This is a genomic window from Cecembia calidifontis, assembly GCF_004216715.1.
GTDB classification, from domain to species: Bacteria; Bacteroidota; Bacteroidia; order Cytophagales; family Cyclobacteriaceae; genus Cecembia_A; species Cecembia_A calidifontis.
The window spans coordinates 3094558-3152228 of record NZ_SGXG01000001.1 but is presented as its reverse complement, the minus strand read 5'-3'; the positions used below and the strand labels follow the sequence as shown (position 1 = coordinate 3152228).

The window sequence follows — 57671 nt, the reverse complement described above, 5'->3', positions numbered from 1 at the left end:
TACTTGGAAAAACAATTGGGAATTAATTCTAAAACTTACTGGGCTTATAAATTGAAAGGTAAAAAATTTATAATATTGAACGACAATGCTTTAAAAAAAATGGTTTGTAACACAGACAACTTTGATTACTTTTGAAAATATTTCCGGCATAGCTTAGTCTGATATTACGTCCTGATGGAGATCGGGAAGGCCGTGAAGTCAAAGTTATCGCTCAGGGCATAAAAGATGCCAAAAATTTAAATAACTCGGGGTGTAGCGTAGCCCGGTTATCACGTCCCGATGGAGATCGGGAAGGTCGTAAGATCAAATTCATCGCTCAGGGCATAAAATATGCCGAAAATTTAAATAACTCGGGGTGTAGCGTAGCCCGGTTATCTCGTCCTGATGGAGATCGGGAAGGCCGTGAAGTCAAAGTTATCGCTCAGGGAATAAAAGATGCCAAAAATTTAAATAACTCGGGGTGTAGCGTAGCCCGGTTATCACGTCCCGATGGAGATCGGGAAGGTCGTAAGATCAAATTCATCGCTCAGGGCATAAAAGATGCCGAAAATTCAAATAACTCGGGGTGTAGCGTAGCCCGGTTATCACGTCCCGATGGAAATCGGGAAGGTCGTAAGATCAAATTCATCGCTCAGGGCATAAAAGATGCCGAAAATTCAAATAACTCGGGGTGTAGCGTAGCCCGGTTATCACGTCCCGATGGAAATCGGGAAGGTCGTAAGATCAAATTCATCGCTCAGGGCATAAAAGATGCCGAAAATTTAAATAACTCGGGGTGTAGCGTAGCCCGGTTATCACGTCCCGATGGAGATCGGGAAGGTCGTAAGATCAAATTCATCGCTCAGGGCATAAAAGATGCCGAAAATTCAAATAACTCGGGGTGTAGCGTAGCCCGGTTATCACGTCCCGATGGAGATCGGGAAGGTCGTAAGATCAAATTCATCGCTCAGGGCATAAAAGATGCCGAAAATTTAAATAACTCGGGGTGTAGCGTAGCCCGGTATCGCGCCACATTTGGGATGTGGAGGTCGTAGGTTCGAATCCTGCCACCCCGACTATTTTATATTACAAGCGCACGTGGCGAAATTGGTAGACGCACTGTCTTCAGGCGGCAGCGCCTTCGGGTGTGGAAGTTCGAATCTTCTCGTGCGCACAAAAAAGAGGTTATCAGGACCTCTTTTTTTTTAAGTTACTAAATCATCTACTTCCCTTAAGTGCCCCTTTTCCGAAACAAATCTTGATCAATTGGTAGAACAACTTAAAAATCCCTAACAGGTCTGAATCCAAAATTAGAAATACCGGAATGCTAAACAGGCAAAGTGGTAGTTTCTGATCAAGAAAACCAAAAGTAAACTGAAATGATCTTTTTAATAAAGCTGTTTTTGGCACACCTGATAGGGGATTTTTTGCTCCAACCCAAGTCATGGGTTATTCAAAAAGAGGAAAAAAAGCCTTATCCCAATGGCTCTATCTTCATATCCTGGTCCACGGACTGCTTTTTTTGGTTATACTATGGGATTTCAAATACTGGTTATTGGCACACATATCAGTTTCGGAATTGCCATCGGAGCCGGACTACTGGTACTGATTCTCATTGAATAAGCCTTGGCCGATCAATCAGTCTAAAGAACCTTGCATCTAAAATCAGGAAACTGAATCAAGAGATCCATTGGTCTTTATCACCTATTTACTTGTTCCTTTGGTTTTTTATTTTCTTGATTAATTTTTTGTAAAAATTTTCCCTCTTCTCAATAACAGGATAAATATCCCCCAACAAATAACCAAAAGGAGCCAAAGATGGGATCCTTTCAAAAGTAATTTTCAAGAGACCGGCTAGCGGAATGAAAAGTATCATTCCCGACACCCCCCAAATAAATCCTCCAATCAAAATGGCCAAAATAACCGCAAAGGCATTTACCCTCACTTTCCCCCCCACTACTACCGGGGTAATGAAGTTATTCTCCACAAACTGTATCAACCATAACATAAAAAGTGTAGCCAAAGGATAAAACATACTGTCTGTAGTCAACAACACATAAAAAACCAAGAGCAAAGAACTGAAAATCACGCCCACATAGGGTATCAGGTTCATCACTGCAATGAATACAGCAAATAAAAGGTAATACTTGATCCCCAAAAAGTAAAAGGTCACTCCGGAAATAATACTGACAATAATGGTCACTAACAACATTCCCAGCAAATAGGATTGGATTACTTTCCCGGAATCCTCAATAAAACTCAATACTTTCGGTTCACCATCTTTGGATAATTTCCTTAGAAATTCACTAAAAAAGTCCTTGTAATACAGCATTAAGAAAATAAACAAAGGCATTACCCCCAATAAAACCAAAGATCTTCCCGTTTCAAACAAAGCAACTTCCAGGTTTTTGGGATTCATTAAATCAGAAGTCAACGGAAAATCTGAATCCGGCCCTAAAAATTCCCCGACATCCTCTATATAAATGTTCATTTTTCTGTAAAATGATGCTTTTATATTGGGAATATCTTTAATCAAACCAATTACCTGATCTGTGAGAGAATAAAAAACAAATACTGCCAAGAAAGTAACGAAGATCAGTGTCAATAAAATTGCCATTGCCCTGGGAAAACCTCTTTCTTCCAGCCAATTGGAAATAGGATAAAGGGCAAAAGCAAAAAAAGCCCCCCAAACCAAAGGAATCAAAATGACCGAACCTGCCATCATGATCCAAATCACTAACACGAAAATGATTAAAGAATAGGCCGCTTTTTGTAAGTGCAATATTCGTAGGGAATCCATACTCTTTTTTGACTATTGCATTGAATATAAAGGAAGTGTTTCAAATAAAAAACAAGCCCCCTTCTTTTAAAACTTCCTCATATTTATTTGCATCAAACTTGTAAAGGAAAGGGGATTTATGAGCCACTCCTTTTTTAACTTCATCCAGTTTGATCACAATTCCGGATTTCAATATCTTTTTCTGGAAATTCCTGGGATCAATCTTTTTCCCAAGAATAGCCTCATACATACGCATCATGTCAGGCATGGTAAATTTTTCAGGCAACAAGTTGAGGCCTACCGGCTGAAAACTCAGTTCCAACCTTAAGGCATGGAGGGCCTTTTCAAGAATTTCATTATGGTCAAACAACAATTCAGGCACATCACTCAAATCCCACCAGCCACAGGACTCGGAAAGTAAATCAGGATTAGGAAAAACCTCCTCAAAATCCACTAAAGCATAATATCCTACCGATATTGGCCTTTTGTACCAAAGATCTGGATTTACCAAATGGGCAAGCTTTTTCCTAATTGACTCTCTATCGTACCTTTCGACTTTGCCAAAGGTGTAAAATTGACGCAAAAATATCTTATCCAAACCGGTCCTTTCCTTTAAGACCCGTATTGCTGCATCATCCAAAGACTCCTCTTGCTTTACCGTCCCACCTGGAAGACTGTAGTATTCAGTACCCTTCCATTTTAACAGCAACACCTTAAGAGAACTCCCATGAAACCCGAATATCACACAATCCAGGGTCAGCTGTGGAACAAGTTCAACATTCCCTTCCAAGGATTTATTTTCATCTACTTCCAACATAATTTCAAAAGTAAGCACCAATATTAACCTCTCACATAAATTTGAGCTAATAATAAGCTATTTTGAAGAAAATATTTCATGGTTGATGGCTGAATAGTATAATTGCCTTCCTCATTGTTAAAAAACATCCCCATTCAAGGGGTAATAAAGATTTCATCCCTGAAACAAATCAAAACAAATTTCTACCACTTAAAAAGAATACCTGCCACAAACACCAGCTTTAAATAAATTTGCAGATCAGCAATTTTGAACGAACAAAGTCTATGAAGAAATCACACTTACTGACATTAACTTTCGCATTTTTTGCAGGATTTTCCTTGCAAGCTCAAACCTTGGACGGCTTTGCAAAAAATTCCGCAGCCAGACAAAAAACAATAGAAAATCAGTTCAAAGAATCTGTTGATTTCAGCAGGTTCAAAATCCATCTCAGTACCATCACGGCAGATCCCCATCCAGCTGGAAGTGCAGCCAATGAAAAGGTGAAAGATTATATGGTTGAAACCATGCAAAAGGCCGGTTGGGACGTAAAAGTCTATCCTTATGATGTTTACCTGACCAAAGGCCAAGGAGAGTCTTTGATAGAACTGGTTTACCCTATCCGAAAACCTCTCAACCAACAAGAATACATTGTAGATGATAACCCGTATTCCAGACATCCTGAGCTGAAAAAAGGTTGGAACGCCTTCTCCGGTAGTGGTGATGTGACCGCTGAAGTGGTTTATGCCAATTATGGCACAAAGGCTGATTTTGAAAAATTAAAAGAACTTGACATTGACATCAAGGGAAAAATTGTTTTGGCGAGGTATGGAGCAAACTTCAGAGGATATAAAGCAAAATTTGCTGAAGAATATGGGGCGGCAGGATTGATCATATTCACAGATCCCGCAGATGCCGGCTATACAAGAGGACCTGTATACCCGGAGGGCTTCCTTTTCAATGACAATTCCATCCAAAGAGGTTCATTGCTTACAGTGGATTGGACAGGTGATGCATTGACTCCTTTTGAACCTGCACTTCCCCTTGATAGCAAAACCAAGATCAAAAGACTTGATCCCAAAGAAGTTAAAGGATTACACAAAATACCTGTCACCCCCATTTCCTATGGCTCAGCACAGGAGATTTTAGAAAAAATGAAGGGAAAACCTGTTCCTGCGGCTTGGCAGGGAGGCCTTCCATTTACATACCGCCTTGAAGGAGGCCCAGGTCTTCTGGTCAGGTTAAAAGTGGAACAAGAGAAGGGCTTAGTCCGGGCAAACAATGTTGTGGCTACCCTAAAAGGGGCTACCCATCCAGATGAATGGATCATTTTGGGTTGTCATTATGATGCTTGGTCCTTTGGATCTACAGATCCAAACTCAGGAACGGCAATGCTGTTGAGCATGACCGAAACACTTGGAAAACTGGCCGCTCAGGGAATAAGGCCTTCACGTTCTATCATGGTTGCCCATTGGGATGCTGAAGAACATGGGGTGATTGGATCCACAGAATGGGTGGAGCAATTTAGAGATGAACTGAAGGCAAAAGCAGTGGCATATATCAACTTGGATGCAGCAGTTGGTGGTCGGAATTTTGGGGCTTCAGCATCCCCTACCCTCAAAAAAATCATTATGGATGCCGCTAAGGAAGTCTTATACCCCGACTCCGAAAAAACAGTATATGAGATTTGGGCAGCAAACAGAGAAGAGCCTGCGATTGGTAACCTGGGAGGTGGTTCTGACCATATTGCCTTCTATATGCATGTGGGCATTCCTTCCATCAATGGAGGTGCCGGAGGTCCATCCTTATACCACACCAACTATGATGACATGTACTTCTATGAAAAATTTGCTGACCCCAGCTTTAAAATGGGAGGAACAGTAGAGCAGCTTATAGGTATTATTGCCATGCGTTTGGCCAATGCGGAGCTCATTCCTTACGAATTGAGCAGATATCCTAAAGACCTTGATATCCACTTTGCAAATGCTGAAAAAGAGGTAAAAGGCTACTACGGGGAATTCAAGGGATTCGACAAATCCAAAGCAGCTATTGCTTCCCTGAAAGAAAGTGCAGCGTCCTTGGAGTCCAAAATCAGTTCTTTCCTTGAATCAGGCAATCCAGATTCAAGAAGGGTAGCTTCCATCAACAAGGACCTTATGGATTTTGAAAAAAGCTTTATTGACCCCCAAGGCATGTATTTTGGAAATTGGTACAGGTCTTTGTATGCCTCGACAGATCCTTTCAGCGGTTATGCTTCCTGGGTACTTCCTGGAATCCAATACGAAATTGAATTGAAATCCAAAGACCGGTTACAGGAATGGGATGACCGCTACAGTGCCGCAATTTTGGATCTAAAAAGAAAAATGGATGAACTGAATAAAAAAATCAATTAATCAAAAAGCCCCAATTGGGGCTTTTTGATTTTTTTTCATTTTCCATCTTCTTTCTTTCCTCTGAAGAGCTCATATTTGAGCAGCCTGCAATCGATGGTCCCATTGTAGAATTCTATCCTTCTGGATGTCCTTAAACCTACCCGTTTGGCAAGGGCCATATTACCGGTAAAAATAAATCCTGTGTAGCTCGCACACTTTTGTTTAAGGAAATCTCCCATCCTTTTGTAAACATCCCCAAGGTCACCTTCCTCCCCTAACCTTTCCCCATATTCCGGATTAAAGAAGACTACCCCTCCTGCATCCTGGGGCACGGTGGTTTCTTCAAAATCACAAACTTCAAAATCTATCAAATCCTCTACCCCTGCTATACCTGCATTTTCTCTGGCAAACAAAACCGCTTGCTCACTGATATCAGAAGCAATGATCCTGAGGCCAGGTCTATCCAAAATTTTGTCCTCCATTTTTTTTCGGATTTTCTGATAGATCTCCTCACTGTATCCTTTGATATACATGAACCCATAATGGTCCCTGAATAAGCCGGGGAATCTTTGGGTCGCCATCAATGCCGCCTCAATGGCTAATGTACCTGATCCACACATGGGATTGATAAAAGGACTTTTCCTGTCCCATTCACTGGCTATTATGGTAGCAGAGGCCAAAGCTTCCAGCATAGGCGCATGGCCGGGGATTTTTCTGTAGCCGTGCTTGGCCAGCGTTTCTCCGGAAGTATTGATATATAATGTGGCTTGCTGTTCCTTCCAAAACATTTGGATTACCGCCCCATCAAGGCTTGAACCTGAATCCGGTCTTTTTCCGAATTTTTCCCTGAACCTGTCCACAATGGCATCTTTTATCCTGACATTGACGAAAAGCGGATTATTGACAGTTTCGTTTTCCACATGGGAAATGACCGAAAAGTAGGCATCAGGATCAAGATAATCTTCCCAGGGCAATGCCTTTATCCTTCTGTAAATATCATCAGCTTTGTGCAGATACAAGGTTTTTATTTCATAAAGCACATGGCTGGCTGTCCTTAAATGCAGATTTAATGAGATGCAATCATTCAAAGAAGCAAAAAGTTCAATATGGGTCCTTCCTACATATTTGGGACGAAACCCCAATTCCAGCAGTTCCTGCTCAAGATAAGGAGCGAAGCGGTCTTTACAGGTCACCGCTACTTTACCTTTTAAGTCAAAATGAATCATGCCCCAAAGGTAATCAAATGTCTGCATTTTGGGATTTAATCGGGCATTTTTAAGTCTGGATCGATAAACACCGTTTCAATCAATACCGGGCTCACTTTAAAGTAGCCCAAAGCCTCTTTATCACCCTTGACCAGCCGGATATTAGAAGTGGGATTCTGGGGCGGAGGCGAAAAAAGCCCCCCATCATTAAATAGTAAACTTACCAATTGGTTTAAATAATCAAAAGCATCCCTGTTGAGACGGAAAAGCTCCAACCTCACTCTGTCGTTGGCACGAAAGGGGAATCCGGCCAATTCAAACCCATTGTTCAGTATGGATGTCCCAAAGGTATCGTCAAAAAGCAGGTAATCATTGCGGTTATTCAGTAGGGTGTCATTTCTAACAATTCTGATCCTGTAATTATTATCCTCTGTAAAGGGAATATCCCCATACAGCGTGATGTAATAACCCTCCTCTCTAAATAACCTGCTGTCCTTGAACTCGTATCTGATACTGTCCAATCTGGGCGGTTGCAAAAGGACGCCCTCAGACTGGTATTCATTATCTTCCCATCGGACCGTCAATCTGTACCTATCCCCCTTTCTGCCACCCACATTATTCAGGGGGATATACCTATTGGCCTGCTCGGCATATCTAAAAGGTATCACTAAACCCGTATTCAGATTTTGGATAAATACGATGGCGTCTTTGATCAGTTCATTGGGTTCTTCTTCATAAAAATCCCTGGACTTACTTATCTTCACAAAATTCATCGTACCTACATCGGTCCAAACAGCCTCAATAACGGGCATGGGTTCCACAGTCCTCAGTTCCAGAAAAACTTCCTCCTGACAGGAAAATAAAAGCAGAGTAAGAAAGAAAACAAAGATTTGATTTTTCATGTCAAAATTGAAAATTATAGGTCAATGCTGGCAAGAAGGTAAACAGGTAGGTCATCACTACCCCTGGTCTTCTACTGATAATTTCCTCCCCCGATCTGGGATCAAAATTGATCTGATCATTGATGATATCTGTAAACTGATAGGAAAACGGGTTTTTCCTGCCATAAAGGTTGTAAACACTGAAGTTCCAACTCCCTCTCCATTTTCTTCCCTTATCCACATTTTTCCAGGTGATAGATGCATCCATTCTGTGATAATCAGGAAACCGGTCTGCATTTCTCTGAACCCCATACAATGGCACCCGTTGATTGTCCATTTCATAAGTACCTATCGGAAAAGTTACTGCCTGTCCGGTTGTGTAGACAAAAGTCATGTTGGCTGACCACCTCTTGGAAAATTCGTGGTTTAAAACCAAGGTGACATCATGCGGCCTGTCAAACCTGGGGTTATACCAATTGTCACCACTGATCCCCAGAATCCTCCTCCACGTTCTTGAATAGGTGTAGCCAAGCCATCCTGTGGTTTTTCCGACATTTTTTTTCAACAAAAACTCCAAACCATAAGCATAACCTTCTCCGCTGAGAATTTCCGTCTCAACATTATCGGTAAACAGGACATTTGCACCCTGTCTCAGATCGATGATATTTTGAAAATCCTTGTAATACCCTTCTAATGAAAGTTCCCAGCGATTATCCCTCAAATTTTTGAAAAAACCCAAGGAAACCTGATCCCCCCGGATGGGAGGAATATAGGTTCCTGCCGGGATCCAACGGTCAATGGGTAAACCTGCAGAACTGTTGGAAGCAACCTGAACGTACTGGAAATTTCTATTGTAAGCCGCTTTAAAAGATAAATTCTCCTGGATTAAATAACGCAATGAAAGCCTTGGCTCTAATCCTTGGTAAAACTTCATGTTTTCAAATGGTCCAAAAGGGATACTGTCCAAAACAGTAACATTTGGGCCTGGAATACTGCCTTCATAAATATAATCAACACCTCTTCCTACCTGATTGTACAATCCCCATCTGAGTCCTGCTTCTATGGCAAATTCAGTGCTCAGCTCTTTGGAAGCAGATATGAAAAAATTGTTCTGTACCCCATACCTGGGATTGGTCCCAATAGGTTCAATATTTGAACCTTCAGAAGGCCTAAGACTGATCGGGGAAAAGTGATAAAACTGGGAATGAACACCCCATTGGATTTGTGTGGATTCATTGGCCAGATAAGTCCAATGTGCCCTAAGTCCAGACTCGGATAAGACATTATCCCAGTCAAACCCTGTATCCGGATCATCAAACCCAACAGCATAGCGGTATTTGCTGTAATAGGCATTCAAATCAAAATAAGTCTTGGCGTTGATTTTTCTGGTCCAAACCAATGAGTTGACCCAATTTTCCCAGCCAAATCCAAATTGTCTGGAAAGGCCAAGGAAATCTGAACCATAGTAACTGGACAAACTAACCTTATCTCTCTCACCCAATCTAAAGGTGAATTTTCCACTTAAATCATAAAAATAAAGAGAGTTATTCCTTAAGTTCTCATTATTGGACAACCTGAGAAACATATCCGCATAAGTACGCCTGCCTGAAACCACAAAAGATGATTTATCCGAAAATAACGGACCATCCAATGTCAACCTGGAACTGATAGTACCGATGCCTCCTTCTCCTTTTATTTTTTGATAATTCCCCTCTCTCAAGGAAATATCTACTACTGAGGAAATCCTTCCTCCCAGGCTTGCGGGAATATTGCCCTTATAAAACTCAACACCTTGTAGTGCATCTGGATTAAAAACGGAGAAAAAACCGAAAAAGTGGGATGGATTGTAGACAGGAGCACCGTCGAGCTGAACGAGGTTCTGATCAGCGGATCCTCCTCTCACAAATAATCCCGTAGTCCCCTCCCCTGCTGTCTGAACACCCGGTAAAAGCTGTAAACTTCTCAATAGATCCACTTCTCCAAATAAGGCAGGGATGTTCTTGATGGTCTCAATAGGTACAACTGATTTGCCCATATCCAGTCCCCTTACATTTTGGTCAAGAGCTCTCCCGGAGACGATCACCTCTTCCAGATTAAGCTCTTCAGGTTTAAGGAAAAACCTCTGGTATTTTTCCAAGTCTTTGCCGGTAATATTCCGTACCGATTGTTCAAAACCCACAAAAGAAATCACCAACTTAGCCGGAAGAGAAATGGTCCGTATGGTGAAATTACCATCCAAATCTGTAACTACCCCCTCTTGTGGAGCAGATTCCCAATAAACATTTGCACCTGGTAGTGGCTCTTCGGAATCAATTTCTAACACCCTTCCCTTCAAATACTCCCCGACTTGGGCAAACAAGACTTGGGGAATGAATAGCATCATCAAATAAAAAAACAAAGGTAAAACCCTCATAGACTCGGTAACGTTTTGATAGAGTAACCCTGTTTGGGCATTGGCTGTTGAAAATTAGGGCAATATTTTATGAATCCTTTTCAATAGCGTCCTAAATAAAAAATGAGAGGTCTGAATTTTTGCCCAAAATGTGTATTTTGGGTTTGCACCAAAAACAAAGACCTCTCATGTGTAATATTACATTGTTTTCACAGATTATTAAAAAGATTGACCGTTCAACTTTCAAAAAACTGGTTCAAGATAAGCAGACAGATAAAGGTTGTAAAGGTTTTGATAGCTGGACACATCTAGTATCAATGCTTTTCTGTCATTTTGCAAAAAGCACATCGGTAAGAGATATATCCAATGGTCTTCGTTCAGCTACGGGGAACCTAAACCATCTTGGGATTTCAAAGGCTCCTTCCAAGTCAAGTATCAGCTATCAGAACAAGCGGAGAGATGCTGATCTTTTTAAAGACCTTTATTATTCTCTTTTGGGAAGTTTAGGACAGCAGGCATCACTCAGGCGTGTCAAACTTAAAATCAAGGTGCCAGTATATCTTTTAGATGCAACAGTCATAAGCCTTTGCCTTTCTGTCTTCGACTGGGCCACATTCCGCACTAAAAAGGGCGCTGTTAAGATGCATACCCTGTTAGATTATGATGGTAAACTTCCTGCTTATGTGAACATTACAGAAGGAAGCGTAGCGGATAATAAAGGTGCTTACAATATACCTTTGGAAAAAGGTTCTGTTATCGTCGCAGACAGGTACTACAATGACTTTCCGATGCTAAATATTTGGGACAGCAAAGGGGTATTCTTTGTCATAAGGCATAAGGACAACCTGGCTTACACCGTGATCAGCGAACGGGAACTGCCAGAAAAAATGGCACAGCATGTTCTAATTGACCAAGAAATAGAACTGACCAACCCACAGTCTAAGACTAAGTATCCTAAAAAACTCAGAAGAGTGGCAGTCTGGGACGAGAAAAACCAACAGACCATAGAAATCATCACCAACAACTTCACCTGGGCAGCACAGACAATCGGAGACCTTTATAAATCAAGGTGGGAAATTGAAGTTTTTTTCAGGGATATTAAGCAGCTACTCCACATTAAGACATTCATTGGAACTTCAAAAAACGCAGTAATGATACAGATATGGACTGCCTTGATTACAATTTTACTGTTAAAAGCAATGAAAGCATCCGCAAAATACGGATGGCATCTGTCAAATCTAGTAGCATTTATCAGATTGAATATTTTCGTCAAAATTGAATTGCAAAATTGGCTGGACAGACCTTTTGAAGATCATGACAAACCCCCAAAATATAACCCACAGGGGGTTCTTTTTCCAGATTATAAATAAATCACTTCACAATTACCTCTAAGCTAATATTCTTAGAGAAGAAAAAATTATTTAGGACAGCATTGAATCCTTTTCTTTTCACCATTATTTTATAATTTCAGGCCATGATTTGGGCATATCCTGACGTAAAACTGATTACCTGGCTGGCGGTGTTGTTTGCTTTGCTATACGCTGTCTATTTGTACAGGTTTTATAGAATCAATAAAAAGCTAAATGTCACCACCCATAGGTTAATCCTGAAACTGCTGCTTCGGATTTCCTATTTCGTACTTTTCCTTATTGCATTGGCGGGACCTTCCATTGGAACGTCACTAAAAGAAATCAAAGAAGAAGGTAGGGATATATTCATTGCCATCGACCTGTCCCAATCCATGAATGCTACGGACATAGGGCCAAACAGATTACAGAGGGTAAAATTCGAGCTTAAAAACCTGGTAAAAAGATTTGCTGGAGACCGAATAGGATTGATTATTTTCAGCTCAGAAGCCTTTATCCAATGCCCCCTAACCTTTGACCAAAATGTACTCCAGCTTCATTTGGATGGATTAAATACAGGTTTGGTACCCAATCAAGGCACAGACATAAGCGCTCCATTGGCCATGGCTCTCAGCAAATTTGAAACCGAAGAAAGCAATGGAATAAAATCAAAATCAGTCATACTTATCTCAGATGGGGAAGATTTTGCGGATAATTTCAGGGATATTACGGGCAAATTGAATGAGTCAGGGATCAAAGTATTTACTTTAGGGGTAGGAACTTCCCAAGGAAGTACTATCCCCAGAGGAAATGGTCTGATTTTTGATCCTAAAACCAACCAACCGGCCATTACCCGTTTGGAACCGGCCAACATGAAACTGATAGCTGCCCAAACTAATGGACAATATTTCGAACTTTCTGATGAGGTTCAGGAAATCAATGACCTTATCATCGCTATTGAAAGACTGGAAGGAACAGTCACCGGCTCAAGGATGATTGAGGCTTCTGCCAACAAATACTTCTATTTCTTACTGATAGGCCTATGTTTGGCGGTAATTGACATGATTCTTCCATTCAAAACCATTAACTTGTAAGCGTTAAAATAATTGGAATGATGCTATTGAGATATCTTTTTGTGCTTCTGTTTTTTATCCCAAGCTCTTGGACAGAGATAGGCAAAAAAAACAGGGCAATCAAGGAAGCCGCCAAGAGCTATGCTGGAGCAGATTATGAAAAATCAGTGGCAGACCACCTAAGGCTTTCCTCGGAATTTGGTATCACTAGCCATAATGCCAGCTTCAACTTGGCCCTAAGCTATCATTATAACGGTCAAACTGAAGAGGCCCAAAGGACCTATCAAAGCCTTCAAAGTTCGCAAGACAAACGGATTGCTTCATTTGCTGCCAATCAGAACGGAATTATCTTGGCCCAGCAAAACAAATATCAAGAAGCCCTCAGTGCTTTCAAATTTGCGCTTATTAAGGATCCATACAACGAAGAGGCTAGATATAATTATGAATTGTTGAGCCGTTGGCTGCAAGAAGATCCAGAAAGACAGCAACAACAAGAAGATCAGGGAGAAGAGCAGGATCAACAGCAAGATCAAGAGGAACAAAAAGACCAAGACCAGCAACAGCAATCTCAGGAAAAGAAAGACGGTGAAGGAGATGAAAAAACGGATGAGGATAAAGCATCAGAATCCCAAAAAAAAGAAGATAAATCTGGAGAAAAATCCCAAGAAGAAAGAGATTCCGATGAACCTTCTGAGCTTGAGTCTGATTTGAGTGACCGCGAAAAAGCCATGGAAAAACTCAGGGAAAAACTCCAGGAAATGAACCTTACGCCTGAACAGGCAGCACAAATTCTCGAAGCCATGAATGCTGCCGAATTAAGGTATATCCAGCAAAACAGGAAAAAACCAACAAAAAGACCCGACCGAGGTTTGCCTGAATGGTAGGTCTTAAAACTTTTGAATTTTAATTTCCACATAATTATAAACCCAAATGAAAGAAGTATATATCGTAGCTGCCGTAAGGACCCCTCTGGGAAGTTTTGGTGGTAAACTATCTGGTTTGACTGCTGTAGAACTCGGCAGCATTGCCATCAAGGGCGCAATGAAAAAGGCCGGTGTAGATCCTAAAGAAGTGCAAGAAGTAATGATGGGCAATGTGATTTCCGCCAATTTGGGCCAGGCTCCTGCCAGACAGGCCGCTATTGGTGCCGGGATAGGATACCATGTTCCCTGTACAACCATCAACAAAGTTTGCTCTTCGGGAATGAAGGCTGTGATGTTCGGTGCACAATCCATTATGACCGGACAAAACGATCTTGTAGTGGCCGGTGGCATGGAAAGCATGTCCAATGTACCCTATTATGTTCCAAAGGCAAGGTTTGGTTACAAATATGGAAATGCTGAATTGGTGGATGGACTGGTGAAAGATGGCCTTTTTGAGGTGTATTATAAATTCCCAATGGGTAACTGTGCTGATCATACCGCTAAAGAAATGAAAATCAGCCGTGAGGATCAGGACAATTATGCCATTCAATCCTATACCCGTGCAGCGCAAGCTTGGAAATCCGGGGCTTTTAAGGATGAAGTGGTTCCAGTTGAAATCACCGGAAGAAAAGGTGAAACCATCGTGATAGAAGAGGATGAGGAATTCAAAAACGTGGTATTTGAAAAAATCCCTTCATTGAAACCTGTGTTCGAAAAAGACGGAACAGTAACGGCAGCCAATGCCTCTACTATGAATGACGGAGCTTCAGCATTGGTACTGGCAAGCAAGGAAAAAGTTCAGGAATTGGGATTGAAGCCAATTGCCAAAATCAGGGGATTTGCAGATGCAGCCCAGGATCCTTTATGGTTTACCACAGCTCCGGCATTAGCCATTCCTAAAGCCATTAAAAATGCTGGCATCACTGAGGGAGATGTGGATTTCTATGAAATCAATGAAGCATTTTCCGCAGTGGCCATAGCCAACCAAAGACAGCTGAACCTTGACATGGACAAACTGAATGTATATGGAGGCGCTGTTTCCCTTGGACATCCACTAGGGGCTTCTGGAGCAAGAATCATTGCTACACTCAATTCAGTCCTGCATCAAAAAAATGGCAAAATCGGTGTTGCCGGTATTTGCAATGGTGGTGGTGGTGCGTCTGCCATTGTGATCGAAAAAATTTGATACAGTTCGAAATGACAATGAATAAGGTCATCTGGTTTTGTTTTTTGATAGTTGTTCTTTCGGCCCCTATGCTTAAAGCGCAGGATTTGGTAAGGACCTATTATGATGAACAGAAACAAATAATCAAGGAAGTGTACCAAACTTCCAATGGAACACCTCAGGGAGACTACCGCCTCTATTATGAGGACGGTAGTCTTGCTGTTTCAGGAAAACTCATCAATGGTAAGAAGGAGGGATTATTTGTAGATTATTTTCCTGGGACGCTCGATACTTTACGAAAGATCCACTACGTCAACAACCTACGAGAAGGTCCGACAGTTAGTTTTTTTAAGAATGGGAAGATTTCCCAAAAAGCCAATTTTTCACAAAACAAACTCGAAGGAGAAGTATTGACCTACTACGAAAACGGGAATATAAAGTCAAAAGCAGAGTTCCTCAATAACCAGCCCCATGGTTGGACTTATTCCTATGATGAAGAAGGCGCTCTTTTAGAAAAAACACCATTTTCGGCAGGTATCATTAATGGAATCAAAGAAGTGTATGATGGTGAAGGAAACCTAGTTTCTATCACCACTTATAAAATGGGAGTCTTGCACGGGATTCAGGAAAATTACTTTCCAGATGGAAAAGTCAGGGCCAGATTCCAATACAAAAATGGATACCAGCATGGTGAAACCGCTGCCTTTTACCCCAATGGACAAATAGCCCGTCAGGGTAAATACCAAAATGGAAATCCGGTGGGACAGTTCAAAAGTTTTTTTGAAAATGGAAAACTTTCTGAAACAGCCAAATATAAGAAGGGTTTACCAACAGGAGAGGTGGTTTCCTACTATGAAAATGGAACTGTGAAGGAAAAGGCAAAATACAGCAATGAAGGTTTTCTGGAAAGCATCCTGGGATTTCATGACAACGGAAAATTAGAAAGGGAAATTTATTTTAGAAGAGGAAAAGAAGAAGGTTTGGCAAAATTTTATTATCCATCCGGACAAGTTAGGGAAGTGCGCCCCTACCGCTTGGGCATGCTTCACGGGATGCAGCTTTTTTATCAAGAAGACGGTAATTTAATTTCTGAAAAAAAATATTTAGAAGGCAAGTTGGTTTCCTCCATTGACCATCAATAAAGTTTTTAAGAAGATTTAGGAAAAACAGTCAGTCAAAACAAAGTGCTTTTTCTATTTTTGTTCATCCATAGTATTTATGAGCACGGCAATCAAAGAAACCCATTTTCAATTTCCAGGACAGGTTGGCTTTTACAAGGGTAAAGTCAGAGATGTCTATATCTTCGAAGATAAATTGGCTGTAGTAGCATCAGACAGGATCTCGGCCTTTGATGTAGTACTTCCCCGTGCAATACCCCACAAAGGGCAAGTACTGAATCAAATCGCGGCCAAATTCCTGCAGGCAACAGCAGCTATTGTTCCCAATTGGGTAACCGCGGTGCCTCATCCACAGGTTACGATCGGAAAAAAATGTGAACCTTTCAAAGTTGAAATGGTCATAAGGGGTTATCTTGCCGGGCATGCTGCAAGGGAATATAAAGCTGGAAAAAGAACACTTTGTGGTGTTCCTCTTCCGGAAGGTCTAAAGGAAAATGACAAACTGCCTCATCCTATCATTACACCGACGACAAAAGCCTCGGAAGGACATGACGAAGATATTTCCAAAGAGGATATTTTAGCAAAAGGAATAGTCAGTCCGGAAGATTATGCCATTCTGGAAAAATACACCCATGCGCTCTATGAAAAGGGGAGTAAAATGGCCTTAGAAAAAGGGCTGATCCTGGTGGATACGAAATATGAATTTGGAAAATTCGGAAATGAAATCTTGTTGATAGATGAAATACACACTCCTGATTCTTCAAGATACTTCTATGCCGAAGGATATGAAGCACTTCAGGCAGCAGGACTTCCTCAAAAACAGCTTTCTAAGGAATTTGTACGTCAATGGCTCATCCAAAATGGATTCCAGGGAAAAGAAGGTCAAACTGTACCTGATATGCCGGATGAATTTGTCAATGAAATCTCCGAAAGATACATTGAGTTGTACGAAAAAATTACCGGAGAAAAATTTGTGAAGGCAGAAATCGTTGATTTGGAAAAAAGTATCGAAACTGCCATTTTAAACCATATTTAAGAAACTAAACTATTATGAAATATACCGTTGATAAAAAAGAGCAATATGTAATCTTTACTCCCATGGAGGAAAAACTGGATTCCGCATTGTCTCCTAAACTTAAATCTGAACTTTTGACTGTTCATGCAGAAGGATATGATAACCTCATCATAGACATGAGCCATGTAAAGTATGCTGACTCCAGTGGCCTGAGTGCGCTATTGGTTGGTAATAGGGAATTCAGCCGTAATGGAGGTATTTTTATTGTAGCTGCACTTCAGGACCATGTCATGAAGCTCATTAAGATTTCCATGTTGGATAAGGTTTTTCATATTGTGGAAACATTGGAAGAAGCCGCTGAGGCCATATTCATGCATGAAATCGATTCAGATAGCGAAGAAGAAGAAGAAGAAGAAGAAGAAGAAGAAGATTGAGATTGGATTTTCAGGTTACCGTATTAGGGTCAAACTCCGCTATTCCATCACATGGGAGGAATCAAACCTCCCAATTGGTGAATATTGCCAATAACTTTTTATTAATAGATTGTGGTGAAGGCACCCAGATACAGCTTAGAAAATTCAAACTCAAATTTTCCAAAATTGATTTTATCTTCATTTCCCATCTCCATGGAGATCATTACTTCGGTTTGATGGGGTTGATCTCCAGTTTTCACCTCAATAAAAGGCGTAAATTACTTACTATTTTCGGCCCAAATGGCCTGGATGAAATTATCACCGTACAGTTGCGCCATTCCAATACCCGATTGAATTTTCCGCTAAGGTTTGTCCCGACCAATCCTGAAAACAAAGCATTGATCCTCGAAGAAAAAGATTTCAAAGTTTTTAGCTTTCCACTCAAACATCGGATACCCTGTACAGGTTTTCTCATCCAGGAAAAACATGGACTTAGAAATCTCATTAAAGAGAAATTGATGGAAAGCAAACTTCCAATCGAAGCAATACGCCATCTAAGAGAAGGAAAAGATTTTACGGATGAAGAGGGTAATGTTCTTTATGCTGTTGAAGACTATGCATACCCCAAAAGGAAAATAAGAACTTATGCCTTCTGCTCGGATACAATATATGACCCCCAAATTATACCCTATATTGCTGGGGCAGATTTACTTTATCATGAAGCCACCTTTGGAAATGATGAAGAGCACCGAGCGGCGGAGACTTTCCACAGTACTGCGGCACAGGCCGGAAAAATTGCCAAAGAAGCAGGTGTGAGCAGGTTGCTGCTGGGCCACTACTCCACGCGCTATCTTGATCTCAGCCCAATTTTGGACCAGGCTAAAGCTGAATTTCCTGAATCCTACCTGAGTGAGGAAGGTATCACATACAGCATCGATTGATCCTTCCCTTTTAAAAATAATCACATGGAAAACACAATTCAAGAGAAGGAATTTCAGTCAAAAAAAACGAATCTTTTCATAATTCTTAGTGGTATTTTTCTGACCAACGCTATCCTTGCCGAAATTATCGGGGTGAAAATTTTTTCCGGTGAACTGACCTTGGGATGGGAACCAGCAGGGTGGACCATCTTTGGGGATTATATTTTGGACTTTAACCTTACGGCCGGGGCAGTAATATGGCCGGTGGTATTTGTGACTACAGACATCATCAATGAATATTACGGAAAAAAAGGCGTTAGAAAAATCAGCTTTGTAACCGCATTTTTCATCGCTTATATCTTCTTTGTGATAGCTGGGGTAACGCAACTCCCTCCAGCTCCTTTTTGGTTGGATGTCAATAGTCCTGATGCAGAAGGGAATCCTTTCAATATCAATTACGCCTTCAATGTGATTTTCAGGCAAGGACTGGGCATTATACTTGGTTCTTTGACCGCTTTCTTACTGGGTCAATTGATTGACGTGTATGTTTTTCAAAAACTCAGGAAAATCACAGGGCCTAAAATGATCTGGCTCAGGGCTACCGGTTCGACGCTAGTATCCCAGTTCATTGACTCTTTTGTAGTATTGGGAATCGCATTTTATGTGTTCGGCAATTGGTCCTGGGCCCAGGTAGCTTCAGTAGGGATCATCAACTATATCTACAAATTCTCAGTAGCTATTTTGCTGACACCTTTATTGTATGTAGGACATTACCTCATTGACCAATATTTAGGCAAAGAGATAGCAGAAAAGATGACTAAAGAAGCTTCTTCAGACACCTCATTCCTTTAAGTTTGTCTTTTTAAAGAGGTCTGATTACCTTCCAAGAATATTCGGACCTTTCACCTATGCAAGAGGCATTAGATACAAGCAAACTCAATTTCAACCAGGATTCTCTTCTCATCCTGAATATATCTTTGGCCATCATCATGTTTGGTGTGGCCTTAGACCTGAAAGTGTCTGATTTCAGATATGTGGCGAAAAATCCCAAGTCCTTTACAGCAGGATTACTTTCGCAGTTTTTGTTTTTACCTGCCCTGACGCTGGTATTGGTCTATATCCTGCATCCTCCTCCCTCTGTGGCATTGGGAATGATGTTGGTAGCGGCTTGTCCTGGCGGCAATATTTCCAATTTCATGACCCATCTGGCAAAAGGAAATACGGCGCTTTCTGTGTCTCTTACGGCTTTTTCCACTGCCTTTTCAGTCGTACTTACGCCGCTCAATTTTGGATTTTGGTCTAAGCTATATGCTCCAACTGCTTCATTGCTGAGGGAGATTTCATTATCCTATTTCGATGTTTTTCAAACTGTCGCCCTTATTTTGGGCATCCCCCTGGTGCTGGGCATGTATATCAATATCCAATATCCTGATTGGTCAACAAAAGCCACAAAAATCTTAAAACCCCTGAGCATGTTAATTTTCGCTGGATTTGTGGTCATAGCTTTTATCGGTAATTACGACCTCTTTATCCGGTTCATCGCTTTGATTTTTGTATGGGTTTTGGCCCATAATTTTCTGGCCCTTGCAGGAGGATTCCTTACCGCCAAAAGTTTTGGATTGTCCATCAAAGACACCAAAACTTTGACCATAGAAACAGGCATACAGAACTCAGGATTGGCTTTGGTACTTATTTTCACTTATTTTGGAGGCCTGGGGGGAATGGCCATTATTGCTGCCTGGTGGGGAATCTGGCATATTATCTCCGGAATGACGGTAGCGACTATCTGGAAAACTTACCAAAACCGAAGGACTTTATCTGTCAGCGGTTGAATTTGGCAAAAGAAAAAACAATCATGAAAAATGCCTTCAATGCCCTGCTTAGAAAGGGAGTATGGTTAGCACTACATCTTTATTTCAAAAAAATTGCTGTCTATGGGAAGGAAAACCTGCCCAAGGGAAAAGCTGTACTGATAGTAGCCAACCATCAAAATGCATTGATTGACCCTATTTTGATTGCGACCCACACCCAACTTAAGCCCCACTTTTTGACACGCGCCTCTGCTTTTAAAAATCCCATAGCGGCCAAGTTATTGGACTTTATCCGCATGATCCCTATCTACCGGGTTAGGGATGGCATTGACAACATGGCCAAGAATCAGGAAACATTTGAGAAAAGTGTAAAAATACTCTCGAATAAAGGATCCCTGTTGATTTTTGGGGAAGGTAATCACGACATGCACCGCAGTCTACGCCCCCTGAAAAAAGGATTTGCAAGGATTGCTTTTCAGACTATTGATGAAAATCCTGACCTTGAACTGCTGATCCTTCCTATTGGCATCAATTACAGTAACCACAAAAAATCAGGAAGTCAGGTAAGCATTTACATTGGAGAAGCTTTTCCTGCCAATGATTTTTATCCAAAAAACTATGAAGGCATCATTAAAGAGACCACAGATAGGCTAGGCCCATTGGTGACCCATGTACCTAGAGAAAATTACAGCCAATGGCTGGCTCTTCTCGGCAAAAACAGAATAGATATTACAGACCCTGAATCGGTCAAAAAATTCATAGAAAATCAAAAATTAAGTCAGGAAACAGAACCTGCTTTCAGTCCCTATTTCACCAATAAAGTGATGAAGGTGTTCCATTTCCCTGTTTATTGGATCTGGCTTTGGATCAAAGGGAAAATCAAGGACCCCACCTTCACCGCTACTTTCAAATTCGTCATTGGTTTAGTCTTTGTGCCCCTGTGGTACCTATTTATTTTTACAGGATTTCCAAGCTTAGGCTGGGGTTCATGGGCATTACCATGGGCTTTCCTTGGAATCCTATACCTCCTTAGCAATACAAACGGACAGGCTTGAACAGACGGCCTTTTGGAAAAACAATCCTTCAAAAGCTTCTGCAAATTTTCTATCTTTGGCATCGCGAATTATAAACCCAAAAAATATAACACATGGAACAGGATTTTCTTCCCATCAATGGGACAGACTATGTAGAACTGTATGTTGGTAATGCCAAACAGTCCGCACTGTACTACCAATATGCCTTCGGATACGAATTGGTCGCTTATGCTGGCCCTGAAACAGGGGTAAGGGATAGGGCTTCCTATGTATTAAAGCAGGATAAAATCAGGTTGGTCCTTACCACTCCCCTTCATGAAAACCACCCAATTGCTGAACATATCAAAAAACATGGTGATGGGGTCAAGGTTTTAGCGCTTTGGGTAGATGATGCAGAAAAATCCTGGAAAGAAACAACATCAAGAGGGGCCGTTTCTTACGAAGAACCTAAAACCTTGACGGATGAATACGGTGAAGTGAAAGTAGCATCCATCAGAACTTACGGAGAGACCATACATACCTTTGTGGAAAGGAAAAATTATTCAGGGGTATTCCTTCCGGGCTTCAAAGAAAGAAAAAGTGAATACAAGTCCACTCCTATCGGATTGAAATATATCGACCATTGTGTAGGAAACGTTGGTTGGGGAGAAATGAACAAATGGGTAGAATTCTATGAAAAAGTCATGGGTTTTAACCTTTTGATCACCTTTGATGACAAAGACATTTCCACAGAATATTCCGCATTGATGTCCAAGGTGGTTTCCAATGGCAACGGGTATATCAAATTCCCGATCAATGAACCGGCTGAGGGAAAGAAAAAATCCCAGATCGAAGAATACCTTGATTTTTACAATGGTCCGGGTGTCCAGCATATGGCCATTGCCACAGATGATATCATCCATACCGTTTCGGAATTGAGAAAAAGAGGCGTTGAATTCCTGGAAGTACCGGCTGTCTATTATGATGACCTGTTTGAAAGAGTAGGAAAAATAGATGAGGACCTTCAGCCCCTCAAAGACCTGAATATCTTGGTGGACAGAGATGAAGAAGGGTATCTGCTGCAGATTTTCACCAAGCCTGTTCAAGACCGACCTACCCTATTCTATGAAATCATCCAAAGAAAAGGTGCCAGGTCCTTCGGTAAAGGCAACTTCAAAGCACTGTTTGAAGCCATAGAAAGAGAACAGGAACTGAGAGGTAATTTATAATTCCCATCTTTTTTGTTAAATCCGGCTTTTCTTAATGCTTGAACCCATTAAGAAAAGCCGGATTTTTTTGCCTGTATTTTTCACTTTTAAAAAATTGGTATGATTTGGATCCACCAAAACCTCGATGATGAATTGGGATTTGTCAGGGTGAAAGTAAGCAAGGGTTAAGACCATTTGATTTTTATCTCCTTTCAATTTTGTGCTGAAATCCCATCTTTCTTTGGTGATTTTTTGGCTAAATCTTTATCTTGGAATCTCATTTAAACTTTTTACAAAAAATGACAACAGTAGATCCAACCATTATAGCCAAAGCACAGAGTTGGCTGAACAGCAACATTGATTCAAAAAGCAAAAAAGAAATACAGGCATTATTGGATGCTCCTGACAAAACAGAACTGATTGATTCCTTTTACCGGGATTTGGAATTTGGAACAGGAGGTCTTAGGGGGGTGATGGGTGTTGGTTCCAATAGAATGAATGTCTATACGGTAGCCATGGCTACCCAGGGTTTAGCCAACTATCTTCTGGAATGCTTCCCTAATCAGGAAATTAAGGTAGCCATTACCCATGACTGTAGGATCAACAATACCCTTTTTGCGGACACTACGGCGAATGTCTTTACTGCCAATGGCATAAAAGTCAAATATTTCCGAGAATTACGACCCACTCCTATGCTTTCATTTGCCATCAGGTATTTTGGTTGTCAGAGTGGAGTAATGGTAACCGCTTCCCACAATCCCAAAGAGTACAATGGTTACAAAGCCTATTGGAACGACGGAGGCCAAGTGGTGGCCCCACATGATAAAAATATCATTGCTGAAGTGCAAAAAATAACTTCACTGGATGATGTCAAATGGGACAAGAATGACAGCCTAATTGAATACATCGAATCTGACTTTGATCAGATTTACCTGAATGAGGTCAAAAAACTCAGCCTTTCCCCGTTGGAAATCAGCCTGCAAAAAGACATGCCGATAGTCTTCTCCCCTATTCATGGCGCATCCGGCAAAATGGTGCCTGCTGCCTTGAAGGCTTTTGGATTTGAAAATATCCATGTGGTCAAGGAACAAGCTGAGCCGGATGGCAACTTCCCAACTGTCATTTACCCCAATCCAGAAGAAGCAGAAGCCCTGACGATGGCATTGGACCTGGGCAAAAAAGTCAAAGCAGAATTGGTGCTGGCATGCGATCCGGATGGTGACCGCTATGCTGCCTGTGTGCCAGATGGAAAAGGAGGCTTTGAACTGCTGAATGGAAACCAAACCGGAGCTTTATTGACCTATTATCTCCTCAACAAATGGAGAGAACATGGAAAGCTCACCGGTAATGAATTTATGGTCAATACCATAGTGACTACCGAATTGATCGACGAAATCTGTAAAGGATTTGGCGTAACCTGCTATTCTGTTTTGACAGGTTTCAAAAACATTGCAGAGGTAATCCGGAACCTCGAAGGCAAAAAGCAATTTATTGGTGGTGGTGAAGAGAGTTATGGTTATTTGGTAGGAGATTTTGTTAGGGACAAGGACGGGGTGTCCGCCTGTGCCATGGTAGCAGAGATCACTGCCTATTATAGAACCAAAGGCATGAGCATTCAAGATGTGCTGGCCGAGATCTATATGCAATTTGGATTTTACAAGGAATCTCTGATTTCTGTAACCAAAAAAGGGAAAGATGGCGCAGAACAGATCCAAAAGCTGATGGCTGATTTCAGGACCAACCGTCCTAAAGAAATGAATGGCCTCAAAGTGGTAAAAATCGTAGATGTGAAAGAAAGCAAAGTCTATGACATAGCTAACGGGACAGAGTCGGAATTAAAAATGGATAAATCCAATGTCATCCAGTTCTACCTGGAAGATGGCAGCAAGATATCCGCAAGGCCTTCCGGTACCGAACCAAAAATAAAATACTATTTCTCTGTCCATGAAACACTTCCCAACAGGGAAGCCTATGATGCGGTCTCTGCCTCTTTGGACAAGAAACTTGAAGGCTTGAAAAAATACTTCCAGTAGAATTTTATTGAAATTGACAGTTTGGGCACAGTGGATTTGGCTAATATCCAAATCCACTGTGCTTAACTTTTTTTAAATGGCAGACATTTCATAATAATTTAATTTTTCGATTATTTTTGGCCTATTCTTATAAACATCCGGCATAAAGATTTCGTCTTGATAACTGCTGATTAATACCTACCAAAATGAAAGCTTTAAGAAATACCCTGGCTTTGTTGCTTATTTTCATGGTCTTCTCCTCTTGCCAAAAGGACGATAGACCGGATTTCTACTACCGCTTTAAGTTCAATGGTGTTCAAAAAAATTTCAAGGCTACCAGCGAGGCTGACATAACCTTTGTTGAGACCAATATGGGATTCAACTTTGCTACTTTTACGATGGTTTCTGAAAGAAATACCAAAAGAAATTCCTTGGTAATCGGCTTAAGGTATACCGGGGAACTCCAAAGATCTTACGAGATGCAAACTCCAATTCTGGTAAACGGAATTTTGGCGCCCACCTTGACCTTCGTTTATTATGATGAAAATGGCAAAGAATACCTAGGCACCCTTTTGCAAAGTCAACATTTGGGTGCCAGGGATGATGGGAGGCTTACTTTTACCCAAATAACCGCAGAGGGAAGCTATGGGACTTTTGAAGCCATTGTTTTTGACCCCAGAGAGCCTACCAGTGAGTTATCGGCCAGAAGGCAGTTTATTATTTCGGATGGTGAATTTTTCCTTCCCAATGTGTCATCCATCAGAACAGAATAAAATTTAAAAGAAATGGAAAGGCTAACCCGGTAAAGGTTAGCTTTTTTTATGAAGATACCCTACCTACGTGGACCAATGCATCTCCTGCATTGACCACCGGATTGTTGTTCAGTCCGATGACGTGACCATTGTGTATGGCTTTCACCGGGATTTTTACCTGCCCATAGGGATCTGAAATTTTTGCCAGTATCTGTCCCTTTTTTATTTCATCCCCTAACCTAACGGAAGAGGAAAAAATCCCGGAAACTTTTGCCCTAACCCAAGAACTTTCTTCGATTAAAATACCGTGTTTTTGCTCAAACTCCTGGTCTATCATTCCCAAATAAGCCAACATCCTTCTGGTTCCTAATACCGCCTCTTCCACCGCATAATCATCCAAACGCATGGATTCCCCACCCTCATATACCAGGATATGTTTCCTTTTCTTGAAGGCTTCCTTCCTAAATGATTTATCAATATGAGGGGAATTGATGATAAAATTGGCGCCAAAAGCTTTGGCAAGCTCAAGCCCCTTTTTGTCCTTATAGTCAACCCTGATTTGTGGATAGTTGGAAAGCATTCTTCCTCCGGTATGGAAATCAAGACCATAATCCACCATAGGAATCACATCATTCATCAGGATATAGGCAATCTGGGAAGCCAATGATCCTTTTTTACTTCCCGGAAAACTCCTGTTCAAGTCTCTTCCATCAGGAAACGTCCTCGAATTGCTCAAAAAACCATAAATATTGACCAAAGGAATAAATATGATGGTACCTTTGACAGGGTGGATTACTTCCTCATCCAGCATCTTCCTTACAGCCACTATCCCATTGATTTCGTCACCATGAACACCACCTGAGATCAAGACAACAGGACCATCTTCCTTTGCCCTTTTGATATAGACAGGTAAATCAATCAAAGTATGCGTAGGCAGCCTAGCAATGGCAATATCAATATTGATGGACTGTCCGGGACGTATTCTCACCCCATTAATTACCAATTCCTTCATACAGTTTATTTAGATACCCTAACCATTAATCTTTCAATTTGAACAAAATCTTACTTAATTCGCATGACTAATTTGCCTATGAATATACAAGAAAACATCTCACTTCTTCCATTCAATACTTTTGGCATTGACAAAAAAGCAAGATTTTTTGTTCAGGCAAAAACAGAAGAAGATGTAAAAGCTGCCCTTCTCAAATCAAAAGAACTGAAAATTCCTGTGTTTGTTCTTGGCGGTGGAAGCAATATCCTGCTTACCAAAGATATTGATGCCTTGGTGATCAAAATTGAAATCCAAGGAATACAGGTATTGAAAGATAATGAGGACGAAATACTCGTAGAAGTTGGCGCAGGGGAAAACTGGCATCAGTTTGTCATGTTCTGTATCGAAAACAACTGGGCCGGGGTGGAAAACCTTTCTTTGATCCCGGGCACTGTTGGTGCCTCCCCTATGCAAAACATAGGTGCTTATGGGGTGGAAATCAAAGAAGTATTCCACCACCTGAAAGCTATCAACAGACAAACTTTGGAAGAAGAAATCTTTGATTGGGAGGCCTGTAAATTTGGATACCGGGAAAGTGTCTTTAAAAATGAATTGAAAGACCAGTTTATTATTGTGAGGGTAATTTTCCGATTGAGAAAAAAACCGGTTCTACATGTTGCATATGGTGCCATCAAGCAAACCTTGGAAGAAATGGGCATATCAAATCCAGGCATCAAAAATATCAGCGATGCGGTTATTCAAATCAGGCAAAGCAAACTTCCAGATCCCAAGCAGATTGGCAATGCTGGCAGCTTTTTTAAAAACCCCACTATCCCTAAGGAACAATTTGAAGCATTAAAAGCAGAATTTCCAGAAATACCTTCTTTTCCAATGGAAGAAGGCGTTAAGGTACCTGCTGCTTGGCTGATTGAAAAGGCCGGCTGGAAGGGAAAAACTTTCGGAAAGATAGGGGTACACAAATTCCAGCCTTTGGTATTGGTGAATTATGGAGGAGCTGATGGAACAGAAATTCAGGACCTAAGCAGGAAAATTCAAGAATCAGTGCAGCACAAATTTGGAATCTTGCTGCAACCCGAGGTGAATTTTATTTAAAAACTTTAAAAGCTTTTCAGTTCCTGGGTCAAATTAAGGGATCTTCAAACTGGATTTCTTTGCCGTACTTTACAACCTCCACACCAAACTTCTCCAAAAATGCGATTCCTTCATCGTATGGTAGCCCTTTATATTCCGCATAAGAATACATATAGATCACTTTAACGATTCCGATAGAGAAAATAATCCTGGCACAGGCAAGGCAGGGGGCCAATGTTACATATAAGGTGGATCCGTCTACAGAAGTGTTGTTTTTCACTGCATAAAGAATCGCATTTTGCTCTGCATGGATGGCCAAAGTACAACTGCCTTTGCTATCCCTAGCACATCCTGTATCGGGGAATTCCTCATCACAGTTATGCGTTCCGGCAGGAGGCCCATTGTATCCAATCGAAATGATCCTTGTGTCTTTGGTCAGCACTGCCCCTACATGTTTTTTGATGCAATGTGATCTTTTGGCCAAATTGACCGCCAATTCCATAAAAATATCATCAAAATTCGGTCTGCTCATGAATATATTTCTGCTAAGATTTGTTTTTAAAGAACCTAAAGTCAAAAGTAATTAAACTGACCCATTATTAGGAAAGAAAGGGAACAAATTAGCAAATTTGCCCTGTGAACGAAAATAATATCGGAAATAAGACAAACCTTTAAACTTCAGAACAAGTACGGCTTATGGAAAAAGAGAATTTAAGTGAAAACGAATTGATTGTCAGAGATTATCTGGCGCGTCAAAGAACCTACTTAGCCAACGACAGAACGCTTTTATCTTACATCAGAACTTCCCTTTATTTTTTGGTCAGCGGTACCGCTTTGATGGAAGTGAATGCTTTGGAACACGTTAGAGACCTAGGTTATCTTGCTTTTGGATTGAGCCTTGGAATGTTGTTATTAGGAGTATTTAATTTTTACAAAGTAAAAAGAAGACTGAAAAAACATTATTACCGGGAAATGTGACCTCCTGCATTTAATCCATAAAAACCTCCCTATACCACGACTTTAAGCATTGAAGTCAAAAAAATGATACCAAATGATCTACAAATGGAAGGGGATAAGCAAAGCAACGGAAGTAATATGCATATAGTAAGTAAAAAAAAAGCGTTTTTTTATCCTATGAATCGGATTTGAGTTAATTTAGGTATCCAATCATTTAATTACATTTTGAGATTAGCAGCAGTTGACATCGGTTCAAACGCCATCAGGCTTCAGATTACCACGGTAACCACCTATGAAGGAACCACCAATTTCAAGAAACTGGAATACCTCAGGTTTCCCTTACGCTTGGGACTAGACGTTTTTCATAACAAGAAGATTTCTGACAAGAACAAAAGAAAATTCATCAAGTTGATGAAAGCTTTTAAACTTTTGATTGACCTGTATGAAGTAGATGACTATATGGTCTGCGCTACATCTGCCATGCGGGAGTCGGAAAATGGAAAGGAAATCGTGGAAGAAGTTAAGGAAGATATCGGACTGAAAATCCAGATCATTGATGGTAACCTGGAAGCAGAGTTGATCAATCTGGCCCTTTGGTCCTATATTGATGACAAATCCTACCTCCACATAGATGTAGGAGGAGGAAGTACCGAATTGAACATCTACTCGAAAAAAACCAAAATCGCTTCCAAATCCTTCAAAATTGGTTCTGTCCGGGCATTGGAAGATAATATTCCGCTTTCTGTTTGGAAAAGCATGAACCGCTTTATTGAAGAACACATAGGGAAAAAAGAAAAAATCACCTGTATAGGAACAGGGGGAAACATCAGCAAAATTTTCGAACTCAGCAATCCTCCTAAAAACAAGACTTTTATCCAAATTGACAAAATCAAGGAAATCCAGCAATACCTCGAATCCTTTACTTATGAAGAAAGGATCAACAAACTGAACCTCAATCCTGACAGGGCTGACGTCATTATCCCGGCCGCCAAAATTTATCTCGCTGCCATGACTGCAGCCAATTCGAAAAAAATGATTGTGCCTGATGTAGGGCTCAAAGACGGTTTAATGCAAGTCCTGTATAAGAAAAACAGAAACAAGAAACACACTTCTTCGCATTGAGCTACTTTATTCTTTTAAACTAAAACACCAACAGTCACTGCGAATGAAATTTGTTTTTATAATTCCAGATGGAAAGAAAGCAGATAAAAAATCCCACAAAGCCACTTGTCTTACACCGCCCAAAATGCATTCAGGGTTATAGAGACGAATCTGGCTTTGTAGGAACCTATACTCAGAAATCAGGCTTACTTCATATCAATTTTACCTTCATGACCTCTTCTACGGTCACGTTGAAAAACTCCTTGTGGACATTGAATTCCTCTTCATCTGCCTGAGGCAATTTTGGAACATAGGTCCCATCCTCAAGCATTCTGTAAGCGTTTACATTGTCTTTTAGATTGTAAGCCAGGATATTCATCAGCTGTTTCTCCAGCAGGGGATCTTCAACCCTGAAAAGAGATTCCAGCCTTTTATCAAAGCTCCTTACCATCATATCTGCTGAACCTGCGTAGGTCCTTGTATCTCCATTGTTATGGAAATGGTAAATCCTGGAATGCTCAAGAAAATCACCTACAATCGAAATGACCTCAATATTTTCGCTGAGACCTCTTCTTCCTGGTCTCAAACAACATATCCCCCGAATGATCAACTTAATAGGAACCCCGGATTGAGATGCCCTGTATAGCGCATAGATGATCTCGGAATCTTCCAATGAATTGACCTTGATAAATATCCCTGCCGGAAGTCCTTTTCTGGCATTTTCAGCCTCCTGCTCAATGAATTCTATCAATTGGTTTCTCATGTCCCTTGGAGCAGTAATCAGATTCTGGTACACGGTAGGCATGGAATGTCCCGTAATTACATTGAAGAATTCTGAAACATCATTGGCAAGCACTTCATTGGTGGTCAATAATCCAATATCGGTGTACAGCCTTGCCGTATCTTCATTATAATTACCTGAACCCAAATGAACAAAACGGGTCACTATATTGTCGTCCTTCTTAACGATTAGAAGGAGTTTGGTGTGGGTCTTTAGGTTACTTATACCGTAAATGACAAAACATCCTGCTTTTTGCAGTTTTTTGGCTTCACGGATATTGTTTTCTTCATCAAACCTCGCCTTAACTTCAAACAGTACGGATACGTGTTTTCCGTTCTCAGCCGCCCTCAATAATGCCTTCGTTATCCTTGAATCTTTGGCCAGCCTGTAAATGGTCATTTTAATGGCCATCACATTTGGATCCTCAGCTGCCTTTTCTATCAGGTCCAAGATCGGGTCAATATTATTATAGGGATGGTGCAACAGGATATCCCTACTCTTAAGTACCTGAAAAATATCATCAGCACCGTCTTCCGGATACGAGATCGGAGGAACAGGTGCAGGCATTTGTGGAATCTTATCTTTGAATCTCTTATTACCTATTACCTGCCAAAGCCCTGTGAAATCCAACATACTGGCCCTTTCAACTTTGAAAATGCTGTCATCCTTGATGTTCCAGCGCTCCTTGAGCAAGCTGACCATCCACTTGGAATAACCCTCTTCAATTTCAATACGGACCACCCTACCGGTCTTTCGCTCGTTCAGTTTACGCTTCACTTCTTCCAGGAAGTTAGCATCCATATCCTCACTTTCCTCCAAAGTGAAATCCCCGTTACGGGTAATCCTGAACAGGTTGATAGATTCTATATCCACATTTCGGAAAAGAGAAACAATATTTTCCCGGATGACTTCCTCAATAGGAATATAAACGACCATGTCCTCCCTTTCAATCTCAAAGAAACGGGGGATATTGGCAGGAATCTGTACAAATGACAGCTTTCTGTTTTCTTTCTTGTCCCCAGGGGCTAAGGTCACCACTCCAAAAATCAGCAGCTTATTCATCAAAAGAGGAAAAGTCCGGTAACCGTCAAAGACCATAGGAGTAAGCATAGGATACACTGCTTTATTGAAATAGGATTTGATATATTCCCTTTCTTCAGGTTCCAGGTTTCTGACATTGCTCAAAATGAATCCACTTTCGGACATTTTGGGCAGTAAATTTTTCAGAAAATGCTCCTGTTGTCTTTTATGGAATTGCTGGCATTCCAACATCAGTTTCATTTTGAAAGGCTCCTCCCTTAAGCCAGAGTAATCTACCCTTTCTTTTTCATAATCAAGGTAATTGTACAGAGAACCCACCCTGATCATGAAGAATTCATCCAAATTGGAAGCTGTAATGGCCAAAAACTTCAATTTTTCAAAAATTGACCTGCGCTCTTTTTTGGACTGGTCCAACACCCTTTCATTGAATTTCAACCAGCTCAAGTCCCTGCTGACCAGGTCACTGCTTTCAATGATACTATCAAATCTGTCTGTTGTCGCTACTCTCATAAGCCTTCCTGATTAGTGCAAATCTAACAATCTATCGGCATGATTTATCATACGTAAGTTTAACAATTTATTATAAAAAAAGGGGCACTCGGCCCCTTTTTCCATGATCGGTGAAGTATCAAGTGTCAATCTTGGCATACTTCGCATTCCTTTCGATGAATTCCCTTCTTGGGGCTACCTCATCCCCCATCAACATGGAAAACAGGTGATCGGCTTCCGCCGCAGATTCAATGGTTACCTGCTTCAGGGTCCTGGTATTAGGATCCATAGTAGTACTCCACAATTGTTCAGGGTTCATTTCTCCCAAACCTTTATATCTCTGAATATTGACTGATTCTTCCTTCCCTTCACCTGCCATTTCTTTGATCAGTCGCTTTCTTTCTTCCTCTGTCCAACAATATCTTTCATCCTTGCCTTTTTTGAGTAGGTACAAAGGCGGCTGCGCGATATAAACATACCCCTTTTCAATCAAGGTCTTCATATAGCGGAAGAATAAAGTCAGGATCAAAGTCCTGATATGGGAACCATCAATATCGGCATCCGTCATGATGATGATTTTATGGTACCTCAAATTGGAGAGGTCAAGTTCTTTTTCGTCATTGACAGTTCCAAACTTTACCCCAAGCGCAGTCAAAATATTTTTGATCTCATCATTGTCGTAGATCTTGTGCTCATGCGCCTTTTCCACATTGAGGATCTTACCCTTCAAAGGCAAAATTGCCTGGAAATCCCTGTCCCTACCCTGTTTGGCAGACCCCCCCGCAGAATCTCCCTCTACCAGGTAAAGTTCGCAAAGCGCAGGATCGGAATTGGCACAATCAGCCAATTTTCCGGGAAGGCCACCTCCTCCAAGGACATTTTTCCTCTGAACCATTTCCCTGGCCTTTCTTGCTGCATGCCTGGCCTGAGCGGCAAGGACAACTTTGCCCACAATAATCTTGGCTTCTTTAGGATGCTCTTCTAACCAAGTTTGCAGTACCTCGGATACTGCACTGTTTACGGCTCCCTGTACATCTGAGTTGCCCAGCTTGGTTTTGGTCTGTCCTTCAAATTGAGGTTCGGCAACTTTAACTGAAATAACAGCCGTCAAACCTTCCCTGAAGTCATCCCCTGAAATGTCAATTTTCAGCTTATCCAGCATACCGGATTTATCGGCATAAGCCTTCAAAGTCCTTGTCAAAGCCATCCTGAAACCGGAAACGTGTGTTCCTCCTTCGTAGGTATTGATGTTGTTGACATAAGAAACAACATTCTCAGAATAGGAGGAATTGTAGCTCATGGCCACTTGAACAGGAACTCCGTTTTTTTCTGTATCAATGTAAATGGGAGTTTCAATAATTTTCTCCCTGGTTTCGTCCAGATACTGCACAAATTCCACCAATCCACCTTCTGAATAGAACATGTCGGACCTTGGTGTACCATCCTCTTCGAGTTCCCGCATGTCCTTGAGGAATATTTTTATGCCTGCATTCAAGAAAGCTAGCTCTCTCAACCTATTGGCAATGGTTTCATATTTATATTCACCAACAGTAAATATGCTCAGATCCGGCTTGAAGTGAATAATGGTGCCTCTTTTGTCCGTAGTGCCCACTTCCCTCACCGGGTACTGGGGAACACCGATACTGTATTCCTGCTCGAAAATCTTTCCTTCACGGTGAACAGTTGCCTTAAGATGGGAAGATAGGGCATTCACGCAGGAAACACCTACCCCATGGAGACCTCCTGAAACTTTGTAGGTATCTTTATCAAACTTACCGCCTGCGTGTAGAACGGTCATTACAACTTCAAGGGCTGATTTTTTTTCTTTTGGGTGAATATCGGTAGGAATGCCTCTACCATTATCTTCTACCGTAATTGAGTTGTCTTCATGGACAGTAACATGGATGGTATCACAATGTCCCGCCAAAGCCTCATCAATGGAGTTGTCCACTACTTCCCAAATCAGGTGATGCAAACCTTTGATGCCCACATCCCCTATGTACATGGCGGGTCTTTTTCTAACTGCTTCTAAACCTTCTAATACCTGGATATTACCAGCTGAGTAATCCTTCTGATTTCCTTCTTTATTTTCGCTCATAACAAGTTTCAAACACTTTTTTCTTGCTGAAAAAAGGGGTTTTTTCTTTCAATAATCAACCCGTAATAATACGCAAAAAAATCGAGAGCGCACACCCATTTTACACATGAGTTACAACTGTTTTAAACTTTCGAAAAGTGCTTTTTGGTTTTTGAACCAATAACTAATTTAAATTCAAATTTCTCCCCATTTTCAAAATTTTTTAAGGATGAAATCACCCTTTTCGAAATGGATTAAAAAACACCTAATTTAGGATGGAATCAGAAATTTCAATCTAAAACTGTCCCGAACTTAACAAAACCAAGTTACAAGCCCTGCATACCTCAATGCCATGGGACTTGGCAAGGCCATAGAATTCGGGATTTTCTGTACCGGGATTAAAAATGATCCGCTTAGGTTGTAGTGAAAGAATGTAATCATACCATTCCTTTTGGTTTTGAGGACCGAGATAAAGGGTGACCGTATGTACATCTGGAATCAGCGGTTTTTCCTTTAAATCCAAAATTTGCTGACCAAAGACTTCTCCCTTTTTTATTCCTACAGGTACAAAAGGGATTTTTCGCTCCGCCAACATTTCAGCCGCCAGGTAGGCATAACGTTCAGGATTCGTACTTGCGCCAAGAATCACTGTTTTTTTATCCTGCATCTTCATCGGCTTCCAAACACCCTATCCCGCTCAAAAGTTTCCAAATGCCTGTGTTTTTTACTTTCGTAGATATCGGCTATAGTAATCAATATGCCGGTCTCCTCCACTGCACCAAATTCATCATTCAGAGCCGTGCCAAAGGTCTTCATCGTCGGGGAAAGGTTCATGTAAGTATTGATTAAGGGAGGGATGTTTTCACCATGTGCCCTGATTTTACTATTGAGCAGTTTATACCCTTCTTTGTAATCCAAGCCATCGAATACTCCTTCAAAATTTTTAGGATCTGTCTCATAACCAAGTGCAAGGTGCGTAAGAGGCCTCACCAAATGATCCGGATCAGGGAAATAATGGTGCATGAAATAAAGCAATAAATCCCTGGCTTCCCTATTATAATGTGGATACATGGTTACCTTGCCAAAAAGGTATTTGATGTCAGGATTGAGCATGACCACAGCTCCCAAACCATCCCAAAGATTATCCAAAGAAAACAGCCCTTTTCTATTATCGACGCTTGGCTGATACTTAGGCTGGACAAAGGACCTGCCCAACTCAATGGTATAAGGAATATAATCTTTCAGAAATCTATCCGAAAAGGAAAAAAGATGTGCAGTGGACAGATTGATATGACCATGCTTATCCAAACCCGCATTTTTACATTTTATCAACCTGTATCCCGCTACAATTTCCTGATCCTCTGGATTCCAGGTGATCAGCTGCTGGTAACAGTTTTCATTGGTGTCATTTTCATCCAAATCCAAAGAAAGTCCGGTTCCTCCCCCTGCTCCCCGAAAAGTAAGCTCTCTCAATCTTCCAATTTCCCTTACAGTATTGGGAGCATTGTGGTAATCCACCAGATAAATGTGATTGTTACCATTGTTGGTATACCTAAGAAACCTATCAGGTGTAAGTTCACGGTTCAAAAATTCACGATCAACTGCGGGTATAATTGCTTGCATAATTATTTCTTTTCAGCCATTTGGTAAACCAGGTTTTTGACCTCTTCAGCCCATTCACTTTCACTTTTTGATTGATCAAAATAATCGTAAGAAATTGGTTTTCCTATATGAATGACTACTTTTTTACCCCGCTGGGCAAACATTTCATCAGCCAGGTAAAACATTTCTATATTTGACTTAATCCCCAGCTTTTTACGCAAATTGGCAAAATTGTAAAAGAAGTCAGAGTTCCTTCCTTCAATATAAACAGGCACCACATCTTTTTTATAGCGCTTGGCTTTGGAGATAAAACTTTTCTTCCATGTAAGGTCTTTGATCCCTCCGGGTTGCTTTCTGGAAACCAGTCCTGCCGGAAAAACCAAGACCGCATAATCCCCGGCATATGTTTCTTCTATCAATTTGGTCACCTCTCGGCTATTGGCTCCATGCTTGTTGACGGGAATAAATATCGGTTCAAAGTTTTTGATATTGGTCAGGATATCATTGACCAAAAAACGAAGGTCTGTACGGTACTTTCCCAATGCATGCATAAAAGCTACCCCGTCCATGCCTCCCAAAGGATGGTTGGAAGCAAAAATTACCTGTCTGTCCAAGGGTATGTTTTCAGCACCGGTAAGGGTTACCTCTACCCCAAATTCATCGATGAGCGCATGTACAAACTCCAGTCCCTGCAAATGTCCGATCTTTGCCATGACGGCATTGATATCCTTTTCATGCACGATACGCTTGATGTACCGGATAACAAACCCCGGAAGCCATCTGTGCAGCTTGGCATTTTTATTTTTGAGCACTTGCTCAATATCAATAAAGGGTTTACTCGCCTCCAAGACAATTTATTTTTGTGAAAAACCTCCATGAGAGGTCCTCATTAATTAACTGATATCCAAAAGCATAAGTAGGGATCAAGCCCCTCAGGCTTTTGTTTTGGGTGATTTTTTAAAATTATTCTGAACCAAAAGTACAAATTTTTGCGGAATCCTTGGCAAGACTTTGAATCAACAGAATTTTATTTCCAAACCAAATTCATGGAAAATAGTTTTTACATAAAAACACCTATGAAATTAGCCATAACGGGACCAACCTCAGGAATTGGGGCAGTGACTTTCCATCAGTTGACTCCTATTTGCAAAGAAGTATTTTTTCTGGCAAGAAATAAGGACAAGGCTCAGGAAGAAATAACCAAACTACCTGCACATGAGCAAAGTAAAGTCAGGTTTATTTACACAGACTTTGCAGATTTAGATTCAGTAAATAAGGCTGCGCTGGAAATTCAAGAAATGACCGGTCATTTGGATATTTTAATCAACAATGCCGGGGGTATTTTTCAGGAAAAAGTAAGCACCAAGGATGGGTTTGAACTCACACTTTCCGCCAATCATTTGGGCCATTTTTTATTGACCAATAAACTTATGCCTATCCTATTAAAAGCAAGAAATCCTAAGGTCATCAATGTGAGTTCAGAAGCCCATAAGGCAGCGAAAGTCAATTTTGAGGATCTGAATTATACCCACAACACCTATAGCGCGTTTACCGCTTATGCCAACGTCAAACTTTTTAACATCCTATTTACCAAATCCCTTGTTGAAAAATTCGGGAAGAATGGATTAAGGTCCTATGCCCTCCACCCTGGTGTGGTGAAAACAAACTTTGGAAATGAAGCCGGAGGGATTTTCAAACTTTTCTGGTGGATGGCCAAGCCCTTTATGATCGATGCCCAAGAAGGGGCCAAGACAAGCATCTTTTTGGCAAAATCTCAATTGCCTGAATCCCAAAATGGATTTTACTTCAAAAACTCCAGGCCAGGATCTCCCTCAAAAACTGCCCTATCCAAGGCCATGAGGGAAAAATTATGGACAAAAAGTGAAGCACTCTTGGAAAAATATCTTTGAATCTAACGGAAGCGAAAATTCCCAAGAATCAAATTTCCTTGGGAATTTTTATAAAAGCACTTCCATTTTACCTATGTATCATCTCAAGTAGTTGCTTCATCCCTGAAGGACGGTCAGGTTTGATATTGTTGGATTTGATAAAAGCCATTGCCTCGTTGTATTTAGGTCCCGCAATCTCCTTGATCCCAGAGTTATTGGTCTTGAACTCTTTGCTGGAAAGTCCTGAAATTCTGTAGAAACGCGTGCTCTGTTTGTAAGTATCATATTGCGGTCCCGTGTATCCGTCTTTAAGCACAGTAGGCTCAACCAGGTACTTGGAATGCAGTGCTACAAATTTCTCCTTGTCATTTTCAAAAAGAATTTCCACAATTCTCTGTTTCCCATCAATATACTCCATCCGGAAAAGTTTGGGTTCATCTTCTAAGGTCTGAAGCCATTCCCAGTTTTTCAATACCAAAGGCTCACTTTCCACCCCACCGGTCTGAATGTAGACTTCTTCTTTTTCAGGAAGGATATTGAAGGGAATATCTTCATAAACCTTGCCTCCTTTGAGGGAAACCTTAGCAGATTTGGGTTCGTCGTACAAAAAGGGCGTACCTTTGACCCCATCACTCTTCGCATTGAAACGAAATGCCCTTCCGTAGTCCACCTCATTTTGTTTGAGGGATGAAACTGACTGTGCATTAACCACATGCAAGGACAGCATCAAACTAAATGTCAACCAATAAACCTTCTTAACCATAAACTCTTTACTGATTTATTTAACTTTCCCTAAGTTCCGAATCTATTCCCAAATTTAAAATCAAAATGCAGTTCAATTATTCCATTAATTTTGCATCATGAAGGAAACCATCTTATCACTTTGTCCCTCACATTGGGAAGACTATGAACTGATCGATACAGGAGGCTTTGAAAAACTGGAAAGATTTGGCCCATATATCCTAAGCCGTCCTGAACCACAGGCCATTTGGGACAAGTCCATGCATGAAGAAGAATGGAGAAAAATTTCCCATGCCCATTTTGCCAAGGAAAAAAACAATCCTGAAAAAGGACAGTGGAAGGAACTGAAGAAAATCCCTCACAATTGGCAGGTAGGCTACAGGAATCCTGATGGTCTCAAAATGAGACTAAACTTAGCCATGACTTCTTTTAAACATATAGGATTGTTCCCCGAGCAGGCAGTCAACTGGGATTATATCTCAGATACCCTGAAAAATTTCCCGGTCAAAAACCCGAAAGTGCTGAATCTCTTTGCCTATACTGGTGCTGCATCGGTAGCGGCACGTGCCTGCGGAGCAGATGTTACCCATTTGGATGCCGTCAAGCAGGTAGTGACCTGGTCCAAACACAATATGGAAGCCTCTGGCTTGGATGGTATCCGTTGGATTGTGGATGACGCGATGAAGTTTATACGCAGGGAAGTGAGAAGGGGCAATATCTATCACGGGATTATTCTGGACCCTCCGGCTTATGGCCGGGGACCCGATGGAGAGAAATGGATCCTTGAAGAACAGATCAATGAAATGCTCAAGCTATGCGCACAGCTATTGGACCCAAACCATCACTTTCTGATCCTGAACATGTATTCATTGAGTTTCAGCTCCATGATTGCGGCCAACCTGATCCAATCGAACTTCGGGGATGTTGATAATGCAGAGCACGGAGAACTCTACCTAAAGGATAATTATGGCAAGAATTTACCATTGGGTATCTTCTTCCGGTTTAGGAAGGTGTAGGATCGTCTACGAAACTTGCTTGTAATAAGTGTTCAAAGTTCATGGTATAAAGAACCAAGGCAAAAGGCAAAAGTTAAAAGGATTCATAAGTTGAATGAACATTGAACTTTTGAACAAAATAGATTCTTGGTACATCGTACTTGGTACTTGGTTCATGATTCTTGTCTCTTATTTCTTACTACTTGCATCTTATCTCTAATGTCTGACCTCATAAAATATTATTCCCAACCCTGCATCCTGGCTCCTCACTAAATCAATCCAGAGGACTGATTCTTAACGTTCGGCCCTCTCTAAATACTCGCTTCTAATCTCTAATAGTCTTACAAATGAATAACCGCCAACTCTTTCTTTCCCATCTGGCCCAAACCACGGATTTCCCCTTGATGATCGAAATTGAAAAAGCAGAGGGGGTATTTATGTATGGTCCCGATGGTAAAAAATATTTGGACCTTATTTCCGGAATTGGTGTCAGCAATGTGGGGCATAGACACCCCAAAGTATTGACTGCTATTCAGGAGCAGTTGGACAAATACCTGCACCTGATGGTTTACGGAGAATATGTACAAAGTCCTCAGGTAAATTTGGCCAAGGCCTTATGTGACACTTTACCTCCAGATTTGGACAATGTCTATCTGGTCAATTCAGGCTCGGAAGCTGTGGAAGGAGCCCTGAAACTGGCGAAACGTTTTTCCAACCGTAGGGAAATCATTTCCTGTGTCAATGCCTATCATGGTTCATCCCACGGTTCACTTTCGGTCGGTGGCAATGAAATTTTTAAAAGAGCATATAGGCCCTTATTACCTGGGATCCGAAATATTGTCTATGGAGCCTTCCATCATTTGGATCAGATCACCGAAGACACTGCAGCGGTCATTATAGAAACCATCCAAGGGGAAGCTGGAATCAGAGTAGCCTGTAAAGAATACTTTCAGGCTTTACGCAACCGCTGTTTTGAAACCGGCACCTTATTGATTTTGGATGAAATTCAGGCCGGATTCGGAAGAACAGGAAAATTCTGGGCTTTTGAGCATTTTGATATAGAGCCCGATATCCTTGTCTGTGCCAAGGGTATGGGAGGCGGTATGCCCATAGGGGCATTTATTGCCAACAAAGAAGTCATGGGTGTATTCAAAAACAATCCTTTGCTGGGCCATATCACCACCTTTGGAGGACATCCTGTTTCTGCTGCCGCATCCTTGGCCACCATTCAGGTGATTCAGGAAGAAAACCTCCTGGAGCAGGTGGAAGAAAAAGCAGCTTTGTTCAAAAAACTGCTCGTCCATCCCATGATTAAGGCGATACGAAATAAAGGCCTGATGATGGCAGTGGAATTTGAATCCTTTGAAGTGTTGAAGCCTATCATCGACCGGGCCATAGATAAAGGCGTGATTACGGATTGGTTCCTGTTCTGTGATGACTCCATGCGCATCGCCCCTCCCTTGATCATCAGCCATACAGAAATCGAAGAAGCCTGCAGGATGATTCTTGAAGCGATTGAGGGGGTTCAGTGATTGGGAATTAGTTGATTAGTGATGAGTGGTGAGTGATGAGTTAACGTTAAATGTTAAGCGTTAAAAGTTCAGGGTTCAGGGTTTCCGGTAGAGGCACTCCAAGGAATCATGCGAAAACTGATAAAAAGCAAATCTGCATGGGCATCGAAAACAGCACTTTTGCAACAGCTCTATTTATCGATCAGCCCGAACGAAAAATCATGGAGAAGAAAAGCTTTCGGATGGACCTCCGTCCAGCGAGAAATCATGGAGTTGTACCCAGAGAGGGTACCACAAAAAAATTAGACTTAACCTTAGACACAGTTTAATGAATTCTCCATTCTTAACTCTACATTCTACATTCTATATTAACAGCCCTAAAAAGGCATGATAACAAAACGATGATCGAAGGCCATCGGTAAAAGATATCCCTCTAACCCAAATGGAACAAAAAGGGCTCCAACTAAGGTACCCCTTCCTTCAAAACTCCAACCAAGACAACCTGACAACTCTGACAACCTGAAAAAACCACTCTTCATTCCTAATTCTTCATTCTAAATTACCCACTCGCTTCTCGTCTCCCGCCACTTGCTACTCTCCCTACAATCCCTTATTTTTCAGCTCGCATTTATATACCCAAATACCAACCCATGAAAAAATTACTCCTTGTCTTAATCATCCTCTTTTTTGTGGCCATCGCCGGCTATCAGATTGTCAAATACCAACACAGCCCAACATACAACGGAACGATCGAATTGGCCGGTCTGGAAGCTGAGGCAGAAGTTTATTTTGATGATTATGGAGTTCCACACATCTACGCTTCCAATGAAAAGGATGCCTACATGGCCCTGGGCTATATCCATGCTCAAGACCGCCTTTTCCAAATGGAGATGATGCGCAGGGTCGGCACAGGCACTTTGGCAGAAATGCTGGGAGAAGATGTATTGGAGGTGGATAAATTTTTCCGCACCCTTGGCATCCCCAAACATGCCGCCTGGAGTACAGAAACATGGGAGGCAGAAGGACAGACTCCTTGGAAAGCCGCTACAGAAGCTTACATCCAAGGGGTCAATCATTTCATCCAAAATGGTAAGCTTCCTATTGAATATACCTTATTGGGTCATAAACCAAGGGAATTCACCATCAATGATATCCATGGTATAGTGGGGTATATGTCCTTCACCTTTGCCATGGCCATGAAAACCGACCCTTTGGTAACCAAAATGGCCAGAACCCTCAGCCCAGATTACCTGAAAATCCTTTCTGTACATACCCTGCCGGAACATCATGTAATTCCAAACCATTATCCGAAAAGGGATCCGGAAACCCAAGAAATCCTGGTAGCCAACAGTATCCACGCATTGCTGGAAAAATTGCCGGTTCCCCTATTGGAAGGCAGCAATTCCTGGGTGATTGCTCCCTCAAGAACGGCTTCCGGGGAAGTGCTTTTCCTCAATGACACGCACATTGGCTTTGCCCAGCCTTCTGTATGGTATGAAGCACACCTGGAATATCCTGGTTTTTCCTATTATGGCAATCATCTGGCCGGTATGCCATTTGGTTTGGTGGGCCACACCCGACATCACAGCATCGGACTGACCATGTTTGAAAATGATGACCAGGATTTTTTTGAGGAACAACTCAATCCCAACAATCCTAATGAAACCATGTATGGTGAGGAATTCCGTCCTTTGACCAAAAGAACAGAATCCATTCCTGTCAAAGGAAAGGATCCTGTTGCCTTTGAAATCGTGGAATCCATTCATGGACCTATTATGAATGAAGTACTTCCCGACATTGGCAAACTTACTGCCAATCCTGTAGCCTCCTGGTGGGTTTATGTTTTGGAACCATCGAAGGCTTTGGAGGCAACCTGGAAAATGGCAAGGGCAAAAAACATCCAGGAAGTAGAAGATGCCATAAGGTTGATCCACGCCCCTGGATTGAATGTGATGTATGGAGACAAAGCCGGCAATATAGCCTGGTGGGCTACGGCCAAACTTCCAATCCGTCCCGATCATGTGAACAGCAAAATTTTCCTGGATGGTAGCAATCCTGCAGAAGAACCCATAGGCTGGATTCCTTTTGAAGAAAACCCCATGAGTATCAACCCGCCTTCAGGTTTTGTTGCTTCTGCCAATAACCAGCCCGATACTTTGAGCAATGGTATTTTCTACCCGGGCTACTACTATCCGGGAGACCGCTGGGACCGCATCGCCAAAACCGTGACCGCAAGAAATGACTGGACACAGGAAAGCATAAAAAAACTGCAACTCGAAGCTATCAATGAAAACCATCCCATCAATGCCCGAAGCATGATGGCTGTGGTGGATCCCGGCCTGTTCAGAAATTACGAGCCTGTCCGTGCAGCCCTGGAAAACTGGGACGGTAGCCATGACCTGCGAGCCCTTGCTCCTACCCTATATTACAAATGGCTTTATCATACCCTACATGGTATGATGGTCGATGAGCTGGGGGAAGAGGACTTCCAGAATTTCATCAAGACATTCCTATATATCCGAAGCATACCCAGATTGATCCGGACTGCTGATTCTCCCTGGTGGGACAATGTAAATACCCCTGAAAAAGAGACAAAAAAAGACATTGTGGAAAAAGCTCTGAAGCAGTCTTTGGAAGAACTTCAGAATCAATTGGGAAGGGACAGTCAAAAATGGGAGTGGCAGAAAACAGTGGTGCTGGAACACCCGCACCCCTTAGGGGCCAAGAAGCCTTTGGACAAAATCTTCAATGTACAGGCCCCTCCCGTTACAGCCAATGAAGAATCCGTCAACAAATTGCCATTTACCTTAAATCCCGATGGCGTTTACAAAGTGAATTCCGGTCCGGCAATGCGAATTATCATTGACTTTGCCAATGTGGAAACCGCCGAATCTGTCCTTCCAACCGGTCAGAGCGGCAACCTCTTCAGCCCTTGGTATGCCGACCAAGCAGAAATGTACGCCAAAGGCCAATACCGCCTCATGCTGATGAACGAATCCATGATCAAAAATGGAGCGAAGGGGAAGGTGGTTTTCAGGAAAAGTGAGTAGCGGAGATTGATGAGTGATTAGTGATTAGTTAATTGGTTGATTTGGTTGTCGGGTTGTCGGGTTGGGAATGAATTAATTTGTTGATTTATTTAATTAATTAGTGCCATTTTACTTTGAATGAAAATTACAGCAAAGGTATTGGATGGAGTTAAAACATAATAGACTGAAATATGCCTTTCCTTGTCACACCGACGAAGGAGGTGTCTATTAAATACTTCTCCATCTTGGTTGATAGATTTACCATATATTAAGATGAAAAGACCTCTCCTACCGTCCCCGCCTGAACGGAACGGGCAGGGAGGTGACAAGGATAAGCTCTAATTAACAATACGAAACCCTTAAAGGCCTTCACTGGTTAACATAATCCAACAAAGACAACCCTTAAACAACAACCCTACAACTATTACAACAGCAACAACCTGACAACAAGGACAACCCGACAACTACTACAACAATTATAACCACTACAACCAACCCCAGCATAAAAATAAAACTCACGAATCATGAAAAAGAAACCAACCCCAACCTTCCCCATCCAAAAACCCGAATCAGAATGGAAAAAGGAGCTGGATCCTATCAGCTACCATGTGCTCAGGGAAAAAGGAACGGAAAGGCCTTTTACCGGGCAATATTACCTCAACAAAGACACAGGGATTTACGAATGCAAAGCCTGTGGGAACGAAATTTTTCACTCTTCTGCCAAATATGACAGCGGTTGCGGCTGGCCTTCCTTCACCGAACCGATAAGCCCCGATTCCATTGTGGTACAGATGGATTATTCCCATTTTATGATCAGGGAAGAAATACTCTGCGCCAAATGCGGTGGCCACCTGGGACACAGATTCCCCGATGGCCCCAAAGACCGGGGCGGCATCCGCTACTGCATCAATTCAGTCAGCATGGATTTCAAAAAAGAGGAATAGGATTATACCAACGGCTAAAAATCCTTCCCCCAATACCTTAAATTGCATTTCTTTCAATCAAACTGATATAACGTATGAGAAAATTACTTTTCTTAGGTCTTAGCTTTTTGCTTCTTGAAGGCCTCTTCGCCCAGGGAAGCATGTTGCTAAGAGAACCTGCCATCAGCAAGGATTACATTGTATTTGTCCATGCCAATGACCTCTGGAGAGTTCCCAAAAACGGTGGGGATGCCATCCGCCTTACTTCCAATGAAGGAGCCGAAAACCTGCCAAACTTCTCCCCTGACGGCAAATACATTGCTTTCACTGCCCAATATGACGGAAATACAGATGTCTATGTCATTCCTGTAGAAGGAGGAGAACCCAAAAGATTGACCTGGCATCCCGGGGCAGACCTGGTGACCGGTTGGACACCGGATGGCAAGTATGTGCTCTTCACCTCTGCCAGGGAAAATGTCCCTACCAAGGAATCTAAATTCTTCCGCATTCCTGTTACCGGAGGCATGGAAGAACCACTTCCTATCCCTAGGGCCGTAAATGGCAGGATTTCCAATGATGGCAAATATATCGCCTACCAGCAGATTGCCTTTTGGGATCCTGAATGGAGAAATTACAGAGGGGGACAGGCCAAACCCATTTGGGTGGTGGACTTGGAAACCTTCGAACTGAAGATGACGCCCCAGGCCGATAATGAAAGACATACCCAGCCCATTTGGCATGGAAATAGGGTATTTTTCCTTTCTGAAAGGGATTTTGCCAATAACATCTGGTCTTATGACCCTGCAACCAGTGATCTGAAACAGGAAACCTTTCACAAGGATTTTGATGTCAAAAACCTGGACTCGAATGGAACCGAAATCGTCTATGAACAGGGCGGTTACCTTCACCTCTTGAATCCAGCCACTGGTCAGACCAAACAACTGGAAATCCATATCAAGGGTGATTTCCATTGGGCCAGAGAAAGATGGCATGAGGTAAACCAAAGAGGTTTGCTTAACGCATCCCTCTCTCCGACCGGACAAAGGGCACTTTTCGAATACAGAGGAGAAATCATTACAGTCCCTAAGGAAAAAGGCGATGCCAGAAATCTCACCAACACTTCAAGAGCTGCAGAAAGAGCTCCGGTTTGGTCTCCAGACGGACAGCAGATCGCCTGGTTTTCTGATGCCAGTGGTGAATACCAATTGATGATCGGGGACCAAGAAGGGTTAAAGCCAGCGAGAACCATCACCTTGCCTAAAAGCACCTTCTTTTTCAAGCCCGATTGGTCTCCAGACGGCAAGCACATCGCCTTTACGGATACGGATTATAACCTTTGGATAGTCAATGTAGCCACAGGTACAGCTAAAATAGCAGATACCGACCGCTTTGCCCATCCCAACAGGAGTCTAAATCCCGTTTGGTCCCCGGACAGCAAGTGGGTGGCATATGCCCGCCTTTTGGACAATCAGTTCAAGGCCATATTTACTTACAATGTGGAAACAGGTAAGAAAATACAGATAACAGACGGTATGGCCGATGCCATCACACCCGTTTGGGACCAAAATGGAGCATACCTGTATTTTCTGGCCTCCACCAATTTTGGCTTAAATACTGGTTGGCTGGACATGAGCAGTTATGACAGACCGGTAACAAGAAGTCTGTACCTGGCTGTACTCAGCAAAACCGGTAAGTCTCCTCTCCTACCGGAAAGCAATGAAGAATTGCCCAAAACAGAGAACGGGGAGAAAAAAGACAATAATAAAAGCGTTACGGTCACCATAGATGAGGAAGGGTTGTCCCAGCGCATCGTTGCTGTGGATATTCCGGACAGGAATTATACAGCCCTGATTGCCGGTCCTGAAAACCATGTCTTTTACCTGGAAAATATCCCCAATCAGACCGGGCAGACACTCCACCGCTACAATTTCAAAGACAGAAAATCTGAAGCCTATCTAACGGGAGTCAATACGGCGACCGTCTCCTTTGACCGTAAGTCTCTCCTTTACCGGGCCAATGGCAACTGGGGCATTGTAGAAACCACTGGTAGCCCTAAAAAACCGGGAGATGGCGCCCTGAAGGCCCTTTCGGGTTTCAAAATAAAAATCAACCCTAAAGAAGAATGGGAGCAGATTTACCGCGAAGGCTGGAGGTATCAGCGGGACTTCCTCTATGTGGACAATGTGCATGGTGCCCCTTGGGATGAAATTTATGAGTGGTACAGGCCTTGGGTAGCCCATGTCAAGCACCGCTCTGACATGAACTATGTGATCGATATCTTAGGCGGTGAAGTGGCCGTTGGGCATAGCTATACCTCAGGCGGTGATTTCCCAAATGTTAAGACGGTAGATATTGGTCTGCTCGGTGCAGATATCGCCCTTGAAAATGGCAAATACCGTATCAAAAAGATTTACCATGGCGAAAACTGGAATCCTACGCTTCAGGCACCATTGTCAGTCCCTGGCGTAGATGTGAAAGAAGGTGACTACATTCTTGAAGTAAACGGGGTCACTTTGGACAGCCAAGAGAATTTCTACCAATATTTTGAGAACACAGCAGGCAAACAGATCAAATTGAAAGTCAGTGATCAGGCTAATGGTACCAATGCCCGATGGATTACCGTGGTTCCAGTGGCCAATGAAGGACAGCTGCGCATGATGGATTGGGTGGAAGGCAACCGTCGCAAGGTGGACGCCCTTTCAGGGGGCAAATTGGCCTATGTTTATGTACCCAATACCGGTCAGGGTGGTTATTCCTATTTCAACCGCTATTATTTTGCCCAACAGGACAAAAAAGGCGCCGTGATTGATGAGCGGAACAACGGAGGCGGTTCTGCAGCCGATTATATGGTTGATATCATGGGCAGGCAGCTTCACGGTTATTTCAACAGCCGCGCCAATGACCGTAGGCCGTTTACTACTCCGATGTCCGGCATCTGGGGTCCCAAGGTAATGCTGATCAACGAAAGGGCCGGTTCAGGAGGAGACTTGCTCCCCTACCTGTTCAGCAAAATGGAGATCGGACCTTTGATCGGTACGCAGACCTGGGGAGGCTTGGTTGGAACCTGGGACACCCCAGCCTTTATTGACGGGGGCAGGATGGTGGCTCCAAGAGGAGGATTCTTTGATGTGGATGGAGAATGGGCTGTAGAGGGTGTTGGTGTAAAGCCGGATATTCCTGTGGAACAAACGCCAAAAGATGTGATCGAGGGCAGGGATCCACAGTTAGAAAGGGCCGTTCAGGAAGCCTTAAAGCTATTGGAAACCGAGGGTGTGGAGCTCAAACCTGAGCCCCAGGCCCCTATCCGCTACTTCAGGCCTAAGGATTAAGATTTTGATTTCTTCATTTTATTAACAAAGACCTCTGGGGTTTCCAAAACCCCAGAGGTCTTTGTTCTAATCCTACTTTTTCAGATTGATTTTGTGAACTTTTGTGACTTTGTGGAAATAAAAACAATTTATCAAACTTTTCTTGCTATTAGGTCAAATCAATCCCGAAGGGATTAAATACCAAAGGTTATTTGCCCCGGATTAAATCCGGTGGTAAAATGGCGAAAATTTCATACCGTCCAACCAACCCCAAATGGGGTTAAATTTAAACCTTTATCTAGGAGGCTCATCCCTATTGCTGTACATTTGATTAACAAGAACATTAGTGGAAATCCGCAAGCCTGCGCTAATCCAGTTTTCTATGATGCCTTTGATCTGAACTGCCGTTTTGAGATACCTCACAAGCATCAAACTCAAAGAATTTGTGAAAATCCGTGTAATTCCTGCCCTAGGCAGGCGGGTGTGGACAGCCATTTGCGGATTGAAAATCCGCTTTATCGCTTCACGAAATTACAAATTTCGGGAAGCTCAGCAAGTCCATCATTTTTTAAATTTCTCCTTCCTCGAAATGACAAGGACAACTCTTTTCCAGTAGCTAACCGTCCCTTTAATCCTTGTCTCTTGTCTCTAATTTCACCCCTTAATAAAATCCTTAAAAACCTCAACTCTTTAATGTTTCAATACTTTAGAAATCCCCCCTTCAAAACCCAACTTTTCTCTTAAAATTCATAAGCAATCCCCACCCTAAAATTCCTGTTATAAATTTCCGTATCCCCAGGAAGCTTAAATGGCTGCGTCACCGCTGAACGCCATTCCGTAGTCACCGTAATCTTGGAAACCTGGAAACCAAGCTGGAAACTTATTCCCCATTCCTGATCAGGAAATTCGACCAAGGGGCCCAAGACTTCCTGTGCACCTTCCGACAAACGCTGCCTTACATGCTGTCTAAAGTAAGGACCTACTCCACTGAACAGCCTAAACAAACCATCTTCTGCGTAAAAAGAATTCGCCCGGATCAAAGCGGGCACGGTGATGGAATGCCTTCTGAACCTCTCCCCTTCCACCAAACTCCCGTTCAGGTCATAAAGTGTGCTTACTGCCAACTCAAAAGTGCGGCTTATCCTCCATCTGCTATACAATCCCGCCTCTATGGCCCCTAAACCAAATTCACGGTAAGAGGAAGTCTCATTGATGTTTCGTGAGCTCCCGATGCCAAACTGTGCTCCAAATTTTAGCGGTTTGCCATACACGGCCACGGTGGCATTGAAATTTCTGGCCGGTTCCAGGGTTTCCGCATTGGCCATTTCCATGGTCAATCCTGCCAAAAACTTTGTGATCTTGGCCATACCATCATAATCCAACAAATCTGCTTTATCCTCGGGTTTATGGTAAGGGGATTTCAGTCCAGTATGAACATGCACAGCAGGAATTCCCCTGCTGCCAAAAGGCCAGGTATCGGTATGCCTTTCTATTTCAAAACCCCTCTTTACCGGAATGGCCTGCCTTCCTTGAGCCAAAGCCAATAATTCATCTGCATCGGCCAAGGTATTCCATCCTTTCAATTCCAATTCCTTGACCGTTGACAACATCCCGATCATATCCAGGCTGAACATAGCCTTGATGGCCTCATTCGGAAAGGTTTTTTCTGCATTGACAAAATATTCTGCCCCTATCAGGCCACTTTCCTCTGCATCAAACGCAATGAAGACCAAACTGCGTTTGGGTTGCACCTCCGCTTGCAGGATAAGCCTTGCTGTTTCCAATAGCCCGGCCACACCGGAGGCATTGTCATCCCCTCCGGGATAAATCTTTTTGCTCCCATCTTGATACCAGTCATAACCCAAATGATCAAAATGTGCCCCTATAAGGATATATTCATTTTTCAGTACCGGATCCTTTCCGGGAATTATTCCCACTACATTTCTGCCTTGAAGATTCACCAGGCCCACCTTGAAATAAAAGTCATGGAAGTAAGAGTCCTCCTGAAAAGGCTGCAGACCCATTTTCTGCATTTCATTTTCTATGTATTGGATGGTTCGGAGCCTGCCCTCCGTACCCAGTCCCCTGCCCTCCAGGGAGTCAGAAGCTAGTACATTTACATGCCTTTCCAGCCTTTGCTGAAGGCTTTCCTGGGCGAAAAGAGGAATGAGGACGGTAAAAAGAATGAGTAGGGTAAGTGTAAAATTTTTGGTCATAAGTGAATAAATTTTATAAATAATAATTACTGTCGTCCGAGAACTGATACAAGATAAAAAATAAAATCCTAGAATAGTACAAAAATCAAAGATGGGCAGCTCTTTTGGAACTTACCCATCTTTTTTATATTGTTGTTTCGACCAAGAACCAACAATATGTCTCAAGTTAAGCATAAATTTTTGTCTGGGCATCCTATCATCGCCCAACTTCTTTCTCTTATTCCCAAAGAGCTATTCAATCAGGTCGTTGAGGAAGAAAACTCGGATAGGTACTACAAGAAACTTAAAACAAGTGATCACTTTATCTGTATTTTTTATGCCGTGTTGACCAGAAACAGCAGTCTAAGAGAGGTATGCAAAAACATCGGCCTGATCATTACCAAGCTTATTCCTTTTGGAATGAAGCAGCTGCCTGCAAGGAGTACTCTTTCTGATGCAAACCGTAAGCGCAGTTATCGTGTTTTTGAGCAACTGTACAAAGGGCTGTATTCATACTATAGGGCATCTTTGGTAGGAAATTGGCTTGATATCGGTGGAGAGGTCGACCCCAGCCGTGTTGAGGTTTTTGATTCCTCAACGGTCACGCTGTTCAAGGAAATCCTCAAAGGGGCCGGACGCAATCCCCTGAACGGAAAGAAAAAAGGAGGTGCCAAGATTTTTGCTAAAATGAATCTGGCAGAAGGCGTTCCCAATTTTATATGTATCCGTTCTGCGGCCACAAATGAAAATATGTTTTTAAAAGTGATGGATCTGCCTGAGCATGGGATAGCTGTTTTCGACAAGGGATATAACCGCTATTCCTGCTTTGAAAAATGGGACAGTTCAAACAGATATTTTGTGACCAGAAAAAAAGACAATGCAAGATATGAAGTGGTCAGTGAGTTTGACTGTACGCATGCTATTGATATCATCAAGGACCAGATTATCTCACTGAGCTACAGGGAGAAGGGAGTTTCTCGGACAGTTGAGGCCAGACTGGTGGTTTATGCTGACCCTGAAAGCGGTGAAACGCTGGAATTTATCACCAATCTTAAGGGATTGGATGCATTGACCATAGCTCTTCTGTATAAGAACAGGTGGGTTATCGAAGTGCTTTTCAAGCAGATAAAGCAGAATTTTGAGCTCAGAAATTTTTTGTCGGACAGCGAGAACGGGATCAAAATCCAGATTTGGATGGCATTAATACTCAACCTGCTGTTTACAGTTCTACATAAGCGGATAAAAGAGGCTGAAGACTTCTCGACCATGGTCATGGTAGCAGCAAAAAATCTTTGCTCCTACGTCAGTCTTGAAAAGTTCTTACTTTTTCCTGAAGCTTACTTTAAAAGTATATTTCAAAAAGACCTTCAAAATATGCAAACCCAATTATTCCTCTCAGGATAGGGGGTACTTTTTGAAATCAAAAAAAAAGTCCTCTAACATCATTCTAGAGGACTTTATTCTAATTTTCGTAATTTAGTCGGACGACAGTAAATAATAATGAAAAACGAATGAGCATTTTAAATGTTGGATAACCTTTGATTTCCAATTCAAGAATTTAGATATTGACGGACTATTTACTGAAAAATATTTTCCCATGAGCAAAAAAAACAAAAAACTTCAGCCAACAAAATTTTCTCCAAAGGCCTACCTAAAAGAAAGAGGTAGAAAATTGCCTTTGTACAAATGCTGGATCAATGAAGAGTGGAAAGAAGAGGGGATGGCGCACATTTTTATAAGCAGGAAGCATAGTAATGGGAACATTACATTCGGGACCTATCTGATCGATTTATTGGAAAAAGGCCTCAAAGATTCATTTGCCAGGGTCAATGAACCTGAGCATTTGCTGGAAGAAATTATTAGAGATCACGAATTCGAATTTATAGAGGTGGATTATCATTTGGTTCACAACATTATTTACGGAGGATTGGAATTTGCCGATGAAATGAGGCAAAAAAGGGATAAAGAATTTATATGGACACAGTATGTCCTTGAAGAAGATACGGATGATATCCCATGGATAGATATTCCTTTTGGCTATGATGATGAGGTGAAAGAGGAAATCAATTTAGCCCATCAGAGTGGCCAAACAGTACTGAGCATGGTTGACTTGGTGTATGACTTGACTTTTGGGATGCAACCAAAGGATCCCGATTTTTATGAAAAAAGATTGGATGCTAAAGAGGAGGTGAAATATAAAGCGTTTAATGAAGATGAAGCCGAAGCCTATATGAGAGACATGGAAATTTTCCTACCGTACCTTGAAGAATATGAAAAGATCATACATGAGGAATCATTTGATCCTGCAAAACTCGATTCCTTTCAAGAAAAAGTAGAAACTGCTTTACTATTCGGCAAGCGTCTCCCCCAACTTTATGACCTGCTTTCTAACATTTTTATCCAAAAGGAAGATGAGGTCAATACCTTGAGGATTGTACAAAATCAATTGAAAGCTTATCCCTATCATCCAACTTCAACATTCTTTGCGATGTTGAAGTTAATTGAACTAGGTAAAATCGATGAAGTAGAAACCCTTTTGGGAGCTGCATTGGACGTGAAAGATCTTCCATTTGCAAAAGATGGGCTATCCGTTTTCGAGGTTTGCCTATTTTATACAGTGCGCTGCAAAATCTTCATGGCCAGAAATGATTTTGATAAAGCCGAAGTCTATTATGATTTTGTGCGGGACTTTCAAATGGAAGACCGGCACCTTATCACCGATCTGCATTTGAATGTTTTGATGGAATTTGGGGAATACAAAAGAAATTTATTAGAAGAACATTACCAAAAGCCATTTATAGACATTTTGGAAGAGGAAGAAGAAGTTGTCAAGTATTTTGAGAAAATGGCTAAGGAGATAGGGATATAAACCAACTGGTCCAACTCTTTATACCTTCCCGGGTCTATGACAAAAACTGTGTAAGTTGGTTTCACTACTTACGAAGTTAAAGTTATACCTCTCGATGTCTCTGCTGTAGGGATATAATGGCACAAATCTTTCAATCTTCAGATCATCCAAGGGTTCGGTATGCCAAAATGGAACCAAGTCACAGGGGAATGTTCTCTTCATAAATATTTACAGCCTCATGGTTCAATTGTCTCCTGTAGCAACAAACCTTTCTTAGCATTGGCCTGCACCTACCTTGTTTTTTTGCTCTCTGGAAAAATCTATCCAACCCAATGATGTTGTTAAAAAATCAGGCTCCATAAATTATCAGGTTATTTTTTCCATCAGCATTCTGATATAATCATCTCTCTGCTCTTCCATGAAAAAGACATGGTGTTTATTAAAATCCTGAATACGCTCACCACCAGACCAATGACGCACTTCAGCATGTCTGGTGGGGGAAACAATAAAGCTGTTCAATGTCACTTCAGGATCTGAAAGCTTCACCTTAGCTTCAATCTTATCCTTGGTAGTCTTATGGAATTTGATCTTTGGATGGTCTAACCCTCCAATGTTGCGTAGCCCTTTTGGATCAATAAATGAAATGAACTGATGGTTTTTCTCTACCAACCAAAGTATAAAATCAGGATAAAAACCATTGGCCTCAAAGAAACCTATTCCTTTCCTGCTGGAATTTCTGAGCAGATACAATTGCTTTCCTTCAAAAATCTCAGGATGCTTTTCATAAAAGTGTTTGAGGTCTTTCACGAACTGATATTCTCCTTTGTTCAAGGCTACAGGACTGATCCTGACAAGATCCCTGTATTTTTTTGAATCAATGTACACCAAAGGCTTGTACAAATGCCTTACAAAATCCACAAATGAAAAGTCCGGAACCACTTCCTGCTCCCCGAAAGCAGCTGCACTTTTCAGTAGCTGATTGATCTTGGTTATCTTTTCGATAATATCTTCCCTTGATTGCTCAATTTCCACTTTATAGGCTTCCAAAAAGTTGGGGTGATCCGGCGTCAGTTCCATTGTTTCCATGTGTTCACTTAGGTATCCGGATTTGACCATGTTATAAAAACGGTCCACGTAGCCCTTAAGCAGCGCAATGATGATTTCCTGCCACTCCTGTACTTTCCTGAAAGTATTGGGTTCAAGTTCACCGGAAGGTATCACCAACTCGTACCAATCCTTCTGCTGAATGATTTTCTTCAATTCTTCCAAAGAGATATTCAGGTTATACCAGGAACGCTCGTTCTTGAATTGCTGTATTCTAAAAAAAACAGTATTCCAATCCACAAAAGCCAAATGCTTTTCATCGAGTTTCTGGGATTCTATGGTAGGCAATGCATAACTGATCGCCCTGCCTCCTGTCATCATCTGGACTTTGGGATACCATTCCAATCTAACTCTATTGTTCCCTACATTAGAATCATAGGCCAAATCAACCACGACATCTTTCTTGAAATCTGTATCCCCATGAACTTGTAATACTTTCAGCTTGATGGTTCCAAGGTTGGTTTCAATCATAGTAGGGACTTCGACAGTGACAAAATTGCTGTCATTGGCCGGCAGGCCCTCTTCCTCAAGAAACTCCTTGAACTGCTGCATATAGTCGGCCCTGATACCAAATATCTGCAAGGTCTCCAAGGGCTTGATCTCTTTGGGGATTTTGGTCTCAGGCCTTTGGTCTTGGTCCAATCTATCGGAGCGCTTCAAACTCATCTGATAACCTTTCAACCTTACCCCCCTTCCAAACAGCTGGATAATCTGGGAACCTTCACTTCTTCCGATATTCATCAGACCCATGGTACTTACCCGCCAACTGCTCCAACCTTCGGTAAATTTCTTGGAACCTATCAGTACATTGATGTCGGAATTTTTGGAATTGATGGAGTGGAACAAGGAAGATGTAAAGTCTTTGCTCTCTCCGGGAATTTTGTTGTCCTGACAAAGCTTAAACAGCTTGGCATCATCTCCTACGTTGATTACCCCAAAGTATTTTTCCCCGACACGAAGCCCCAACTCCCCATCCTGTCCTTTGAGCTGGTCCACATAAATATTGGCGCCTACAGTTTCTGTCTGGAAGACTTTCCCCAGTATATCAAGATAAATGGCTTCAGCCTGCTGTCCGGTTTTGATCAGGTAGTTAAACCTACCGGCAAAAACATCCCTGTTTTTATCGTCTTTGATCCCATCCCTGCCCGAAAGAAATTCCTGAATATGCTGCCGGGAGATAAGTGGGTCTTTGATAAAATCATTGTAAAAATGGATGATATCCAAAACGTCGGAAGTCTCTTTTTTTTCAACTGTCCTGACTGCATTGACACTTCCTCCCACAAAAACCCAGAGCGGCTTCTGCAACTGAAACTGAATGGCCCAGTGCGGATTTTCTTCAAAAATCAGCATTTGCTGATAAAAAGAAAGCAATGCGCCGGTCAGGTATTTCCGGGTAAATTCCCATTTGGAATTATCGGGTACGTTCAGAATGTTGTAGTCTTTGCCATAACCATCTGAATAAAAATACTTGTAACTGTAATCCATCAGGATGGTCTTGGAGTATTCCTGTGTCAGACTCAGTTTTTTTGGTCCGCTTGCAGCAGATACAGCCTGTCCAAAAGTAGCTGAATACTCAAAAGCAAAACCGGTTCTTGATAGATAATCTCTCCTTTCCTTCCATTGATCACCGGCCACTCCTCTATGCCCTTCATCTATCAGGACAAGGTTATTGGTCTCAAAAGCTTCAATAGCTACCGTCTTGTCACCACTTTCTTCAGCCAGCTTGCTGATCTCCAGTATCTCCACTTTCGAACCTGAGAATAATCCCCCTGCTCTTTTGGTGAATATCTCTGCTTCAATCCCTGATTCTTCAAATTCCCGCAAATGCTGCTGGCTTAAGCCTTCATTTGGAGTGACCAAGAGAACCTTGTTGATCTGCTTCTTTTCACCATAAAGCTTCAGATAATGTTGGTATTGGAGAATATTGACGTGCATCAATAAGGTCTTGCCAGAACCCGTTGCATTCCAAAAAGCCAGCTTATTCAGTTCCTGTAAAGTAAATGCTTCCACGACAAAGCCCGATTCAATGGGAACAGAAGTATCCAGTGGGTTATTGTACTTGTCCACAAACTCATTCAACTCTTCCAGAAGGCCAAACTTGTTGCTGAAATATTTTTCAAGGTAAAGCTCTACAAAGAGCAATCCGAGGTACTGGAAATACTTCCACTTGATGGGAGCATCCCTGTGCTCGGAAATCCGCAAGGTGTGGCTGACAATATTCTGATCCCAGGCTACCAATTGGGTTTTGCTGACTCCCGGAAAAGTAAACTGCCTGCTGAGCAGATAATGGTGGTAATGGGTAGTATTATCCGCATCCAGCCCTTCATAAACAGATCTTTTGAATTCGGCATCCGCTAAGGATTCCAGATCTATAACCCCAAATTGACTGAGCACCCACCTGTTCAGTACAAGGGCTTTGCTGAGTTTTACTATGGTATTTTTATTTCTTTTAGCCATTTAAATTCTTTCTTTTATTCCGGTCAAAAATGATTGTAGAAGAGAAAGAGTGTAATCTAATGATTGATCCAATTTTACAGCCCAGTCTTTCGCAATCGCCGATTTGTAATTATCGTCGATGTTTTTCTTGAGTACTTGTAAAATTCGTTCTCTCAACTGATCTGATTGTTGCAGATACTTTGCAGCTTCTCTTCCCAATACTCTTGATGCGACTATTCGCTGACTATTTTCCCCGTCATCTGTTAAAATTTCCAGTAGGTCAGTATGGTTGTCAATTATAAATTCACTCATCATCCAGTAATAATTTTTGATGATCAAGAGGATATCCCCAAGGTCATTTTCTCTTTTTTCAGGACGGTCTGACCAGGCTACCAATTTTAAAAGAATCATTCCGTGAAGTGAAGGGATGTTCGCTATCTTTTCCTCAATATATACCGTCGTTAAATCTTCTTGTGATAAAACCACATGCATTCCCAAAACATGGAAATCAATGTTTCTCTCGTTGAAGTTTACGGTGTTATTTTCTTCAATTTCACCAAATGGCAGGATATCAATAGCAATGTCAAAACCTTTATGATAAAAGGTCCAAGGATCAGTGACGTTTACAAAACCTTTTTCTTTTAAGTCATCAATTAAGCCTTGATAATCTGCATAGGAGCTGACCATAATGGCAAAATCAATGTCTTTGGTACCTCTTGATGGTCTAATGTTGTCCTTTAACAGCTCCAAAGAGATCGCAGTTGCTCCGAGTAGGTAATAGGGGATGTCTCTTGACTTGAAGGTCTCATCCAGCAGGTCAAATACTTCTTTGAAGTAGGGGATTCCCAATCCCTTATAGCTCTGTGAGGTAGTTTTCATGGATTAATTTTGCCGTATCAAGGCTTCTTTTATCCCCATTGATGATCAGATCTGCATAGACCAAAAGAGGTGGAGCACATCCTTCTTTTTCATTTCCTATTTCCCAGAAGGTCTCATAAACCTCGATTTCACCATTGGGATCAGGCATTAGTCTTGTGCCTTTTATAAAATCATTTTTTTTCAAATCTGTAAATAAGATAAATCTTTCAGGTCTTAGGTAATTGGTCAGCAAATCCGCTCCAGGCTCCCCTCCCCATCTGGTTTTTTCAGTTGGCAGATAGACTTCTTTCCAGTCCCTATCTTTTGGCAACCTATATTTCCCTTGAAATAAAGTGGCTTTGAGGCTGGTTCTATATCCATTGATCCACTGTCCTATTGCCTCTTCCTTATTGGTCCATTGATAACCAAACTTGTTTTTATTCACCAACAATCCTGCTGCCTTGAGACCTTTGAGTACCAAGGGTATATTTCCCAAAGCAACCCCTGCCTGTTCGGCCAGCTCTCGCTGATTG

44 protein-coding genes, 2 tRNA genes and 2 pseudogenes (1 of these 48 running past the window's edge) are annotated in these 57671 nt (G+C 41.8%); 31 read left to right on the top strand and 17 right to left on the bottom strand.

All coding sequences use genetic code 11. The features are described 5' to 3' along the window. Nucleotides 1–981: 981 nt before the first annotated feature. The 4 genes and pseudogenes from BC751_RS13595 (at nucleotide 982) to BC751_RS22455 (ending at nucleotide 1602) form a co-directional block, all read left to right on the top strand. Nucleotides 982–1055 (top strand) — tRNA-Pro (locus BC751_RS13595). 16 nt (nucleotides 1056–1071) lie between these two features. Further along, nucleotides 1072–1153 (top strand) — tRNA-Leu (locus BC751_RS13590). Nucleotides 1154–1358: 205 nt separating this feature from the next. After that, nucleotides 1359–1412 (top strand): annotated as a pseudogene (locus BC751_RS22665) (hypothetical protein); the annotation flags it as partial. Nucleotides 1413–1461: 49 nt separating this feature from the next. Then, nucleotides 1462–1602: a hypothetical protein gene (locus tag BC751_RS22455; protein ID WP_242617475.1), complete on the top strand. Its 141-nt coding sequence runs from the start codon at nucleotides 1462–1464 to the stop codon at nucleotides 1600–1602. Between the two features lie 85 nt (nucleotides 1603–1687). Here BC751_RS22455 and BC751_RS13580 read toward each other — a convergent pair whose 3' ends face one another. Beyond that, nucleotides 1688–2779, bottom strand: coding sequence for an AI-2E family transporter (locus tag BC751_RS13580; RefSeq protein WP_130276014.1), 1092 nt, complete (start codon nucleotides 2777–2779; stop codon nucleotides 1688–1690). A 40-nt stretch (nucleotides 2780–2819) separates the two neighbouring features. Then, the gene (locus tag BC751_RS13575) at nucleotides 2820–3575 is read right to left on the bottom strand and encodes an NUDIX hydrolase (RefSeq protein WP_130276013.1); all 756 of its coding nucleotides are present in this window, start codon (nucleotides 3573–3575) and stop codon (nucleotides 2820–2822) included. Nucleotides 3576–3838: 263 nt separating this feature from the next. Here BC751_RS13575 and BC751_RS13570 point away from each other — a divergent pair, with 263 nt between their 5' ends. Further along, complete coding sequence (locus BC751_RS13570) at nucleotides 3839–5944, top strand: M28 family peptidase (protein WP_130276012.1); 2106 nt, start codon at nucleotides 3839–3841, stop codon at nucleotides 5942–5944. Nucleotides 5945–5979: 35 nt separating this feature from the next. On the opposite strand, the gene BC751_RS13565 is transcribed toward BC751_RS13570, so the two are convergent. Genes BC751_RS13565 through BC751_RS13555 form a run of 3 tightly spaced genes read right to left on the bottom strand, consistent with a single transcriptional unit; the run spans nucleotide 5980 to nucleotide 10422 of the window. After that, nucleotides 5980–7149 (bottom strand): THUMP domain-containing class I SAM-dependent RNA methyltransferase, encoded by a 1170-nt coding sequence (locus tag BC751_RS13565; RefSeq protein WP_130277587.1) that lies wholly within the window; start codon nucleotides 7147–7149, stop codon nucleotides 5980–5982. A gap of 35 nt (nucleotides 7150–7184) precedes the next feature. After that, nucleotides 7185–8030, bottom strand: a complete 846-nt coding sequence (locus tag BC751_RS13560; protein WP_130276011.1) for a DUF4249 domain-containing protein — start codon at nucleotides 8028–8030, stop codon at nucleotides 7185–7187. A gap of 1 nt (nucleotide 8031) precedes the next feature. After that, the gene (locus BC751_RS13555; RefSeq protein WP_130276010.1) at nucleotides 8032–10422 is read right to left on the bottom strand and encodes a TonB-dependent receptor; all 2391 of its coding nucleotides are present in this window, start codon (nucleotides 10420–10422) and stop codon (nucleotides 8032–8034) included. Nucleotides 10423–10550: 128 nt separating this feature from the next. On the opposite strand from BC751_RS13555, the gene BC751_RS13550 reads away from it, so the two are divergent. From BC751_RS13550 to BC751_RS13485, 14 genes are all read left to right on the top strand, one after another. Beyond that, on the top strand, nucleotides 10551–11771 hold the full coding sequence (locus tag BC751_RS13550) for an IS4 family transposase (RefSeq protein ID WP_242617437.1): 1221 nt from the start codon (nucleotides 10551–10553) through the stop codon (nucleotides 11769–11771). 104 nt (nucleotides 11772–11875) lie between these two features. After that, on the top strand, nucleotides 11876–12841 hold the full coding sequence (locus BC751_RS13545) for a vWA domain-containing protein (protein ID WP_130276009.1): 966 nt from the start codon (nucleotides 11876–11878) through the stop codon (nucleotides 12839–12841). Nucleotides 12842–12858: 17 nt separating this feature from the next. Continuing rightward, nucleotides 12859–13704, top strand: a complete 846-nt coding sequence (locus BC751_RS13540) for a hypothetical protein (RefSeq protein WP_130276008.1) — start codon at nucleotides 12859–12861, stop codon at nucleotides 13702–13704. A gap of 46 nt (nucleotides 13705–13750) precedes the next feature. Continuing rightward, nucleotides 13751–14929 carry an acetyl-CoA C-acyltransferase gene (locus BC751_RS13535; protein ID WP_130276007.1) on the top strand — a complete coding sequence of 393 codons (1179 nt, stop codon included), beginning with the start codon at nucleotides 13751–13753 and terminating at the stop codon, nucleotides 14927–14929. A gap of 17 nt (nucleotides 14930–14946) precedes the next feature. Beyond that, nucleotides 14947–16050, top strand: a complete 1104-nt coding sequence (locus BC751_RS13530; protein ID WP_130276006.1) for a toxin-antitoxin system YwqK family antitoxin — start codon at nucleotides 14947–14949, stop codon at nucleotides 16048–16050. A gap of 76 nt (nucleotides 16051–16126) precedes the next feature. Next, complete coding sequence (locus BC751_RS13525; protein WP_130276005.1) at nucleotides 16127–17062, top strand: phosphoribosylaminoimidazolesuccinocarboxamide synthase; 936 nt, start codon at nucleotides 16127–16129, stop codon at nucleotides 17060–17062. A 14-nt stretch (nucleotides 17063–17076) separates the two neighbouring features. Continuing rightward, nucleotides 17077–17475 (top strand): STAS domain-containing protein, encoded by a 399-nt coding sequence (locus BC751_RS13520; protein WP_130276004.1) that lies wholly within the window; start codon nucleotides 17077–17079, stop codon nucleotides 17473–17475. Between the two features lie 2 nt (nucleotides 17476–17477). Continuing rightward, nucleotides 17478–18395, top strand: a complete 918-nt coding sequence (locus tag BC751_RS13515) for a ribonuclease Z (RefSeq protein ID WP_130277586.1) — start codon at nucleotides 17478–17480, stop codon at nucleotides 18393–18395. Between the two features lie 24 nt (nucleotides 18396–18419). Further along, a complete protein-coding gene (locus tag BC751_RS13510) occupies nucleotides 18420–19226 on the top strand; it encodes a queuosine precursor transporter (RefSeq protein WP_130276003.1) in 807 nt (268 codons plus the stop codon). A 56-nt stretch (nucleotides 19227–19282) separates the two neighbouring features. Then, the gene (locus BC751_RS13505; RefSeq protein ID WP_130276002.1) at nucleotides 19283–20206 is read left to right on the top strand and encodes a bile acid:sodium symporter family protein; all 924 of its coding nucleotides are present in this window, start codon (nucleotides 19283–19285) and stop codon (nucleotides 20204–20206) included. A 23-nt stretch (nucleotides 20207–20229) separates the two neighbouring features. Beyond that, complete coding sequence (locus BC751_RS13500) at nucleotides 20230–21240, top strand: lysophospholipid acyltransferase family protein (RefSeq protein ID WP_130276001.1); 1011 nt, start codon at nucleotides 20230–20232, stop codon at nucleotides 21238–21240. Between the two features lie 92 nt (nucleotides 21241–21332). Then, complete coding sequence (gene hppD / locus BC751_RS13495; protein WP_130276000.1) at nucleotides 21333–22427, top strand: 4-hydroxyphenylpyruvate dioxygenase; 1095 nt, start codon at nucleotides 21333–21335, stop codon at nucleotides 22425–22427. Between the two features lie 278 nt (nucleotides 22428–22705). Next, nucleotides 22706–24439, top strand: coding sequence for a phospho-sugar mutase (locus BC751_RS13490; RefSeq protein WP_130275999.1), 1734 nt, complete (start codon nucleotides 22706–22708; stop codon nucleotides 24437–24439). A gap of 185 nt (nucleotides 24440–24624) precedes the next feature. Further along, entirely contained in the window at nucleotides 24625–25191 is a 567-nt protein-coding gene (locus BC751_RS13485) for a hypothetical protein (protein ID WP_130275998.1), read from the top strand. A 46-nt stretch (nucleotides 25192–25237) separates the two neighbouring features. Here BC751_RS13485 and BC751_RS13480 read toward each other — a convergent pair whose 3' ends face one another. Next, nucleotides 25238–26182, bottom strand: a complete 945-nt coding sequence (locus BC751_RS13480; RefSeq protein WP_130275997.1) for a succinylglutamate desuccinylase/aspartoacylase family protein — start codon at nucleotides 26180–26182, stop codon at nucleotides 25238–25240. A gap of 78 nt (nucleotides 26183–26260) precedes the next feature. Here BC751_RS13480 and murB point away from each other — a divergent pair, with 78 nt between their 5' ends. Further along, entirely contained in the window at nucleotides 26261–27274 is a 1014-nt protein-coding gene (murB, locus tag BC751_RS13475) for a UDP-N-acetylmuramate dehydrogenase (protein WP_130275996.1), read from the top strand. Between the two features lie 28 nt (nucleotides 27275–27302). On the opposite strand, the gene BC751_RS13470 is transcribed toward murB, so the two are convergent. Beyond that, nucleotides 27303–27785: a deoxycytidylate deaminase gene (locus BC751_RS13470; RefSeq protein ID WP_130275995.1), complete on the bottom strand. Its 483-nt coding sequence runs from the start codon at nucleotides 27783–27785 to the stop codon at nucleotides 27303–27305. A gap of 164 nt (nucleotides 27786–27949) precedes the next feature. On the opposite strand from BC751_RS13470, the gene BC751_RS13465 reads away from it, so the two are divergent. Both BC751_RS13465 and BC751_RS13460 read left to right on the top strand, forming a co-directional pair. Then, complete coding sequence (locus tag BC751_RS13465) at nucleotides 27950–28231, top strand: DUF202 domain-containing protein (RefSeq protein WP_130275994.1); 282 nt, start codon at nucleotides 27950–27952, stop codon at nucleotides 28229–28231. Nucleotides 28232–28435: 204 nt separating this feature from the next. After that, nucleotides 28436–29332: a Ppx/GppA phosphatase family protein gene (locus BC751_RS13460; protein ID WP_130275993.1), complete on the top strand. Its 897-nt coding sequence runs from the start codon at nucleotides 28436–28438 to the stop codon at nucleotides 29330–29332. A 190-nt stretch (nucleotides 29333–29522) separates the two neighbouring features. Here BC751_RS13460 and ppk1 read toward each other — a convergent pair whose 3' ends face one another. From ppk1 to glsA, 5 genes are all read right to left on the bottom strand, one after another. Beyond that, nucleotides 29523–31643 (bottom strand): polyphosphate kinase 1, encoded by a 2121-nt coding sequence (gene ppk1 / locus BC751_RS13455; RefSeq protein ID WP_130275992.1) that lies wholly within the window; start codon nucleotides 31641–31643, stop codon nucleotides 29523–29525. Nucleotides 31644–31761: 118 nt separating this feature from the next. Beyond that, nucleotides 31762–33720, bottom strand: a complete 1959-nt coding sequence (gene gyrB / locus BC751_RS13450) for a DNA topoisomerase (ATP-hydrolyzing) subunit B (RefSeq protein ID WP_130275991.1) — start codon at nucleotides 33718–33720, stop codon at nucleotides 31762–31764. A gap of 274 nt (nucleotides 33721–33994) precedes the next feature. Further along, nucleotides 33995–34372 carry a CoA-binding protein gene (locus BC751_RS13445; protein WP_130275990.1) on the bottom strand — a complete coding sequence of 126 codons (378 nt, stop codon included), beginning with the start codon at nucleotides 34370–34372 and terminating at the stop codon, nucleotides 33995–33997. After that, a complete protein-coding gene (gene glsB / locus BC751_RS13440) occupies nucleotides 34369–35322 on the bottom strand; it encodes a glycine N(alpha)-acyltransferase GlsB (RefSeq protein ID WP_130275989.1) in 954 nt (317 codons plus the stop codon). The genes BC751_RS13445 and glsB overlap by 4 nt, the downstream gene beginning before the upstream one ends. Nucleotides 35323–35324: 2 nt before the next feature. Next, nucleotides 35325–36149: a lyso-glycine lipid O-acyltransferase GlsA gene (gene glsA, locus BC751_RS13435; protein WP_130275988.1), complete on the bottom strand. Its 825-nt coding sequence runs from the start codon at nucleotides 36147–36149 to the stop codon at nucleotides 35325–35327. Nucleotides 36150–36377: 228 nt separating this feature from the next. Between glsA and BC751_RS13430 the strand changes: the two genes are divergently transcribed. Beyond that, the gene (locus tag BC751_RS13430) at nucleotides 36378–37211 is read left to right on the top strand and encodes an SDR family NAD(P)-dependent oxidoreductase (protein ID WP_130275987.1); all 834 of its coding nucleotides are present in this window, start codon (nucleotides 36378–36380) and stop codon (nucleotides 37209–37211) included. A 67-nt stretch (nucleotides 37212–37278) separates the two neighbouring features. Here the strand turns inward: BC751_RS13430 and BC751_RS13425 are convergent, their stop codons facing one another. Further along, nucleotides 37279–37953, bottom strand: coding sequence for a hypothetical protein (locus BC751_RS13425; protein WP_130275986.1), 675 nt, complete (start codon nucleotides 37951–37953; stop codon nucleotides 37279–37281). Nucleotides 37954–38050: 97 nt separating this feature from the next. Here BC751_RS13425 and BC751_RS13420 point away from each other — a divergent pair, with 97 nt between their 5' ends. The 6 genes and pseudogenes from BC751_RS13420 to BC751_RS13395 all read left to right on the top strand — a co-directional run bounded on the left by BC751_RS13420 (nucleotide 38051) and on the right by BC751_RS13395 (nucleotide 47718). Further along, on the top strand, nucleotides 38051–38947 hold the full coding sequence (locus tag BC751_RS13420; RefSeq protein ID WP_130275985.1) for a class I SAM-dependent methyltransferase: 897 nt from the start codon (nucleotides 38051–38053) through the stop codon (nucleotides 38945–38947). Nucleotides 38948–39273: 326 nt separating this feature from the next. Further along, complete coding sequence (locus tag BC751_RS13415; protein ID WP_130275984.1) at nucleotides 39274–40458, top strand: aspartate aminotransferase family protein; 1185 nt, start codon at nucleotides 39274–39276, stop codon at nucleotides 40456–40458. Between the two features lie 84 nt (nucleotides 40459–40542). Beyond that, nucleotides 40543–40743, top strand: a pseudogene (locus tag BC751_RS22730) (IS256 family transposase); the annotation flags it as partial. 344 nt (nucleotides 40744–41087) lie between these two features. Next, complete coding sequence (locus BC751_RS13405; RefSeq protein WP_130275983.1) at nucleotides 41088–43487, top strand: penicillin acylase family protein; 2400 nt, start codon at nucleotides 41088–41090, stop codon at nucleotides 43485–43487. Between the two features lie 503 nt (nucleotides 43488–43990). After that, the gene (msrB, locus tag BC751_RS13400) at nucleotides 43991–44410 is read left to right on the top strand and encodes a peptide-methionine (R)-S-oxide reductase MsrB (protein ID WP_130275982.1); all 420 of its coding nucleotides are present in this window, start codon (nucleotides 43991–43993) and stop codon (nucleotides 44408–44410) included. A 74-nt stretch (nucleotides 44411–44484) separates the two neighbouring features. Continuing rightward, a complete protein-coding gene (locus BC751_RS13395; protein WP_130275981.1) occupies nucleotides 44485–47718 on the top strand; it encodes a S41 family peptidase in 3234 nt (1077 codons plus the stop codon). Nucleotides 47719–48437: 719 nt separating this feature from the next. Here the strand turns inward: BC751_RS13395 and BC751_RS13390 are convergent. After that, on the bottom strand, nucleotides 48438–49913 hold the full coding sequence (locus BC751_RS13390) for a M20/M25/M40 family metallo-hydrolase (RefSeq protein WP_130275980.1): 1476 nt from the start codon (nucleotides 49911–49913) through the stop codon (nucleotides 48438–48440). A 156-nt stretch (nucleotides 49914–50069) separates the two neighbouring features. On the opposite strand from BC751_RS13390, the gene BC751_RS13385 reads away from it, so the two are divergent. Then, nucleotides 50070–51296 carry an IS4 family transposase gene (locus BC751_RS13385; RefSeq protein WP_130273777.1) on the top strand — a complete coding sequence of 409 codons (1227 nt, stop codon included), beginning with the start codon at nucleotides 50070–50072 and terminating at the stop codon, nucleotides 51294–51296. 193 nt (nucleotides 51297–51489) lie between these two features. Further along, nucleotides 51490–52761 (top strand): hypothetical protein, encoded by a 1272-nt coding sequence (locus BC751_RS13380; RefSeq protein WP_130275979.1) that lies wholly within the window; start codon nucleotides 51490–51492, stop codon nucleotides 52759–52761. Between the two features lie 345 nt (nucleotides 52762–53106). On the opposite strand, the gene BC751_RS13375 is transcribed toward BC751_RS13380, so the two are convergent. The 3 genes in view from BC751_RS13375 to BC751_RS13365 are tightly spaced (each overlapping or abutting the next) and all read right to left on the bottom strand, a layout consistent with a single transcriptional unit that may run on beyond the window. Then, nucleotides 53107–56301, bottom strand: coding sequence for a DEAD/DEAH box helicase family protein (locus BC751_RS13375; protein ID WP_130275978.1), 3195 nt, complete (start codon nucleotides 56299–56301; stop codon nucleotides 53107–53109). Further along, nucleotides 56302–57159 carry a hypothetical protein gene (locus tag BC751_RS13370; protein WP_130275977.1) on the bottom strand — a complete coding sequence of 286 codons (858 nt, stop codon included), beginning with the start codon at nucleotides 57157–57159 and terminating at the stop codon, nucleotides 56302–56304. After that, a protein-coding gene (locus tag BC751_RS13365) for a type IV toxin-antitoxin system AbiEi family antitoxin (RefSeq protein ID WP_130275976.1) crosses the window boundary here: on the bottom strand, nucleotides 57134–57671 show its 3' portion. Its footprint extends 449 nt past the window's final position; only the last 538 of its 987 coding nucleotides appear in the window; its start codon lies off the right edge, out of view; its stop codon occupies nucleotides 57134–57136. The genes BC751_RS13370 and BC751_RS13365 overlap by 26 nt, the downstream gene beginning before the upstream one ends.

What these genes read in the sequence shown, in the direction of transcription:
- BC751_RS22455 (WP_242617475.1), top strand. Translation starts at nt 1,462, where the DNA reads ATGGCTCTATCTTCATATCCTGGTCCACGGACTGCTTTTTTTGGTTAT.
- BC751_RS13580 (WP_130276014.1), bottom strand. Translation starts at nt 2,779, where the DNA reads ATGGATTCCCTACGAATATTGCACTTACAAAAAGCGGCCTATTCTTTA.
- BC751_RS13575 (WP_130276013.1), bottom strand. Translation starts at nt 3,575, where the DNA reads ATGTTGGAAGTAGATGAAAATAAATCCTTGGAAGGGAATGTTGAACTT.
- BC751_RS13570 (WP_130276012.1), top strand. Translation starts at nt 3,839, where the DNA reads ATGAAGAAATCACACTTACTGACATTAACTTTCGCATTTTTTGCAGGA.
- BC751_RS13565 (WP_130277587.1), bottom strand. Translation starts at nt 7,149, where the DNA reads ATGATTCATTTTGACTTAAAAGGTAAAGTAGCGGTGACCTGTAAAGAC.
- BC751_RS13560 (WP_130276011.1), bottom strand. Translation starts at nt 8,030, where the DNA reads ATGAAAAATCAAATCTTTGTTTTCTTTCTTACTCTGCTTTTATTTTCC.
- BC751_RS13555 (WP_130276010.1), bottom strand. Translation starts at nt 10,422, where the DNA reads ATGAGGGTTTTACCTTTGTTTTTTTATTTGATGATGCTATTCATTCCC.
- BC751_RS13550 (WP_242617437.1), top strand. Translation starts at nt 10,551, where the DNA reads ATGTGTATTTTGGGTTTGCACCAAAAACAAAGACCTCTCATGTGTAAT.
- BC751_RS13545 (WP_130276009.1), top strand. Translation starts at nt 11,876, where the DNA reads ATGATTTGGGCATATCCTGACGTAAAACTGATTACCTGGCTGGCGGTG.
- BC751_RS13540 (WP_130276008.1), top strand. Translation starts at nt 12,859, where the DNA reads ATGATGCTATTGAGATATCTTTTTGTGCTTCTGTTTTTTATCCCAAGC.
- BC751_RS13535 (WP_130276007.1), top strand. Translation starts at nt 13,751, where the DNA reads ATGAAAGAAGTATATATCGTAGCTGCCGTAAGGACCCCTCTGGGAAGT.
- BC751_RS13530 (WP_130276006.1), top strand. Translation starts at nt 14,947, where the DNA reads ATGAATAAGGTCATCTGGTTTTGTTTTTTGATAGTTGTTCTTTCGGCC.
- BC751_RS13525 (WP_130276005.1), top strand. Translation starts at nt 16,127, where the DNA reads ATGAGCACGGCAATCAAAGAAACCCATTTTCAATTTCCAGGACAGGTT.
- BC751_RS13520 (WP_130276004.1), top strand. Translation starts at nt 17,077, where the DNA reads ATGAAATATACCGTTGATAAAAAAGAGCAATATGTAATCTTTACTCCC.
- BC751_RS13510 (WP_130276003.1), top strand. Translation starts at nt 18,420, where the DNA reads ATGGAAAACACAATTCAAGAGAAGGAATTTCAGTCAAAAAAAACGAAT.
- BC751_RS13505 (WP_130276002.1), top strand. Translation starts at nt 19,283, where the DNA reads ATGCAAGAGGCATTAGATACAAGCAAACTCAATTTCAACCAGGATTCT.
- BC751_RS13500 (WP_130276001.1), top strand. Translation starts at nt 20,230, where the DNA reads ATGAAAAATGCCTTCAATGCCCTGCTTAGAAAGGGAGTATGGTTAGCA.
- hppD (WP_130276000.1), top strand. Translation starts at nt 21,333, where the DNA reads ATGGAACAGGATTTTCTTCCCATCAATGGGACAGACTATGTAGAACTG.
- BC751_RS13490 (WP_130275999.1), top strand. Translation starts at nt 22,706, where the DNA reads ATGACAACAGTAGATCCAACCATTATAGCCAAAGCACAGAGTTGGCTG.
- BC751_RS13485 (WP_130275998.1), top strand. Translation starts at nt 24,625, where the DNA reads ATGAAAGCTTTAAGAAATACCCTGGCTTTGTTGCTTATTTTCATGGTC.
- BC751_RS13480 (WP_130275997.1), bottom strand. Translation starts at nt 26,182, where the DNA reads ATGAAGGAATTGGTAATTAATGGGGTGAGAATACGTCCCGGACAGTCC.
- murB (WP_130275996.1), top strand. Translation starts at nt 26,261, where the DNA reads ATGAATATACAAGAAAACATCTCACTTCTTCCATTCAATACTTTTGGC.
- BC751_RS13470 (WP_130275995.1), bottom strand. Translation starts at nt 27,785, where the DNA reads ATGAGCAGACCGAATTTTGATGATATTTTTATGGAATTGGCGGTCAAT.
- BC751_RS13465 (WP_130275994.1), top strand. Translation starts at nt 27,950, where the DNA reads ATGGAAAAAGAGAATTTAAGTGAAAACGAATTGATTGTCAGAGATTAT.
- ppk1 (WP_130275992.1), bottom strand. Translation starts at nt 31,643, where the DNA reads ATGAGAGTAGCGACAACAGACAGATTTGATAGTATCATTGAAAGCAGT.
- gyrB (WP_130275991.1), bottom strand. Translation starts at nt 33,720, where the DNA reads ATGAGCGAAAATAAAGAAGGAAATCAGAAGGATTACTCAGCTGGTAAT.
- BC751_RS13445 (WP_130275990.1), bottom strand. Translation starts at nt 34,372, where the DNA reads ATGAAGATGCAGGATAAAAAAACAGTGATTCTTGGCGCAAGTACGAAT.
- glsB (WP_130275989.1), bottom strand. Translation starts at nt 35,322, where the DNA reads ATGCAAGCAATTATACCCGCAGTTGATCGTGAATTTTTGAACCGTGAA.
- BC751_RS13430 (WP_130275987.1), top strand. Translation starts at nt 36,378, where the DNA reads ATGAAATTAGCCATAACGGGACCAACCTCAGGAATTGGGGCAGTGACT.
- BC751_RS13425 (WP_130275986.1), bottom strand. Translation starts at nt 37,953, where the DNA reads ATGGTTAAGAAGGTTTATTGGTTGACATTTAGTTTGATGCTGTCCTTG.
- BC751_RS13420 (WP_130275985.1), top strand. Translation starts at nt 38,051, where the DNA reads ATGAAGGAAACCATCTTATCACTTTGTCCCTCACATTGGGAAGACTAT.
- BC751_RS13415 (WP_130275984.1), top strand. Translation starts at nt 39,274, where the DNA reads ATGAATAACCGCCAACTCTTTCTTTCCCATCTGGCCCAAACCACGGAT.
- BC751_RS13405 (WP_130275983.1), top strand. Translation starts at nt 41,088, where the DNA reads ATGAAAAAATTACTCCTTGTCTTAATCATCCTCTTTTTTGTGGCCATC.
- msrB (WP_130275982.1), top strand. Translation starts at nt 43,991, where the DNA reads ATGAAAAAGAAACCAACCCCAACCTTCCCCATCCAAAAACCCGAATCA.
- BC751_RS13395 (WP_130275981.1), top strand. Translation starts at nt 44,485, where the DNA reads ATGAGAAAATTACTTTTCTTAGGTCTTAGCTTTTTGCTTCTTGAAGGC.
- BC751_RS13390 (WP_130275980.1), bottom strand. Translation starts at nt 49,913, where the DNA reads ATGACCAAAAATTTTACACTTACCCTACTCATTCTTTTTACCGTCCTC.
- BC751_RS13385 (WP_130273777.1), top strand. Translation starts at nt 50,070, where the DNA reads ATGTCTCAAGTTAAGCATAAATTTTTGTCTGGGCATCCTATCATCGCC.
- BC751_RS13380 (WP_130275979.1), top strand. Translation starts at nt 51,490, where the DNA reads ATGAGCAAAAAAAACAAAAAACTTCAGCCAACAAAATTTTCTCCAAAG.
- BC751_RS13375 (WP_130275978.1), bottom strand. Translation starts at nt 56,301, where the DNA reads ATGGCTAAAAGAAATAAAAATACCATAGTAAAACTCAGCAAAGCCCTT.
- BC751_RS13370 (WP_130275977.1), bottom strand. Translation starts at nt 57,159, where the DNA reads ATGAAAACTACCTCACAGAGCTATAAGGGATTGGGAATCCCCTACTTC.